The sequence below is a fragment of the Pseudomonas sp. NPDC086581 genome (assembly GCF_044746165.1).
Classification (GTDB): Bacteria; Pseudomonadota; Gammaproteobacteria; order Pseudomonadales; family Pseudomonadaceae; genus Pseudomonas.
The window spans coordinates 120810-178188 of the sequence record NZ_JBIVBR010000011.1 but is presented as its reverse complement, the minus strand read 5'-3'; the positions used below and the strand labels follow the sequence as shown (position 1 = coordinate 178188).

Below are 57379 nucleotides of genomic sequence, written 5' to 3'. Positions count from 1 at the left end.
CAAGCGACCCTGTGCGACTTCATGCAGGAGGGCCATTTCGCCCGCCACCTCAAGCGCACCCGCACGCTCTACGCCAAGCGCCGCCAGTGGCTGCGCAGCGCGCTGGAGGAATGCCTGGGCCAGCGCCTGCGCTTCGCCGACACCCCCGGCGGCCTGCACCTGATCGGCGCGCTGGACCAGGACGACCTCGCCGTCGCCCGCCGCGCCCATGCCGAGGGCCTCGGCCTGCAGGCGCTGAACGCCTGGTGCGTCGAGGCCAGGCGCGAGCCGGCGCTGATCATGAGTTTCACCAATGTCACCGACGAGCAGCTCGCCGGGCGCCTGGCAGAGCGGCTGGCGCCCTTGCTCGGCTGATTCCGGGAGGTGTGCCGGTCAATACCTCCGATGGCAAAAATTGACTGACACCCATCGTTGACCGAGGTCAATTTTCCTACGGCCAATGCCGCTAGATTCCCACAACATATTGTTGTCTTGAACAACTTGAGACACAGCATGTTGTGGAACAAAGCCAATGCCCCTGTCACGGACCGTCCCCCTTCCTGCCAGCCTGCGCAAGCGTAACGGCAGCTCAGCCGCCTTCGACCCGAGCAAGATCGAACGCGCCATCGCCGCCGCCGGCGAGGCCAGCGGCGAGTTCACCGCGCCCCACGCCGGGGAGCTGACCCGTCGCGTGCTGGCCCGCCTGCCGGCCCGCAACGACCTGGATGTGGAGCAGGTGCAGGACGTCGTCGAGCGCGCCCTGATGGAAGCCGGCCACTACCCCACCGCCCGCGCTTACATCGTCTACCGCGAACGCCACGGCCGCCTGCGCCGCGAGCGCAAGACGCTGGTGGACGTCGCCGCGTCGATGAACGAATACCTGTCGCGGGAGGACTGGCGGGTGCGCGCCAACGCCAACCAGGGCTATTCCCTGGGCGGGCTGATCCTCAACGTGTCCGGCAAAGTCACCGCCAACTACTGGCTGGACGAGGTGTACAGCGAAGGCATCGCCGTCGCCCACCGCGAAGCCGACCTGCACATCCACGACCTCGACATGCTCGCCGGCTACTGCGCCGGCTGGTCGCTGCGCACCCTGCTCAGCGAAGGCCTGAACGGCGTGCCGGGGCGGGTCGAAGCGGGGCCACCGAAGCACCTCTCCAGCGCGCTGGGGCAGATGGTCAACTTCCTCGGCACCCTGCAGAACGAGTGGGCCGGCGCCCAGGCCTTCAGCTCCTTCGACACCTACCTCGCGCCCTACGTGCGCAAGGACGGCCTGAGTTATCAACAGGTGCGCCAGGCGCTGCAGGAGTTCATCTACAACCTCAACGTGCCCTCGCGCTGGGGCACCCAGACGCCGTTCACCAACCTGACCTTCGACTGGGTCTGCCCGGAAGACCTGCGCGAGCAGATTCCCTACGTCGGCGGCGTGGAAATGCCCTTCGCCTATGGCGAGCTGCAGGCCGAGATGGACCTGATCAACCGCGCCTACATCGAAGTGATGCAGGCCGGCGACGCCCACGGCCGGGTGTTCACCTTCCCGATCCCGACCTACAACATCACCCACGACTTCCCCTGGGACAGCGACAACGCCACGCGCCTCTTCGAGATGACCGCGCGCTACGGCCTGCCGTACTTCCAGAACTTCCTCAACTCGGACATGCAGCCCAACCAGGTGCGCTCCATGTGCTGCCGCCTGCAACTGGACGTGCGCGAGTTGCTCAAGCGCGGCAACGGACTGTTCGGTTCGGCGGAGCAGACCGGTTCGCTGGGCGTGGTGACCATCAACTGCGCGCGCCTGGGCTACCGCCATCGCGGTGACGCTGCCGGCCTCTACGCTCAGCTCGACTACCTGCTGGAGCAGGCCTTCGACAGCCTGGAGGTCAAGCGCAAGGTCATCCAGCAGCACATGGACGCCGGGCTCTACCCCTACACCAAGCGCTACCTGGGCACCCTGCGCAACCACTTCTCCACCATCGGCGTGAACGGCCTGCACGAGATGCTGCGCAACTTCACCGACGACCGCGAAGGATTGCACACCGAGGTCGGCCGGCAGATGGCGCTGGAGCTGCTGGACCATGTACGGGCGCGGCTGGTGCGCTTCCAGGAAGACAGCGGGCACCTCTACAACCTGGAAGCCACGCCGGCCGAAGGCACCACCTACCGCTTCGCCCGCGAGGACCAGAAGCGCCACCCGGACATTCTCCAGGCCGGCACGCCGGACGCGCCCTACTACACCAACTCCTCGCAGCTGCCGGTGGGCCTCACCGACGATCCGTTCGAGGCGCTGGAATTGCAGGACGCCCTGCAATGCAAATACACCGGCGGCACCGTGCTGCACCTGTACATGGCCGAGCGCATCTCCAGCGCCGAGGCCTGCAAGACCCTGGTGCGCACCGCCCTCGGACGCTTCCGCCTGCCTTACCTGACGGTGACGCCGACCTTCTCCATCTGCCCGGTACACGGCTACCTCGCCGGCGAACACGAGTTCTGTCCGCGCTGCGACGAAGCCGCGCTGCAGAAAGCCGCCACCAGGAACTGCTGCAGCAGCTGAGCCCCTTCGCTTTCATCCCCGCAAAAAAAGGAGCAACACGATGACCGCCAACCAACTGCCCGAAAGCCAGCGCCAGCGCTGCGAGGTGTGGACCCGCGTGATGGGCTATCACCGCCCGGTGACGGCGTTCAACGCCGGCAAGCAATCCGAGCACCGCGAGCGCCGTCACTTCCGCGAGACGCGATGAGCAGTGCGCTCAGGGTCGGGGGCCTGGTGCCCCTGACCACCCTCGACTACCCCGGTCTGCTCGCCTGCGTGCTGTTCTGCCAGGGCTGTGCGTGGCGCTGTCGCTACTGCCACAACCCGGAGCTGATTGCGTCGCGGGGTGAAACGGAGATCCACTGGGACGACATCCGCGCCTTCCTCCGGCGACGCCAGGGCTTGCTGCAGGCAGTGGTGTTCAGCGGCGGCGAGGCGACGTTGCAGAACGCGCTGCCCGGGGCCATGGCCAGCGTGCGCGAAATGGGTTTCCGCGCCGGGCTGCACAGCGCCGGCATCCGTCCGGAAGCCTTCGCCCGCGCGCTGCCCCATGCCGACTGGGTCGGCTTCGACGTCAAGGGGCTGGCCGAGGACATGGACGCCATTACCGGCGTGAAGCGCAGCGGGCTGGCCAACTGGCGCAGCCTGGAGCTGTTGCTGGAAAGCGGCGTCGGCCACGAGTGCCGAACCACCGTGCACTGGCAGTTGTTTGACCTGGAACGACTGCGCCGGCTGGCCACAGGGTTGCGCGCAATGGGCGTGGACCACTTCGTGGTACAACTGGCCCGCAACGGCCGGCAGCTCGACCCTGGCCTGATCGCCACACCCGTGCCCCATGGCGCGCCCGATCTGTGGCGGGAGCTGCACGCACTGTTCCCTTCCTTTGAACTGCGCGCCGCCTGAACGACACTCGGGCACCGTAGGGCGCATAACCCGGAACGGGTTATCCGCCGATTGCCTCACGGCGGATAACGCTGGCGCGTTATCCGCCCTACGATCCTGCGGAGTTTTTTCGCGAGCAGGCTCGCTCCTACGAAGAGCAAGAAAAAGCCCCGCCGAAGCGGGGCTTTCATCACGCGGACTGCGAACTATCAGGACGACAGGTAGGCCGAGCGGGTCAGCCCCAGACGCAGCGCGTCGAGGAACTGCGTGCGCTCGCGCGCGGTGAGCTTGGCCCCGGCGACCTTGTCGCGGTAGTGAGTCATCAGCTCCTCGGGCGACAGGTGCACGTAGCGCAGCATGTCCTCGATGGTGTCGTGGGTCTCGATACCGGCGTGGTAATAGCTGCCGTCGGCGTTCTGATAGACGTTCACCGAGTCGGTGTCGCCGAACAGGTTGTGCATGTCACCGAGGATTTCCTGGTAGGCGCCGACCAGGAAGGTGCCGATCAGGTAGTCCTCGCCTTCCTTCACGTCGTGCACCGGCATGCTGGTCTCGATGCTCTGCTCGTCGACGTACTGGGTGATCTTGCCGTCGGAGTCGCAGGTCAGGTCCTGCAGCACCGCGCGGCGGGTCGGCTCCTCGCCCAGGCGGTGGATCGGCAGGATCGGCAGCACCTGGCCGATGGCCCAGGTGTCGGGCAGGCTCTGGAACACCGAGAAGTTGCAGATGTACTTGTCGGCCAGCTTGTCGTTCAGCTCGTCGAGCACCTGGCGGTGCGAACGCTGGTGCGCCTTGAGCTGGTTGTGCAGGCGACGGCAGATGGCGAAGTAGCACTGCTCGGCCAGGGCCTTCTGCGCCAGGCTGATCTTGCCCTCGGCGTACTGCGCGGCGGCGTCGCTCATGTAGTGGGTGGCGCGCCAGTAGGTCTCGGTGACCATCTCGGCGTCGGTCGGGCCGAGCAGGTCGGCCAGCCACTGGACGATCTCCGGCTGCTCGGTCAGGTCGCTGATCTTCGGCACTTCGTCGTTGTGGCGCTCGACATCGGTGACCTGGGTGATGAGCACCGCGTGGTGCGCGGTCAGCGCGCGGCCGCTCTCGGAGAAGATGTGCGGATGCGGCAGGCCCTGGGCGTCGCAGAACTCCTTGAGCATGCCCACCACCACACCGGCGTAGTCGTCGATGTCGTAGTTGATCGAACTGGCGTTGCGCGAGTGGGTACCGTCGTAGTCCACGCCCAGGCCGCCGCCGACGTCCACGTGGTCCACCGGCAGGCCGAGGGCGCGCAGTTCGCCGTAGTAGCGGATGGCTTCCTTGAAGCCGTGCTGGTAGTCAGCCAGGTTGGCGATCTGCGAACCCATGTGGAAGTGCAGCAGGCGCACGCCCTGGTCCAGGCCGGCGGCGCGGAAGCGGTCGACCACCGATAGCAGCTGCGCGGCGGACAGGCCGAACTTGGCCTTCTCGCCACCGGTATCCGCCCACTTGGAGGAAGCCAGCGAGGACAGGCGCACGCGCAGGCCGACCTGGGGCAGCACGCCAATGACGGCGGCTTCCTCGATCACCAGCTGCACCTCGGATTCCTTCTCGATCACAATGAACACGTTGTGGCCGAGCTTCTGTCCCATCAGCGCCAGCTTGATGAACTCGCGGTCCTTGTAGCCGTTGCAGACGATGGTACCGCCCTTGGGCGCCAGCGCCAGCACGGCCATCAGCTCGGGCTTGGAGCCCGCTTCCAGGCCGATGGAGACGTTCTGGGTGGCGATGATGCTTTCCACCACCGCTTCCTGCTGGTTCACCTTGATCGGGTACAGCGCGGTGTAGCGGCTGGTGTACTCCAGGCGCGCGATGTTGGCGTCGAAGGCACCGGTGAGCTTGCGCACGCGGTCCTGGAGGATGTCCGGGAAACGCACCAGCAGCGGCAGCGACAGGCCCGCCTCACGTAGCTGCTCGACCAGCGCATGCAGATCGATCGGCTGGGCATCGGCGCCCTGCGGGCGAACTTCCACGTTACCGGCGTCGTTGATGGCGTAGTAGCCAGCGCCCCAGTGGCGAATTCCGTAGATGCTGCGGCTGTCAGCCACGGTCCAGTTGCTGCCGTCGTCTTTGCGGGTCCGTCTAGCGGCCATGCGGGGTGGTCTCCTCAGATTGCGCGAATGTGTGCAGGCGCCCGCCCGGCGTGCGGGTGAGTCGTCAAGGCCTGGTGGTGTAAACCTAGCCGGGCCTCGTGACGTTGCCGTGTTGACCGCCGGGCTTGGCGGTAAGTTTAGGAAAATCCGACGACACGCCAGGAGCGCGCCGATAAATCTCCCATCTAGGGAAAGGGCTTGCCGGCAATGCGCAACGCGCGCATCGCCTGGAACCCGTTCTCGACAGGGGAGAGTCGCTTGCCTCTTCAGACAAGCAGCAGGGCGGCTCAGCCGCCGGATTTCTTCGCTTTGAGCCCGCGTTTGGTCAGCTCTTCGAGCAGCAGGTCGACGTGGTCGCCCTGGATCTCGATGATGCCGTCCTTCAACGCACCACCCGTGCCGCAGCGCTTCTTCAGCGCGGTGGCCAGGTCCTTCAGCGCATCGGCCGCCAGCGGCACGCCGGTTACCGTGGTCACGGTCTTGCCACCGCGGCCCTTGGTTTCCCGACGCACGCGAGCGATGCCGTCGCCGGCCGGAATCTCGGCCTGCTTACAGATGCACGCGCCAATGGGCTGATTGCAGTCCGGGCAATGCCGGCCGGAATCAGTGGAATAGACAAGCCCGCCGAGGGCGGACAGGGAGGATGCTTTCTTGACCACCGGGCGTTTCCCCAGGATTGGCCTCTTCGGGCCAGGTCAACGAATGGCCGGCTGGCGCCGACCGCGACGCCCCACTCAGGCAGGGGCTGCGCAATTCCCGGCGGAGGACCCTGCCGGAAAGGTCGCGCAATTTAGCAGCATTGAAGGCAAATGCTAAGAGCGAAAATGCGTCATTGATCGGCGGTTTGGCGACATGGATGCCACACATCTCCGCTCCTGCATTTGATTCATAGCGCCACAAAACTGTTATTCCCTTGTGAACAGGGGCTTCAGGCGCGCAATCGCCCCTTACAGGAGGCCCCTCGACGGCACCATTTTCGGGGTTTGGCGGCATGGATGCCGCCAGAGCCGCGATGGGCCAGGGATGGCCCTTCGCGGCGTGCCCCGAAAATGGTGCTGGCGAGGGGGAACCCGGCGAAGCCGGGCCGTATGTCGGGGCAAGACCTTTTGGTTCCTTTTGGGGCGTTTGCCAAAAGGGACTCGCCCGAGGGGGCGAAACAAGAAACAACCAAGCATGCCGAGGCGGCGCAGAACACCGCTCCGGAAAGCGGCGGATAACGCCTGAGGCGTTATTCGCCCTACGCTCATCAGAAACTCACCAGGTACTTGCGCAGCGCCGCCAGCGAATCCGGGCAGTAAGGTGTGCCGGCCTTGGCCTCGGCCAGCGCCTGGTGCGGGTCAATGAATTTCGCTTCCAGCACCTCTTCGGGTTGCAGCGTCAGCGGCGCATCGGACACGGCGGAGAACACCGCGCACCAGAGGCGGTTGTCCGGCTGGTCGAAGAAGAAGGTGCCATGGGCGCGCAATTCGACGCCCGCGATGCCCAGCTCCTCTTCCAACTCGCGGGCGGCGGACTCGGCGTAGCGCTCGTCGGCCTGCACCATGCCGCCGGCGGCCGGGTCCCAGTAGCCGGGGTAGACGGCTTTGCTCAAGGTGCGGCGGTGCACGCACAGCTCCCCGGCGGAGTTGAACAGCAGGATGAAGGTGCCGCGGCCGATCAGCCCGCGCGCGCGCAGTTCGGCGCGCGGCAGGCTGCCCAGCAGTTGGTCGTCTTCGTCGACCCAGGCGATCTTCTCGGCGTCCGAGGCCGCCCGATGGGTGGCCTCCTTGTCGCTGATGCCAGCCATGGATCAGCCCTGGGCCAGCAGCTGGCGCAGGTCGATGATCGCGGCGTTGGCGCGGGAGATGTAGTTGGCCATCACCAGCGAGTGGTTGGCCAGCACGCCGAAGCCGCTGCCGTTGAGGACCATAGGGCTCCACAGCGGCGCCTCGGCGGCCTCCAGCTCGCGGATGATCTGGCGCACGCTGACGGTGGCGTTCTTCTTCGCCAGCACGTCGGCGAAGTCCACCTCGATGGCGCGCAGGATGTGCGACAGCGCCCAGGCCTGGCCACGGGCTTCGTAGAACACGTTGTCGATCTGCATCCAGGGGGTTTCCTGGATCACTTCCTCGACTTCCGGCGCCTGGCCCGGGGTGACCGGCTGCATGGGTGTGATGTTGGTGTTCAGCTTGACCCGGCCGACGCTGGCCGAGAGACGCTGGGACAGCGAGCCCAGGCGGGTGGAAACGTCACCCAGCCAGTTGTTCAGGCTGTCGGCGCGGGCATAGAACTGCGCGCCGGCCGGATCGGCAGAGAGACGGCCGAGGTAGCGGTCCAGGGACTTGATGCCCTCGGCGTATTCCGACTCGGAGGACGGCAGCGCCCAGCTCTTGTTGTCGAAGTTGAAGCGCGGCTCGGCACGCGCCAGGTCGGCGTCCTCGGTGGACTGCGACTGGGAGCGGGCGAAGTCCTTGCGCAGCGCACGGGACAGGTCACGCACCTGGACCAGGGCGCCATATTCCCAGCTGGGCATGTTGTCCAGCCAGACGCCCGGCGGGAAGATGTCGTTGGACAGGTAGCCGCCCGGCTTGTTGAGCAGCGTGGCGACCACTTCCTTGAGGGTTTCCACCGTGGTGTAGCCCACCACCATCTGTCGGCCGGCGCGCTCGGCGGAGGCCTGGGCGTTCTGCTGCACGGGGAAGAGGTCCGGCTCCTGGCTCCAGTACCAGCCAATCGCGCCGCAGATCACCAGGTAGACGCCCAGCAGACCGCCAAGCACGCGGCCCAGCCAGGGGCCGCCGAAGTAGGCGCGCGCGTCGTCCACCGAGTCGTTCACGCGATCACGTACGGAGCCGCGTTTCTTCCAGTTCCACATGGCAAGTTCCTTGATGTCCCGAATTCGAAGATAGCTTGGACCCGCAACCGGCCCCAGGGTGCCGGGATTTTAGGCCTCGCTGCGCAAGCATGCCGCACGCAGGCGGGTCAGCGCAGCCTACCCTGCGCATGGTGCTGGTTAATGCTGCGAAATACAAAGCTTCGGATGTTTGACCGAAGGCACTGTTATTGCCATCAAGGATTGGTAGCATAGGGCCACCACTGTGTATCACGGCGGAAACATCTTCGCCCCGCAGGCCGCCGGTACGGCTCTATAAAGAAGCGCGCGATGACCGAGCTCGACGATCCATCCCTCGACCGCCTCAAGCATCACTTCGCCCAGCGGGTGATCCACCAGGCACGTCACCTGCTGGAAGTCTGGCAGCGCCTGTCGCGCTCGGAGTGGAACAGCCCGGGTATGGCGGAGCTCGCCGAGGCTTGCCTGCGCCTGCAGCGCTACGCCGAACGCTTCGAGCAGGCCGAGCATGCGGACTTGGCCAAGGCGATCGACCAGTGCCTGCGCGCCGTGCAGGACAATCGCGGGCGTCTCTCCAGCGACCTGATCACCGAACTCAACCGCCTGATGCAGCGCCTGTCGCGCACCGGCCTGCGCCACGGCGACCAGTTCGAGCAGACCCACCTGCCACCCCTGCGCAAGCCGGTTTACCTGGCCCTGCAGGACCAGGAGCGCGCCGAGCGCCTGGCCCAGCAGCTGGAGTTCTTCGGTATGGCCGCGCAGCCCTGCGAGCACGCCAACGCCTTCCGCGCCGCCATGGCCGACCGCCATCCGGCGGCCATCGTGATGGAAATCGACTTCGCCAACGGCCAGGGCCTGGCGCTGGCCGACGAGGCCCAGGCCGGCCTCAAGCAGAAGCTGCCGGTGCTGTTCTTCAGCCATGAAGAAACCGACACCCCGACCCGCCTGGCCGCTGCCCGCGCGGGCGGACAGGACTTCTTCAGCGGCGCGCTGGACGCCTCCGGCCTGCTGGAGAAAATCGAGACACTGACTCGCGTGGCGCACTACGAGCCGTTTCGCGTGCTGATCGTCGACGACTCCCGCGCCCAGGCCGCGCATACCGAGATGGTCCTCAACAGCGCCGGCATCGTTACCCGCGCGCTCACCGCGCCGCTGTCGGTGATGGCCGAACTGGCCGAATTCCAGCCGGACCTGATCATCCTCGACATGTACATGCCCGAGTGCCTGGGCACCGAGCTGGCCAAGGTGATCCGCCAGCACGAGCGCTACGTCAGCGTGCCGATCATCTACCTGTCCGCCGAGGACGATCTGGACAAGCAGCTCGACGCCATGAGCGAAGGCGGCGACGACTTCCTCACCAAGCCGATCAAGCCGCGCCACCTGATCGCCACCGTGCGCAACCGCGCCGCCCGAGCGCGCAGCCTGAAGGCGCGGATGGTGCGCGACAGCCTCACCGGCCTGTACAACCACACCCACACCTTGCAACTGCTCGACGATGCGCGCTTCCGCGCGCGCCGCGAGGAACGTCCGCTGACCTTCGCGATGCTCGACATCGACCACTTCAAGCGGGTCAACGACACCTACGGCCACCCCATGGGCGACCGCGTGATCAAAAGCCTGGCGCTGTTCCTCAAGCAGCGCCTGCGCAAGACCGATCACATCGGCCGATACGGCGGCGAGGAGTTCGCCGTGGTGCTGCCCGACACCGATGCCGCCTCGGCGCACAAGGTGCTGGAGGAGATCCGCCAGCGCTTCGCCGAAATCCACTACCCGGCGCAGCCCCACGACCTGTCCTGCACCTTCAGCTGCGGCATCGCCGAACTGGGCGAGGAGATGGACATCAAGACCCTCGCCAAGCAGGCCGACGAGGCGCTGTACACCGCCAAACACGGCGGCCGCAATCGCGTCGAGGTCTACAAGTAACACCCGCCAGCGGTCCGACGCGGCGCTCTGCCGCGCCATTTCCCGACCAGATGCTGGCACCGTGTCATCAGCCAGTAACGAAACTGCAATAGGTTCAGGGCTCGCCGTTTTTTCGCTGTCGGTCGAGACCTGCCATGCGCCTCAAGCTGCTCACCAACCTCAACACCTTCCTGCTCCTGCTCGTGTGCCTCGCGCTGGGCGCCACTCTGTGGTGGTCGCAACGCGCCCTGGAGCGCCCGTTCACGCTGATGGACCGCTACCTGGAGCTCTCCCAGGGCTTCGAGCGCAAGGTCGCGCAGAACATCCAGGCGTACCTCGCCAGCGGCGACGCGCTCAAGCAGAAAGCCGCCCAGCAGGGCCTGGACGAACTCGCCCAGGAGCTGCCGCAACTGCCAGACAGCCTCAGCCAGCTTCTCGGCCGGAGCCTCGACGAACTGCACCAGTTCAGCGGCAACCAGCTGCTTGCCGCCGGCAAGCTGGCCGGCGACCCACAGGGCCTGCTGCTGCAGGCCGAGCGTGACCTGCTGGCCGCGCTGGACCAGCTCGGCGCCTATGCCGATGCCAGCCAGAACCCCGCCGCCGCCGAGTACCGCCCCCCGCTGCTGCAAGCCGGCCTGCACCTGACGCGCCTGGCCCACGCCCGTGCCAAGCTGGTGGAGAGCGGCAACCCAGCGCTCGCCGAGGATATCCAGCGCGAGCTGGAAACCCTGCGCCAGCTGGCCGAGCGCATCGACGCCCTGCCGCTGCTCGGCGTGCTGGAGCAACAAGCCTCCGCCTCCGACGACTTCGCCGCCATGATGGGTCTGGAATCGCAGCCGGCCGCCCAGACGCAGAGCGAGGACCGTGGCGTCGCCTTGAAGCGCGACCTCAGCAGCGTGCTGCGCCGCTACCCGGATGAACTCAACCGCACCCGCCAGCTGATCGCCCAGCGCCAGGAGCTGGCCAACGCCACCGCCCAGCGCCTGGGCGCCGTGCAGCAGGCGCTGGCGACCCTGGAGCCACAGGTACGCGAGGAGCGCTCGAAGATCCAGGCCCAGGTGCGCATCATCCAGGGCGCGCTGATTGTCCTGATCCTCACCACCGCCCTGCTCATCGACACCTTGCAACGCCGCCTGGCGCGCGTTCTTGGCCAACTGGTCCCGGCGCTCTCGACCTGGGCCCGTGGCGACTTCGCCAAGCCCATCGCCCTGGCAACCCGCACCCGCGACCTGCTGGAACTGCAGGAATCGCTGAACCGCCTGCGCGATTTCCTCGGCACCCTGGTCGGCACCATCCACCAGCGCGCCGAGGAAGTGGCCGGCAGCAGCCGCGCCTTGGCCGAACTCAGCGGTGGCCTGCACGCGGGGGCCGAGCGCCAGGCCAGCGACACCGGGGAAATCCGTGACGCGCTGGGCCACATGGAAGCGGCGATCCAGCAGGTGGCCGGCGACGCCAGCCAGGCCGCTTCGGCCAGCCACGCCGCCGGTGCGGCCGTCGAGCAGGGCCAGCAGGTGATCGGCAACAGCCTGAGCGGCATGCGCGCGCTGGTGGACGAGGTGCAGAGCAACGCCCAAGCCATCGAGAACCTCGCCGAAGAGTCGGCCACCATCGGCAACGTACTGGGGGTGATCCGCTCCATCGCCGATCAGACCAACCTCCTGGCGCTGAACGCCGCCATCGAAGCCGCGCGAGCCGGCGAACAGGGCCGGGGGTTTGCCGTGGTCGCCGAGGAAGTGCGCTCACTGGCGCTGCGCACCGCCGGCGCCACCGAGGAAATCCAGCAACTCACCGCCCGCCTGCAGCAGGCCGCACGGCAGTCGGTCGAGGCAATGCGCAGCCAGGTCGAACACGCGGAAGTCACCGCCAACCAGGCCGGCGCCGCCGAGGGCGCACTGGACGAGGTGGTCGGCTCCATCCGCACCATTGCCAGCATGGCCCAGCGCATCGCCGAAAGCTCCGCTCAGCAGAGCGGCGCGGTCAGCGAAATTCGCTCCCACAGCGAGCGCATCCACGAACTGGGCAGCGAAAACCTGCGCCTGATCGGCCAGGGGCGTAGCCACGGTGAGCAGTTGCAGGAGTTGGGCGGTGCGTTGCACACCGCCGTCAGGGCGTTTCGCGTCTGATGGCTCCGTATCCGTCGGATCAATTTTTCGTGCCGGGACGCCGGAGGGAGAGGGGGCCATATGTGCCGGCTGCCCCAACGGCTTCATCCTGCAGCGAACAGTCCCCTCTCCCGCTTGTGGGAGAGGGTTAGGGTGAGGGGCCTTTGATCTGGTCGAAGCGCCCCGCCAGCACTCCGGCAAGATCAACTCATCAACGCTCGCCGAGCTTGTGACGAGCCGCGTATAGGCAAACCATCTCCATCGCCAACGTCGCGCCGGCCAAGGCGGTGATTTCGGCGCTGTCGTAGGGCGGCGCCACTTCCACCACATCCATCCCCACCAGGTTGATACCGCGCAGCGCGCGGAGGATTTCCAACGCCTGGTGCGAGCTCAGTCCGCCACAGACCGGTGTACCTGTGCCCGGAGCGAAGGCCGGGTCGAGGCAGTCGATGTCGAAGGTCAGGTACACCGGGTGGTCGCCAACGCGCGCACGAATGCGCTCGGCGATGGCCTGCGGCGTGTTGCGATGCACTTCGCGGGCGTCCAGCACCTGGAAGCCCATCACGTCGTCATTGGTGGTGCGCAGGCCGACCTGCACCGAGCGCGCCGGGTCGACCAGCCCCTCGCGGGCGGCGTGGTAGAACATGGTGCCGTGGTCGATGCGCTGGCAATCCTCGTCCGGCCAGGTGTCGCTGTGGGCGTCGAAGTGGATCAACGACAGCGGGCCGTGCTTCTTCGCGTGGGCCTTGAGCAGCGGATAGCTGATGAAGTGGTCGCCGCCCAGGGTCAGCAGCGCGCAGCCGGCATCGAGGATGCGCGCAGCATGGGCTTCGATGACTTCCGGGGTTTCCTGCGGCACGCCGTGGTCGAAGGAGCAGTCGCCATAGTCGATCACCGCCAGGTGGTCGAAGGGATCGAACTCCCAGGGGAAGTGCCGTGCCCAGGCCATCTGCACCGAGGCAGCACGGATCGCCCGCGGTCCGAAGCGGCTGCCGGGGCGGTTGGTGGTGGCGGTGTCGAAGGGCACGCCGCTGACTACCAGATCGACGCCGCGCAGGTCGCGGCTGTAGCGGCGGCGCATGAAGCTGGTGATGCCGGCGTAGGTGGATTCGGCGGCGGTGCCGTAGAGGCTGTCGCGGGTGATGGCCTGGTCGTTGTCTTGGGCGAGATCCATGGTGTCCTCATCAATGTCTTTGTTGTGTTGTTCTGATGGTTCGGTGCCTGCGGGACCACCCTCTTCCCCCGCCCTCTCCCTTCAGGGAGAGGGTTAGGGAGAGGGCAAGCGCACACGAATCAGCTACGGGTACGGAACGCCGACCACAGCCGGGTGCGCTCGCGCTGCTGCTTCAAGGTCAGCAACTGCTCGCCGAACAGCTTCTGGCGCATGGCCGGCGCCGGGTAGATGTCCGGATCGCCGGCCACGTCGGCATTCAGCAACGGCGTGGCCTTGAGGTTGGCGTTGGCGAAGTACAGGGTGTTGGTCAGCTCGGCGATGGATTCCGGGCGCAGCATGAAGTCGATAAAGGCGCGGGCTTCATGCGGGTGTGGCGCGTCCACCGGGATGGCCATGGTGTCGAACCAGATCAGCGTGCCTTCCTTGGGAATCCGGTAGATCACCTCGTACGGCTTGTTCGCCTGCTTGGCCTGGGCGGCGCCCATCAGTGCATCGCCGGTGTAGGTCAGGGCGACGCAAAGCGTGCCGTTGGCCAGGTCGTTGATGTGCTTGCCACTGGCGATGTAGCGCACGCTGGGCTGTAGCTTCTCCAGCAACTGGCGGACCTCGGCCAGGTCCGCCGAGTCGGTGCTGTATGGCGACTTGCCCAGGTAGTTGAGCGCCACGCTGATGACTTCCTGGGGCGAGTCGATCAGCGAGACGCCGCAGTCGGCCAGGCGGCTGGCGTACTCGGGCTTGAACAGCAGGTCGAGGCTGTCCAGCGGGGCGTCGGGGATGCGCTTGAGCACCTCGTTTTTGTTGATCGCCAGGCCCACGGTGCCCCAGGTGTAGGGCACGCCGAAGCGATTGCCGGGGTCGATGGCGGCCAGCTTGGCCAGCAATTCCGGGTCGAGGTTGGCGAAGTTCTTCAGCTGCGCGGCGTCCACCGGTTGCACCGCCTTGGCCTGGATGGCGCGGGCCAGCCCGCTGCTGGCGGGGAACACGACGTCGTAGCCGCTGCGGCCGGTCATCAGCTTGCTGTCGAGCACCTCGGCGCTGTCGAAGGTGTCGTATTTGACGCGGATACCGGTTTCCTTCTGGAAGCGCAGCAGCGCATCGGCGCCGACGTAATCCGCCCAGTTGTAGAGGTTGAGCACCCGCTCCTGCGCCGGCAGGGGCATGGCCAGGGCCACGGCCAGCACCGTGAGAGAAGCCCGTAAGAACGCACGCATGATCATCGCCTCAGGTTGTTGTCGTTATAGGGCGAGCATGGGGCGGGCTTTACTTTGTAAAAATACAAAGTTAATTACTTTGGCATTTCACCAAAGCAATGTTTGGAGACAGCCATGCTCAGCCAATTGCGCGACCTCGACCTGCAACTGCTGCGGCTGTTCGTCACCGTGGTGGAATGCGGCGGCTTCAGCGCCGCGCAGGGCGAACTGGGGCTGAGCCAGCCGAGTATCAGCATCCAGATGGCCAAGCTGGAGACGCGCCTGGGCTACCGCCTGTGCGAACGCGGCAAGGGCGGCTTCCGCCTGACGCCCAAGGGCGAGCACCTGCTGCAATCGACGCGGCGCCTGTTCGTCGCCATCGAGGGATTTCGCGACGAAGCGCGCGGCGTAGCCGACAAGCTGCTGGGTGAGGTGCGCATCGGACTTTCCGAGGGGCTGGATGTGGAAGTCCTGGCGCAGCTGTCCGGGGCGATCCGCCGCTTCCGCCAGCGCAACGAGGCGGTCAGCCTGGAACTGATCACCGCCACGCCCGCCGAGCTGGAGCGCCAGTTACTGCAGGACCGCCTGCACCTGGCGGTCGGCTACTTCGCCGGCACCCAGGCGGCGCTGGAACATCACACCCTGTTCGTCGAACCCCAGGGCCTCTACTGCGGCGCCGGGCATCCGGCCTTCCTCGAGAAGAAACCGACCCGCGACTCCCTGGCCGATGCCGACCAGGTCCTGCACCCCTACCGCTTCATCGCCGCCGACGAGCCGCTGCAAACCAGTCGCAGCAGCGCGCGCTGCGAGCAGGTGGACGGCAGCCTGGCATTCATCCTTTCCGGTGCACACATCGGCTACTTGCCCAAGCATGTCGCCCAACCGTGGATCGAGCGTGGCCATCTGCGCGAACTGCTGCCCGGCGAGCTGGGCTTCGACGTGGCCTTCAGCCTGACCCGCCACCGCGGACGCCATCCCGGCGACGCCGAACAGGCCTTCGTCAGCGACCTGCTGGCGGCCTTCGGCCAGCGAGCGGCCGATTGACGCAGCGGAGCCTGGGGAACTGGGGCTCGTAGGCGCAGTCCCACAGCCTCTATCACGTCTTGTGACAGCTCTTCCGGCAACGCCTCGGGCCGCGTCGGAAGCTTTCCGCTATCATGCCCGCCAGCCCTATGCCCGCCCATTACGTAGTCCGCGAGATGTCCATGCGCCGCCTGCTCACCCTGCTCCTGCTGCTGATCGCCCTGCCCGCCTCCGCCGGCCTGTTCGACAAACCCGCCGACAAGGGCGGCTTCGCCGTCGGGCAACCGGCCAAGGGCGACTTCCTGCCGGTGGCCGAAGCCTTCCGCGTCAGCGTCGAGGACAGCGACAGCCAGCAGGTGAAACTGCGCTTCATCAATGCCGATGGCTACTACCTCTACCAGCACCGTTTCAGCTTCAAAGTCGAGCCCGCCGACAGTGGCGTGAACGTCGGCGAAGTGAAGCTGCCGCCGGGCAAGCAGCATCACGACGACTATTTCGGCGATACGGTGGTGTATTACGCCATCACCGACATCGACGTGCCGCTGGTGAACCCGCAACACAAGCCCTTCACGCTGGTCGTCAGCTACCAGGGCTGCGCCGATAAAGGCCTGTGCTATGCGCCGGAAACCACCCGCCTGCAGATCGCCGACGGCCAGGCCGCGAGCGTGGTGACCGGCCCCGCGCCTTCCGCCGTCGCCAAGTCCGCCGCCGCTTCGAGCAACCCGCTGGCCAGCCTGCTGGGCGACCACGAGCCGGGCAAGATCAAGAAACTCGGCCGTGCACTGGTGATCTTCTTCCTGCTGGGCCTGGCGCTGACCTTCACCCCCTGCGTGCTGCCGATGCTGCCGATCCTCTCCGGCGTCGTGCTGCGTGGCCGTCCGGGCGGCATGCGCGGCCTGGCGCTGTCGCTGGCCTACGTGCTGCCGATGGCGGCCTGCTACGCGGTGCTCGGCACCCTGATGGGCCTGTTCGGCGCCAAGCTCAACCTGCAGGCGATGCTGCAGTCGCCCTGGGTGCTGATCCCCTTCGCGGCCTTCTTCGTGGTCTTCGCCATCGCCATGTTCGGCGCCTTCGAGCTGCGCCTGCCGGGCTTCGTGCGCGAGCGCCTGGACAAGATGGCCAACAACACCCGTGGCGGTTCGATTGCCGGCGCGGCGACCCTGGGCGTGCTCTCCAGCCTGCTGGTGTCGCCCTGCGTCACCGCCCCGCTGGCCGGCCTGCTGCTCTACATCAGCAGCACCGGCGATGCGGTGGGCGGCGGCCTACTCCTGTTCTCCCTGGGCCTGGGCATGGGCACGCCACTGGTGATCTTCGCTGTCGGTGGCGGCGCGCTGCTGCCCAAAAGCGGCGCCTGGATGAACGGCGTGCGCAACGTCTTCGGCGTGATGCTGCTGGCCGTGGCCATCTGGATGCTCGAACGCCTGGTGTCCGGACCGGTGGCACTGACCCTGTGGGGTACCCTGGCCGGCGGCGTCGCCCTGGCCATCGGCACCCTCGAACTGGGACCGAAGAAGCCGCTGCAGCGCCTCGGCCAGTTGTTCGGCCTGATGCTGCTGGTCTACGCCGTGGCCGCCTGGACCGGCGCCCTGCGCGGCGAGTCCGACCCGTTGCACCCGCTGGGCCGCAACACCCCAGGTCTGCATGCGGGCCCACCGACGTCCACCCCTGGCGACTGGCAGAACGTCACCACCCCGGCGCAGCTCAACGCCGCGCTAGCCAGCGCCCAGGCCGCCGGTCGGCCGGTGCTGCTGGACTGGTACGCCGACTGGTGCATCAGTTGCAAGATCATCGAGCGCCAGGTGCTACCGGCACCGGAAGTCCAGTCGCAACTGCCCGGCTTCGTCCTGCTGCGCTTCGACATGACGGCCAGCACCGAGGAACAGCGCGCCCTGCTCGACCGCTACAACCTGTTCGGCCCACCCGCCTTGCTGTTCTTCTCGCCTAAAGGCGACGAATGGAGCGATCTGCGCATCATCGGCGAGACCGACGCTGCCACCCTGGCCGACCGCCTGAAACAGGCTGGAACGCGCTCCTGATCACAGTTTGATTGCAATGGTTTTGCCGTAATCGGCTGGCAACATGCTGACATCTACGGCAAAACCGGCATGACTGGACAGTCACGCCGGCTTTCCGGCATAGTCCCGCCCTATCTTTTCCCGCCAAGAACAAGGACTACCGCATCCAGATGGCGACCTTACTGGTACTGCACGGGCCGAACCTCAACCTGCTGGGCACCCGCGAGCCCGACAAGTACGGCTCCGTCACCCTCGAGCAGATCAACCAGGACCTGGAGCGCCGCGCCCGCGAGGCCGGCCACCACCTGCTGCACCTGCAGAGCAACGCCGAGTACGAATTGATCGACCGGATCCACGCCGCGCGCAACGAAGGCGTGGATTTCATCCTCATCAATCCGGCGGCTTTCACGCATACAAGTGTCGCACTACGTGACGCATTGCTCGCAGTGAGCATCCCATTCATCGAAGTGCACCTCTCCAACGTGCACAAACGTGAACCTTTCCGGCATCACTCCTACTTCTCCGATGTGGCGGTAGGGGTGATCTGCGGTCTGGGAGCCACAGGCTACCGCCTGGCCCTGGAATCCGCCCTTGAACAACTTGAACGCCCGTGACCTCACCTGGGAGAGCGAACACTGATGGACATCCGTAAAGTCAAGAAACTGATCGAACTGCTCGAAGAATCCGGTATCGACGAACTGGAGATCAAAGAGGGCGAAGAGTCCGTACGCATCAGCCGTCACAGCAAGACCGCCGCCCAGCCGATCTACGCTGCCGCCCCGGCCTACGCTCCGGCCCCGGCCCCGGCCGCCGCTCCAGTCGCTGCTGCCCCGGCCGCCGAAGCCGCCCCGGCTGCCCAGAACCTCGCCGGCGCCGTGCGCTCGCCGATGGTCGGCACCTTCTACCGCGCTGCCTCGCCGACCTCCGCCAACTTCGTCGAAGTCGGCCAGAGCGTGAAGAAAGGCGACATCCTCTGCATCGTCGAAGCCATGAAGATGATGAACCACATCGAGGCCGAGACCAGCGGTGTGATCGGTCAGATCCTCGTGGAGAACGGCCAGCCGGTCGAGTTCGACCAGCCCCTGTTCACCATCGTTTAAACCGCGGGGAACCTGCGATGTTGGAAAAAGTACTGATCGCCAACCGCGGCGAAATCGCGCTGCGCATCCTGCGCGCGTGCAAGGAGCTGGGCATCAAGACAGTGGCCGTGCACTCGACCGCCGACCGCGAGCTGATGCACCTGTCGCTGGCCGACGAAGCGGTCTGCATCGGTCCGGCCCCGGCCGCGCAGTCCTACCTGCACATCCCGGCGATCATCGCCGCAGCCGAGGTCACCGGCGCCGTGGGTATCCACCCCGGCTACGGTTTCCTCGCCGAGAACGCCGACTTTGCCGAGCAGGTCGAGCGCTCGGGCTTCACCTTCATCGGCCCGAGCGCCGACGTCATCCGCCTGATGGGTGACAAGGTGTCCGCCAAGGACGCCATGAAGAAAGCCGGCGTGCCGACCGTACCGGGCTCCGACGGCCCGCTGCCCGAAGACGAAGAAACCGCGCTGGCCATCGCCCGCGAGGTTGGCTACCCGGTGATCATCAAGGCCGCCGGTGGCGGTGGTGGTCGCGGCATGCGCGTCGTGCACAAGGAAGAAGACCTGATCAAGTCCGCCAAGCTGACCCGCACCGAAGCGGGCGCGGCCTTCGGCAACTCGATGGTCTACCTGGAGAAGTTCCTGACCAACCCGCGTCACGTGGAAGTCCAGGTCCTCTCCGATGGCCAGGGCAATGCCATCCACCTGGGCGACCGCGACTGCTCCCTGCAGCGTCGTCACCAGAAGGTACTGGAAGAAGCCCCAGCACCGGGCATCGATGAGAAGGCCCGCGCCGAAGTGCTGGCCCGCTGCGTCCAGGCCTGCGTGGAAATCGGCTACCGTGGCGCCGGCACCTTCGAGTTCCTCTACGAGAACGGCCGCTTCTACTTCATCGAGATGAACACCCGTGTGCAGGTGGAGCATCCGGTGTCGGAAATGGTCACCGGTATCGACATCGTCAAGGAAATGCTCAGCATCGCCTCGGGCAACAAGCTGTCGATCAAGCAGGAAGACGTGGTCATCCGTGGCCATGCGCTGGAATGCCGGATCAACGCCGAAGACCCGAAGACCTTCATGCCCAGCCCCGGCAAGGTGAAGCACTTCCACGCACCGGGCGGCAACGGCGTGCGTGTGGATTCGCACCTGTACAGCGGCTACGCCGTACCGCCGAACTACGACTCGCTGGTGGGCAAGATCATCACCTACGGCAAGGACCGCGATGAAGCCATGGCGCGCATGCGTAATGCGCTGGACGAGCTGATCGTCGATGGCATCAAGACCAACACCGAGCTGCACAAGGAGTTGGTCCGCGATAAAGAGTTCTGCAAGGGTGGCGTGAACATCCACTACCTGGAGAAGAAGCTGGGCATGGACAAGCACTAAGCCTGCCCCGCCTCGCTCCACTACAAGGGCTGCCTCTGGGCGGCCCTTGTGCTTTGCGGCCCCTGCGCGCTGGCATGGCAAGGTGCCGTGCAGTAAGCTTGCCGCCTTTATCTGCGGGCCGCCCAGGCGGTCCGTTGTCTTTTCCAGCTCCATCCCGGCACGATCGAGGTACCGCCCCATGCCCTGGCTTCAAGTCCGACTCGCCATCACCCCGGATCAGGCGGAAACCTATGAAGATGCGCTGCTGGAAGTCGGCGCCGTCTCCGTGACCTTCATGGACGCCGAAGACCAGCCGATCTTCGAGCCGGACCTGGGTACCACCCCACTGTGGAGCCACACCCACCTGCTCGCGTTGTTCGAAGCGGACACCGACGAAGACTCGCTGATCGCCCACCTGACCCTGCTGACCGGCGGCGAGCTGCCGGAGCACCAGATCGAGCACATCGAAGACCAGGACTGGGAACGCAGCTGGATGGACAACTTCAAGCCGATGCACTTCGGCCGGCGCCTGTGGATCGTGCCCAGTTGGCACGATGCCCCGGAACCGGAAGCGGTGAACCTGTTGCTCGACCCGGGCCTGGCCTTCGGCACCGGCACCCACCCGACCACTGCGCTGTGCCTGGAATGGCTCGACGGCCAGGAACTGGCCGGCCAGAACGTGCTGGATTTCGGTTGCGGCTCGGGCATCCTCGCCATCGCCGCGCTGCTGCTGGGCGCCGACCAGGCAGTTGGTACCGACATCGACCCGCAGGCGCTGGAAGCCTCACGCGACAACGCCTCGCGCAACGGCATCGACCCGACGAAATTCCCCGTCTACCTGCCCGCTGATCTGCCCAAGGCGCAGGCGGACGTCCTGGTGGCGAACATTCTGGCCGGTCCGCTGGTCACATTGGCAGAGCAGCTCACCGGGCTGGTGAAATCCGGTGGCCTGCTGGCTCTCTCGGGCATCCTCGCCGAGCAGGCCGAGGAAGTACGCGCCGCCTACGCCGACGCCTTCGACCTCGACCCGACCGCCGAGCGCGATGGCTGGATCCGCATCAGCGGCCGCCGCCGCTGAGTGCCCGCCATACGGGGCTTGAGTTAGACTAACCGCCAGATTTTTCCGCCGGACCGCCGCATGAGCGAAAGCTTCATCACCCAGTGCCCCCATTGCCAGACCCGTTTCCGCGTCAACTCGGCGCAACTGGGCGCGGCCAGCGGTGCTGTGCGCTGCGGAACCTGCCTGAAGGTCTTCAGTGCGCCGCAGAACATGGTCGGCGAGCCGACCCAGGTTCCGTCGCCGGCCGTCACTACCACTCCACCCGTCGAAGCGCCGAAGCCTGCCCCGGCAGCGGAGCCGATCGCGCCACCTGCGCCACCTAAAGCCCAGGAGCCGATCGCAGCCGCGCCCGTCCCCGCGCCGGCCTTCCGCACCTTCACGCCTGAAAAGCCCGCCGCACCGAGCGCCCCCGGCACCGCCACCCTCGGCTGGCCGCTGGCACCCCATGCCGCGCGGCATTCCAGCGATGTGGCAGAAAAGCCCGCCATCGCCGAAACGAAGGTGGAAGCGAAACCGACACCGGTTACCGAACCCGCCCCGGCCGTTGCTGCGGCCACGGTGATCGCCCCGACGGCAACCGTGTCCAGCGAGCCGCCCCAGCCTGCGCCGACGCCCGCACCAGGAAAGCCCGCACCAGGAAAGAAAGACGAGACACTGTGGATTCACGACGATCTCGACTTGGACAGCCTCAACCTCGACGAGGAACTGGCCAAGCTCGACGAGTTCGAGCTGTCCCAGGAATTCCTCAGCATCGACCGCGCGCCGCGTCCCAGCGAGGCCCTGCAGACCCGCCAGGAAGAGAAGCGCGACCCGCACGACGAGCGCTGGGCCGAAGCCCTGATCGAAGAGGAACAGAAAGGCACCAGCCGTGCCTCCCGCCAGGAACCCAGACTCGGCCAGCTTTCTGCGGAAGAGCCGGATGAGCCGCACGCCAGCGCACGCCTGGTGGCCGACAGAGAACCGGAGCCGGAGCCGGAAGAGCCAGAGGACGACGCCGAGCATGAGCCGCGTATCGACCCGACTCCCCCTCGTGTCGAGCCCTCGCGCGCCGAGCCTCTGAGGGTAGCCAGCGACGACGAGACACTTCCCGCCTTCAGCGCCCGGCGCGATGACGATGAGCCTGACGATGAAGACGAGGAGCCGCCGCTGGCCGACCAGCGCGGCGATAATCGCCGCGCCGAACCCGGACTGCACGATGGCGGCCTGCACGACCTGAGCGACGAACCCCTGCAACTGGATTGGCAGAAGCCCAAGCGCCGCTGGGGCCGCCGCCTGTTCTGGCTGCTTCTGGTGCTGTTGGCCCTGGCCGGTCTCGCCGGGCAGTACATCGCCTATCACTTCGACGAACTGGCTCGCCAGGACCAATACCGCCCCTGGTTCGCGCAGGCCTGCCCGGAACTGGGCTGCACCCTGCCCTCCAAGGTCGACGTGGAGCAGATCCGCAGCAGCAACCTGGTGGTGCGCAGCCACCCGGACTTCAGCGGCGCGCTGGTGGTGGACGCGATCATCTACAACCGCGCCAACTTCTCCCAGCCCTTCCCGCTGCTGGAAATGCGCTTCGCCGATCTGAACGGCCAGCTGATCGCCAGCCGCCGCTTCAAGCCCAGCGAGTACCTCTCGGGCGAACTGGCCGGGCAGAGCGAGATGCCGCCGCAGACGCCGATCCACATCTCCCTGGATATCCTCGATCCGGGTCCGAAAGCGGTGAACTACAGCCTGAGCTTCCACTCGCCGGAATGACCCGGCGGGTAGCTCAAAGCGCCTGAGAGCGCCAGTTCCGCTCGTCTTCCAACCTGGGGTACTAAGCCCGGGATTGTTCAGAATTTATCCAAAATCGCCTTTATCCGGTCATCGAGAGCGGGTATCATGCCCTCCCTTTTTTGCTAGCACCGGTGGCAGGCCCCGAACGCATCCGCGAGTCTCGTAGCACGCGGCGCCTCGGTGTTCCCGCCCCATTGACCATGGAAAACCAGTCGGTGGTACGCATCGGCTCCTACACACTGCCCAACAGACTGATCCTGGCCCCGATGGCCGGCGTCACCGATCGTCCGTTCCGCCAGCTTTGTCGCCGCCTCGGCGCCGGCATGGTGGTGTCGGAGATGGTCACCAGCGACGTCCGCCTGTGGAACAGCCGCAAGTCGCGCCTGCGCCTGCAGCACGACCACGAGGATCAGCCGCGTTCGGTGCAGATCGCCGGCGGCGACCCGCAGATGCTCGCGGAAGCCGCACGGTGCAATGTGGAGCTCGGCGCCCAGATCATCGACATCAACATGGGCTGTCCGGCGAAGAAGGTTTGCAACAAGGCCGCGGGCTCCGCGCTGATGAAGGATGAACGGCTGGTGGCCGACATCCTCGAAGCGGTGGTCGCGGCGGTAGAGGTTCCCGTCACCCTGAAGATTCGCACCGGTTGGGACCGGTCGAACAAGAACGGTGTGACGGTGGCGCGGATCGCCGAGCAGTCGGGCATCCAGGCGCTGGCGGTACACGGCAGGACCCGTGCCGACCTCTACACCGGCGAGGCGGAGTACGAAACCATCGCGGCAATCAAGCAGGCGGTTTCGATTCCGGTCTTCGCCAATGGTGATATCGATTCACCGCGCAAGGCGCGGCAGGTTTTCGAGCAGACGGGCGTGGATGCCCTGCTGATCGGCCGCGCCGCCCAGGGCAATCCCTGGATCTTCCGCGAGATCGATCATTACCTGAGCACCGGCGAGCTGTTGCCGGCGCCGAGTCTGCACGAGGTACAGAGCATCCTGCTCGAGCACCTCGCTGCATTGCATGCGTTTTATGGGGAGGAAATGGGTGTGCGAATTGCCCGCAAGCATGTGGGCTGGTACCTCGCAACCCTACCGGGAGCGGCGGAGTTCCGTTCCCAGTTCAATCGTTTGCAGGACAAGGATGCACAGAGCGCCAGCGTCAGGCAGTTCTTCGCCGAGCGCCACAATAACGGAGAAGGGGTGGCCGCATGACAACGATGACCGAGACATTAGTGAGTGGAATGACACCCGTGAGCGACAACGCCAACCTGAAACAGCACCTGACCACTCCGACGCAAGAGGGCCAGACCCTCCGCGACAGCGTGGAGAAGGCACTGCATAACTATTTCGCCCATCTCGAAGGGCAGCCGGTCACGGACGTGTACAACATGGTGCTTTGCGAAGTCGAAGCGCCGCTGCTGGAAACCGTCATGAACCACGTGAAGGGTAACCAGACCAAAGCCTCCGAACTGCTGGGGCTGAACCGCGGAACCCTGCGCAAGAAACTCAAGCAGTACGATCTTCTCTGACAGGTGGCAGGCGCGGGCCCGCGACCACAAGGTCAGCCGGGCCCACGCCTGACACGCGAAAAGCCCGAAGCCTTTGTGGAAGCCGTTATGACCGACCAAACCACCCGCCTGCCCGTCCGCCGTGCGCTGATCAGCGTTTCCGACAAGACCGGCGTCGTCGATTTCGCCCGTGAGCTGGCTGCCCTCGGCGTGGAGATTCTCTCCACCGGCGGCACCTACAAGCTGCTCAAGGACAACGCCATCGCCGCCGTGGAAGTGGCCGACTACACCGGCTTCCCGGAGATGATGGACGGCCGCGTGAAGACCCTGCACCCGAAGATCCACGGTGGCATCCTCGGCCGTCGTGACCTCGACGGCGCAGTGATGGAAGAGCACGGCATCAAGCCGATCGACCTGGTGGCGGTCAACCTGTACCCGTTCGAAGCGACCGTGGCCAAGGCCGACTGCGACCTGCCGACCGCCATCGAGAACATCGACATCGGCGGCCCGACCATGGTCCGCAGCGCGGCGAAGAACCACAAGGACGTTGCCATCGTGGTCAACGCCGGTGACTACGCCAGCATCGTCGCCGCCCTGAAAGCCGGCGGCCTAACCTATGCCCAGCGCTTCGACCTGGCCCTGAAGGCGTTCGAGCACACCTCGGCCTACGACGGCATGATCGCCAACTACCTGGGCACCATCGACCAGGCGCGCGACACCCTGTCCACCGAAGCTCGCGGCGCCTTCCCGCGCACCTTCAACAGCCAGTTCATCAAGGCGCAGGAAATGCGCTACGGCGAGAACCCGCACCAGAGCGCGGCCTTCTACGTCGAGGCGAAGAAGGGCGAGGCCAGCGTCTCCACCGCCATCCAGCTGCAGGGCAAGGAACTGTCGTTCAATAACGTGGCCGACACCGACGCCGCGCTGGAGTGCGTGAAGAGCTTCGTCAAGCCGGCCTGCGTCATCGTCAAGCACGCCAACCCGTGCGGCGTGGCCGTGGTTCCGGAAAACGAAGGCGGCATCCGCAAGGCCTATGATCTGGCCTACGCCACCGACACCGAGTCGGCCTTCGGCGGCATCATCGCCTTCAACCGCGAACTGGACGGCGAGACCGCCCAGGCCATCGTCGAGCGCCAGTTCGTCGAAGTCATCATCGCCCCGAAAATCTCCGAAGCCGCCCGTGCCGTGGTCGCTGCCAAGGCCAACGTGCGCCTGCTCGAATGTGGCGAGTGGCCGGCCGAGCGTGCGCCGGGTTGGGACTTCAAGCGCGTCAACGGTGGCCTGCTGGTGCAGAGCCGCGACATCGGCATGATCACTGCCGATGACCTGAAGATCGTTACCCAGCGCGCCCCGAGCGAGCAGGAAATCCACGACCTGATCTTCGCCTGGAAAGTCGCCAAGTTCGTCAAGTCCAACGCCATCGTCTACGCCAAGGCGCGCCAGACCGTCGGCGTCGGCGCCGGCCAGATGAGCCGCGTGAACTCCGCCCGCATCGCCGCCATCAAGGCCGAGCACGCCGGCCTGGAAGTGAAGGGTGCGGTCATGGCGTCGGACGCCTTCTTCCCGTTCCGCGACGGCATCGACAACGCTGCCAAGGCCGGTATCACCGCGGTGATCCAGCCGGGTGGCTCGATGCGCGACAACGAGGTGATCGCCGCCGCCGACGAGGCCGGCATTGCAATGGTGTTCACCGGCATGCGCCACTTTAGGCATTAACCGGGACGGCCGCACTGTAGCGGCCGTCTGCTGCGTTGCGGACGACTTCGCCAATGCTCATTGCCAATAGGCAACTCCGCTTGTCTAAGCCGTCCGCGCCTTGCATCCAGCCACTCCATTGCGCCCTCGCACAGGCTGGAAAAAAGCTCTCGTAGGTTGGGTGGAGCGAAGCGATACCCAACAATCCGGCAAAGCCGGAACTGTTCAGGAGAACTCCAATGAACGTACTCATCATCGGTAGTGGCGGTCGCGAGCACGCGCTGGCCTGGAAGGTCGCGCAGGATTCGCGCGTGCAGAAGGTCTTCGTCGCGCCGGGCAACGCCGGCACTGCCACCGAAGCCAAGTGCGAAAACGTCGCCATCGACGTGCTGGCCCTGGAAGAGCTGGCCGACTTCGCTGCGAAGAACGTGCAGCTGACCATCGTTGGCCCCGAGGCTCCGCTGGTCAAAGGCGTGGTCGACCTGTTCCGCGCTCGTGGCCTGGACATCTTCGGTCCTACTGCTGGCGCCGCCCAGCTGGAAGGCTCCAAGGCCTTCACCAAGGACTTCCTCGCACGCCACCAGATCCCCACTGCCGACTACCAGAACTTCACCGAAGTCGAGCCGGCGCTGGCCTATCTGAAAGAGAAAGGCGCGCCCATCGTGATCAAGGCCGACGGCCTGGCCGCGGGCAAGGGCGTGATCGTCGCCATGACCCTGGCCGAAGCCGAGGAAGCCGTGCGCGACATGCTCGCCGGCAACGCCTTCGGCGACGCCGGTTCGCGCGTGGTGATCGAAGAGTTCCTCGACGGCGAGGAAGCCAGCTTCATCGTCATGGTCGACGGCCAGAACGTGCTGCCCATGGCCACCAGCCAGGACCACAAGCGCGTCGGCGACGGCGACAGCGGCCCGAACACCGGTGGCATGGGCGCCTACTCCCCCGCTCCGGTAGTGACTGCCGACGTGCATAAGCGCGTGATGGACGAAGTGATCTACCCGACCGTGCGCGGCATGGCCGAGGAAGGCAACGTCTACACCGGCTTCCTCTACGCCGGCCTGATGATCGACAAGAGCGGCAAGCCCAAGGTCATCGAGTTCAACTGCCGCTTCGGCGACCCGGAAACCCAGCCGATCATGGTCCGCCTGGAATCGTCCCTGGTCCTGCTGGTCGAGGCCGCCCTGGCCAAGGCGCTGGACAAGGTCGAAGCCACCTGGGACCCGCGTCCCACCGTGGGCGTGGTGATCGCCGCTGGCGGCTACCCGGGCGACTACGCCAAGGGTGACGCTATCTTCGGCCTGGACGATGCCGCCAAGCTCGACGGCAAGGTCTTCCACGCCGGCACCGCGCTCAAGGACGGCCAGGTCGTCACCGCCGGCGGCCGCGTGCTCTGCGCCACCGCCATCGGCCCGACCGTCTCCTCGGCCCAGGAACAGGCTTACCGCCTGGCCGAGAAGATCCGCTGGGACGGCAGCTTCTACCGCAAGGACATCGGCTATCGCGCCATCGCCCGCGAGCGCGGCGAGGGCTGATCCGACGGGCGGAGGCGTCCCTCGTCGGACGCCTGCTGCCCGGTGGTCCCGGCGTGCACGGGTGGATTACGGCCTTCAGCACACTTGGCTATAATCCGCCCACTCACTACCGAAGGGACTTCGCCGTGCGTCGGCTCTGGACTGCCACAGGACTCCTCGTCAGCTTGCTGCTGGCCGCTCTGGTCTGTCTTCCGACCTACGCGGCAAGCCAGGATCCCGGCTGGTCCCAGCTCCACGACAGTGACGCCCGCCTGCAACTGCAGGACGTGATCTCCCCGCGCTACCGTACCCTCTTCAGCCCCCTCGACATCAACGACCTGCACGCCCCCGCCGGCCCCGGCGCGACCTGGCTGCACGTCCGCCTCCCCGCCAACGACGAGCCCCAGCAACTGCGCCTGTTCGCGCCAAGCCTGGACAGCTTCGAGATGTTCATCCTCGACGGGCAGAAAGTCCTCGAGCAGAAGAGCGCCGGCAATCTTTCCCCAGTGCAGCGCCCACTGCTCAGCAGCGACCTGGTGATTCCCCTGCGTACCGCCGCCGAGCCGCTGGACCTCTACCTGCGCCTGTCGTCGGCCATGCCGCTGCGACCGAACATCAGCATCGAGGCCGCCGGCCAGCCGAGCAACGACCAGCGCCCGCTGCACTTCGGCGTACTGATCGGCTGCCTGGCCATGCTGCTGCTCTACAACCTCGTGCGTTTCGCCTATACACGCGTCGCCAGCGGACTGTGGCTCGCCGGCGTACACGCCAGCCTGCTGCTGGCCTGCCTGAACCTGTTCGGTCTGCTCAGCCCCTGGTACGGCAACAACCAATCGCTGCAGCCGATGGTCGCGCTGGCCTGCCTGGTAGTGACACTGTTCTGCGCGCTGGGCTACACCGCCAGCTTCTTCCGTGACCTTACCCCGCGCCTGCCACTCAAGCGTCTGCTGCTGGGCGGCACCGCCACACTGGCGATCCTGTGCGTCGCCCTCAACCTGCTGCTCGGGCTGTCCATCAGCAGCCTGGTGTACGGGCTTATCACCCTGGTGACCCTGGGCATGCTCGGCGTGGCGGTCTACTACTGGATCCATGCGTACCGGCCGGCGCGCCTGTTCGCCATCGGCATGGGGCTGTTCGTGGTGGCCTGGTGCCTATGCCTGCCGTCGCTGCTGGGCTACGTGGCGACCCGCGCGGAATGGCTCGGCAGCGGCCTGCTCGGGCTCTCGGCAGTGGTGGGCTTCCTGCTCAGCCTGGCGCTCGCCGAACGCCAGCGGAAAATCCAGAACGACCAGTTCGCCGCCAGCCGCCAGCGCGCCGCCAACGTCGCCGAACTCAAGGCCAAGGGTGACTTCCTGGCCAAGATCAGCCACGAGATCCGCACCCCCATGAACGGCGTGCTGGGCATGACCGAGCTGCTGCTCGGCACTCCGCTCTCGGCCAAGCAGCGCGACTACGTGCAGACCATCCACAGCGCGGGCAACGAACTGCTCTCGCTGATCAACGAGATTCTCGACATTTCCAAGCTGGAGTCCGGGCAGATCGAACTGGACGAGGTGCAGTTCGACCTCGGCGCGCTGATCGAGGACTGCCTGGCGATCTTCCGCGCCAAGGCCGAGCAACAGAAGGTCGAGCTGATCAGCTTCACCCAGCCGCAGGTGCCACGCATCGTCAGCGGGGACCCGACACGCCTGCGCCAAGCCGTACTGAGCCTGCTGGACAATGCCTTCAAGCAGACGGACGAGGGCGAGATCCTCCTCGTCGTCGCGCTCGACGGCCCGCCCGACCGTCCGCGCCTGCGCATCGCCGTGCAGGACAGCGGCCGTCCGCTGGACAGCGCCGACCGCCAGGCCCTGCTCACCGCCGAGCTGCACAGCCGCGATTTCCTCTCCGCCACCCGCATCAGCAGCCGCCTCGGCCTGATCATTGCGCGCCAGCTGATCCGCCTGATGTCCGGGGAATTTGGAATAGAGAGCGGCGACAGCGGTGGCGATTCGGGCAACCTGCTCTGGCTCAGTCTGCCGCTCGACCCGCAGCAGATCGACCAGGCCGGCGCCGACCTCGACAGCCCGCTGCAGGGCGCGCGCCTGCTGGTGGTGGACGACAACCAGACCTGCCGCAAGGTGGTGGTGCAGCAATGCAGCGCCTGGGGCATGAACGTCAGCGCGGTGTCGTCGGGCAAGGAAGCGCTGGCCCAGCTGCGCACCAAGGCGCACCTGCGCGAATACTTCGATGTGGTCCTTCTGGACCAGGATATGCCTGGCATGACCGGCATGCAGCTGGCGACCAAGATCCAGGAAGACCCGAACCTCAACCACGACATCCTGCTGATCATGCTCACCGGCATCAGCAACGCGCCGAGCAAGATCATCGCGCGCAACGCCGGGATCAAGCGCATCCTCGCCAAGCCGGTGGCCGGCTACACGCTCAAGGCTACCCTGGCCGAGGAACTGTCCCGCCGTGGCCCGAGCGGCGTGAGCAACTACCTTTCGCCGGCCAGCGAGCCGGTTTCGAACGTGCCGCCCAGCGACTTCCGCATCCTCGTCGCCGAGGACAACAGCATCTCCACCAAGGTCATCCGCGGCATGCTGAGCAAGCTCAACCTGCAGCCCGATACCGCCAGCAACGGCGAGGAAGCCCTGGCCGCGATGAAGGCGACCCAGTACGACCTGGTGCTGATGGACTGCGAGATGCCGGTGCTCGACGGCTTCTCCGCCACCGAGCGCCTGCGCGCCTGGGAAGCCAGCGAACAGCGCCCGCACACCCCGGTGGTGGCACTCACCGCGCACATCCTCAGCGAGCACAAGGAGCGCGCGCGACTGGTCGGCATGGACGGCCACATGGCCAAGCCGGTGGAGCTGTCACAGCTGCGCGAACTGGTGGCCTACTGGGTCGGCGAACGCGAGCGCCGCCTGCACCAGCAGAGCGACGCGCTGCCTTCCTGATCCCTGATGAGCGATTCGGGCAGCACCAACTCCATGGGCGAAAAGAAACACGCCGAGTACATCGACGACGTCATGATCGACTTCAGTCAGAGCAGCTACTGGCGAATAAAACTGTTCCAGGCGCAGTACGGCGAGAAGTTCCTCATCAGCAACGAATCCGCAGAGACGCTACCTGAGCCTCTTCGGGAAGCCTTCCGTAAACACAATCTGCGGTACTACGTATCCAAAGTGGCAGACTGCCCTGACACGTTTCTTGAAGGGTCCGTCATCTTCAAGTTCGAAGCATCGGAGCATCCGGCCCTGGTCCGCTACTCCGGCAACTTCCACACTCGCTCCGATATCCTGCACTGACGCAAACCCGTTCTGGCATTTGCCCCGCCGCAATGCCACCCGCCGCCTCAACCGCTATGCTTTGCCCTGCCGCGCCCTCTCAATCCGGACGAGTCGCTCCCATGCAAGTGATGTTCAGCGTGTACCTGAAGATGCTGGTGCTCTATAGCCCCTTCTTCGTCCTGTCCTGCTTCATCAGCCTCAACCGCGGCTTCGCCCCGCGCGACCGCAAGCGCATGGCCTGGCGCGTGGCCCTGGCGGCGCTGATCGCCAGCGTGCTGCTATACCTCTTCGGGCGCTACATCTTCACTCTGTTCGGCATCACCGCCGACGCCTTCCGCATCGGCGCGGGCAGCGTGCTGTTCATCTCTGCGCTGGGCATGGCCCAGGGGCGCTCGGCGGTGCAGGCGGACAACGTGCAGCAGGACGTCACCATCGTCCCGCTGACCATCCCCATCACCGTCGGCCCCGGCACCATCGGTGCGCTGCTGGTGATGGGCGTGAACCAGGACTGGGAGCACAAGCTGTCGGCCCTGGCAGCAATCCTCCTCGCCTGCCTGACCGTCGGCGTCACGCTCTACCTCTCGGACAAGATCGAGAAAGTCCTCGGCGAACAGGGCCTGATGATCGTCAGCCGCCTGATGGGGCTGTTCGTCTGCGCCCTTGCCGCGCAGATCATCATGACCGGCGTGCGCGGCTACTTCCTCCCGCAATAACGCGCTCCTTTGGTGTGCGCCACGCACCAAAGGGCGCTCGGCGCACCAAAGCTGCGCACTGAAAAACCTCACCATTACGACAGAAAATCGCGTGCAGCCCATCTGCGCCAAGGCTTTTGCCTGTTTGGCACGGATGCTGCGATGGCAGCTTCGATCCCGCGCGGGATCGCCCCATTTCCGGGGAAGCTGCCGCACCGGCAACTCCCCGCCCCTGGATAGCCAAGGAGGCTGCCGCGATGAAACGTCGTCCGCTGTTGAAAAGTACGCTGGCCATGAGCGCCCTGCTGCTCACCGGTCTGTTCCCGTTCAGCTCCCAGGCCGCCGAGACCATCAAGGTCGGCATCCTGCACTCGCTGTCCGGCACCATGGCGATCTCCGAGACCTCGCTCAAGGACATGGCGCTGATGACCATCGACGAGATCAACGCCAAGGGCGGGGTGAACGGCAAGAAGCTCGAAGCGGTGGTGGTCGACCCGGCCTCCAACTGGCCGCTGTTCGCCGAGAAGGCGCGCCAGTTGCTGACCCAGGACAAGGTCGCGGTGGTCTTCGGCTGCTGGACCAGCGTGTCGCGCAAATCCGTGCTGCCGGTGTTCGAGGAGCTCAACGGTCTGCTGTTCTACCCGGTGCAGTACGAGGGTGAGGAAATGTCGCCCAACGTCTTCTACACCGGTGCCGCGCCGAACCAGCAGGCTATCCCGGCGGTGGAATACCTGATGAGCGAGGACGGCGGTGCCGCCAAGCGCTTCTTCCTGCTGGGCACCGACTATGTCTACCCGCGCACCACCAACAAGATCCTCCGCGCCTTCCTGCACAGCAAGGGTGTGGCCGACAAGGATATCCAGGAGGTCTACACGCCGTTCGGCCACAGCGATTACCAGACCATCGTCGCCGACATCAAGAAGTTCTCCGCCGGCGGCAAGACCGCGGTGATCTCCACCGTCAACGGCGACTCCAACGTGCCCTTCTACAAGGAACTGGCCAACCAGGGCCTGGAAGCCACCGAAGTGCCGGTGGTGGCCTTCTCCGTGGGCGAGGAGGAACTGCGCGGCATCGACACCAAACCGCTGGTGGGCAACCTCGCCGCGTGGAACTACTTCGAATCGGTGAAGAATCCGGAGAACAGCAAGTTTGTCGCAGACTGGAAGGCCTACGCCAAGGCCAAGAACCTGCCCAACTACAGCACTGCGGTGACCAACGACCCGATGGAGGCCACCTACGTCGGCATCCACATGTGGGCGCAGGCCGTGCAGAAGGCCGGCAGCACCGACGTCGACAAGGTCCGCGAAGCCATGGGCGGGCAGACCTTCAAGGCGCCGTCGGGCTTCACCCTGACCATGGACAAGACCAACCACCACCTGCACAAGCCGGTGATGATCGGCGAGATCGAGGATAACGGTCAGTTCAACGTGGTCTGGAAGACCCCCGAGCCGATCCGCGCCCAACCGTGGAGCCCGTTCATTCCGGGCAACGACAAGAAGCCGGATTACGCGGTGCGCAGTAACTGAGTACCCGCCTGTAAAGCCCCTCTCCTCAGCCCTCTCCCTGAAGGGAGAGGCGCAGGGAGAGGGCAAACCGCCCCACACGGCTGCCCAGGGAACTCCGAAGATGCCCACTGCCTTGCTCCACCTGCTCCGCCTCTGCGCCATGACGCTAGTCGCGCTGCTGCCGCAGCTCGCCTTCGCCGGCCCTGCACAGGATTTCGCCAGCGCCGACAACGACGCCCGCGCCAAACTGCTCGAACAATGGGCCACCGCGCCCGATGGGGATCGCTTGCCGCTGCTGGAAGCTATCCAGTCCGGCCGCCTCGCCGTCGATGCGCAGAACCGCGCCTTCCTGCTGGGCGACGACGGCCAGTACCACCCGGCCGAGGGTGGCGCCCCCGCGGTCGGCGAGCCCGACAAACTGCGCCTGAACAATCGCCTGCGCGGCCTGGTGAACACCGCCATGGCCAGCCACCAGCTGGTCGCCGACAGCGTCGAAGTGCGTCTTGAAGCCGCCCGCCAGCTGCAGAAGAGCGCCCGCCCGGCGCAACGCACACTGCTCGAATTTCGCCTCAACGAAGAATCCGACGATGGAGTAAAAGCCGCCCTGCAACTGGCCCTGGCCAACCTGCAGCTGGCCGACCCGGCCCCGGCAGTGCGCCTTTCCGCCGTGCGCCTGCTGGGTGAATCCGGCGATCCGCAGGCACGCACCCGCCTGGAGAATCTGCTCGATCCCGCCGTCGAACCCGACGACTCGGTACGCACGGCAGCCGCCACCAGCCTCGGCCAGGTCAAGCGCCGCCTGTTGATGGGCGACCTGTTCGGCCAGGCCTTCAGCGGCCTGTCGCTGGGCTCGATCCTGCTGCTCGCCGCACTGGGCCTGGCGATCACCTACGGCCTGCTCGGGGTGATCAACATGGCCCACGGCGAGATGCTGATGCTCGGTGCCTACTCCACCTACGTGGTGCAGCTGCTCTGCCAGCGTTACGCGCCCGGCGTGCTGGAGCTCTACCCGCTGCTCGCCCTGCCGGTGGCCTTCCTCGTCACCGCGTGCATCGGCATGGCGCTGGAGCGCACAGTGATCCGCCATCTCTACGGTCGACCGTTGGAAACCTTGCTCGCCACCTGGGGCATCAGCCTGGTGCTGATCCAGCTGGTGCGCGTGCTGTTCGGCGCGCAGAACGTCGAGGTGGCCAACCCGGCGTGGCTGTCCGGCGGCATCCAGGTGCTGCCCAACCTCGTGCTGCCGTGGAACCGCATCGTCATCATTGGCTTCGCGCTGTTCGTGCTGGCGCTCACCTGGCTGCTGCTCAACCGCACACGGCTGGGCCTGAACGTCCGCGCCGTCACCCAGAACCGCAACATGGCCGCCTGCTGCGGCGTACCCACCGGCCGCGTGGACATGCTCGCCTTCGGCCTCGGCTCGGGTATCGCCGGCCTCGGTGGCGTGGCGCTGTCGCAGGTCGGCAACGTCGGCCCGGACCTGGGCCAGAGCTACATCATCGACTCCTTCCTGGTGGTGGTGCTCGGCGGCGTCGGCCAGCTCGCCGGCAGCGTGCTGGCGGCCTTCGGCCTGGGCGTGGCGAACAAGATCCTCGAACCGCAGATCGGCGCGGTGCTGGGCAAGATCCTGATCCTCGCGCTGATCATCCTGTTCATCCAGAAACGTCCGCAGGGGCTCTTCGCTCTGAAAGGGAGGGTCATCGATTGAACCAGCCACTCACCGTGACGGCCGCGCAGAAGGCCGGCCCGAAACTCACCGCCGGGCTCGTCGGCGCCGCGCTCGTCGCGCTGCTGATCCTGCCGCTGCTGCACCTGCTGCCGGAGAGCCACGCGCTGCACCTCTCCGCCTATGGGCTGACGCTCACCGGCAAGATCCTCTGCTACGCCATCGTCGCGCTGGCCCTGGACCTGGTCTGGGGCTATGCCGGCCTGTTGTCGCTGGGCCACGGGCTGTTCTTCGCCCTCGGCGGTTACGCCATGGGCATGTACCTGATGCGCGAGGCGGCCGGCGACCAGTTGCCGGCGTTCATGACCTTCCTCTCCTGGACGGAGCTGCCCTGGTACTGGGCCGGCACCCAGCACTTCCTCTGGGCGCTGTGCCTGGTGGTGCTGGCGCCCGGCCTGCTGGCCCTGGTATTCGGCTTCTTCGCCTTCCGCTCGCGGATCAAGGGCGTGTACTTCTCGATCATGACCCAGGCGCTGACCTTCGCCGGCATGCTGCTGTTCTTCCGCAACGAGACGGGCTTCGGCGGCAACAACGGCTTCACCAACTTCCGCAGCATCCTGGGCTTTCCGATCACCGCGCCGGGCACCCGCGCGGCGCTGTTCATCGCCATCGTCCTGCTGCTGGCGGCGAGCCTGGCCATCGGCTTCGCCCTGGCGCGCAGCAAGTTCGGCCGGGTGCTCACCGCCCTGCGCGATGCCGAGAACCGCCTGATGTTCTGCGGCTACGACCCGCGCGGCTACAAGCTCTTCGTATGGACCCTGAGCGCGGTGCTCTGCGGTCTCGCCGGTGCGCTGTTCGTGCCGCTGGTGGGGATCATCAACCCCAGCGAAATGTCGCCGACCAACTCCATCGAGGCCGCCGTCTGGGTCGCCCTCGGCGGGCGCGGCACGCTGATCGGCCCGCTGCTCGGCGCAGGCGTGGTGAACGGCGCGAAGAGCTGGTTCACCGTGGCCTTTCCCGAGTACTGGCTGTTCTTCCTCGGCGCGCTGTTCATCGTCGTCACCCTGTACCTGCCGCGCGGCATCCTCGGCCTGATCAAGCGGGAGAAAGAGCAATGAGAGCGGTCCCCCACCTGATGCTGGAACCGGCCTACGATCCCAACCGAGACCCAGGCGCCAGCCGCGATGCCATCGGCATCGGTTCGAGCGCCAGCGGCCAGCTGGACGTGCGCCACGGCACCATCCTCACCCTGGAAGACATCAATGTCAGCTTCGATGGCTTCCGCGCCCTGCGCGACCTCACGCTGTATATCGGCGTCGGCGAACTGCGCTGCATCATCGGCCCCAACGGCGCGGGCAAGACCACGCTGATGGACGTGATCACCGGCAAGACCCGTCCGGACAATGGCAAGGCCTTCTTCGGCGAAACCCTCGACCTGACCCGCATGAGCGAGGTGGAGATCGCCCAGGCCGGCATCGGCCGCAAGTTCCAGAAGCCCACGGTGTTCGAGGCGCTCTCGGTGTTCGAGAACCTGGAGCTCGCGCAGAAGACCGACAAGTCGGTGTGGGCCAGCCTGCGGGCAAAGCTCTCCGGCGAGCAGAAGGACCGCATCGAGGAGGTGCTCACCACCATCCGCCTGCGCGAGTCGCGCAACCGCCCCGCCGGGCTGCTCTCCCACGGGCAGAAGCAGTTCCTGGAGATCGGCATGCTGCTGGTGCAGGAGCCGCAACTGTTGCTGCTGGACGAGCCGGTGGCGGGCATGACCGACGCCGAGACCGAGTTCACCGCCGAGCTGTTCAAGTCCCTCGCCGGAAAGCATTCGCTGATGGTGGTGGAGCACGACATGGGCTTCGTCGGCAGCATCGCCGACCACGTCAGCGTGCTGCACCAGGGGCACGTGCTTGCCGAGGGTTCGCTGGAGGACGTACAGGCGAATGAGCAGGTCATAGAGGTTTATCTGGGGCGCTAGTTCTGAATTGACCGCGCTCGCACCCGCGTCTGCGGCGTTGCCGGACACTTCCCCCATGCTCATTGCCAGTCGGCAACTCCGCTGGGTGAAGTATCCGGCGCCTTGCATCCACAGGCGCGATCACGGCCCTTTACAACGGCGCTCTCAAAGCCAAGAGCCTAGGAACCAATCCATGCTGCAAGTCGACAAACTGCACCAGTACTACGGCGGCAGCCACATCCTGCGTGGCCTGTCATTCGACGCGAAGATCGGCGAGGTCACCTGCCTGCTCGGACGCAACGGCGTGGGCAAGACCACCCTGCTGCGCTGCCTGATGGGCCTGGTGCCGGCCAAGGATGGCAAGGTCAGCTGGGAGGGCAAGCCGATCACCGGTTTCAAGCCGCACCAGCGCGTGCACGCCGGCATCGCCTACGTGCCCCAGGGGCGGGAAATCTTTCCTCGTCTCACCGTGGAAGAAAACCTGCTGATGGGCCTGTCGCGGTTCAGCGCCGGCGAAGCCAAGGCCGTGCCGGAGTTCATCTATGAGTTGTTCCCGGTGCTGCGGGAGATGAAGCAGCGTCGCGGCGGCGACCTCTCCGGCGGCCAGCAGCAACAGCTCGCCATCGGCCGCGCACTGGCCAGCCGGCCGCGCCTGCTGATCCTCGACGAGCCCACCGAAGGCATCCAACCCTCGGTAATCAAGGAGATCGGCGCGGTGATCCGCAAGCTCGCCGAACGTGGCGACATGGCCATCCTGCTGGTGGAGCAGTTCTACGATTTCGCCGCCGAGCTGGCCGACCAGTACCTGGTGATGTCCCGTGGCGAGATAGTCCAGCAGGGCCGCGGCGCAGACATGGAAAGCGACGGTGTACGTGGATTGGTGACGATCTGAGCCGACCTGTCGGCGGGTTCGCCAGCAAGCTCGTGAGACGACCTGTCACTGGCGAATGATGGCAGCGGGTGGCAAGCTGCCAGGCCCCGTATTCGTTTTTCCTGGAGCCTCCCATGCCGATCACCCTGCGCCCCGCCGTCAACGACGACGCCGGATTCGCCGCGGTCTGCGTGGCGGCAGCCTACGCCCAGTGGATTCCCAAGCTGGGCCGCAAGCCAGGGCCGATGCTCGACGACTACCACGCGGTGATCGCCGAGGACCGCGTGCTGATCGCCGAACAGGACGGCGCGCCAGTCGGCCTGCTGGTGATGCGCGAGACCGACGAGGGCTTCCTGCTCGACAACATCGCTGTGCTACCCGAGTGCGCAGGGCAAGGCATCGGCCGCGAACTGCTGGTGCATGCCGAAGAGGCTGCCGTGCAACTGGGCTACCAGTCGCTGTACCTCTACACCAACGAGCGCATGGTGGAAAACATCGAGTTGTACGCGAAGAACGGCTACCAGGAATATGCGCGCCGGCTGGAAAACGGCTTCCGCCGCGTATACATGCGCAAGCAGCTGGGCTGAGCCCCCACGGCCTGGCGGTCCTACAGGAAAATCCGCACCAATGCGGTGCGCCGAACCCCTCAATGCACCGCAACCGCGCCCATACCTGACCGATCGGACAATCGTCTCGACTGTCGTCGAACCCGCGCCGACGCTGTCTTGCCGCACGTCTGGAGAGCACCACGCACTATCCTGGCGCATCCCGGCACGCTGCTTGCTCTGTCCTGAGCATCCCTGGTTTTGCAGCTGCCCATGAACGCACCGGCCATCCTTTTCCACCCCGCCTGGCACGCCGAGCTGGAGCTGGCCTATGCCCGCACCGGCGACAGCACGCGGCCAGTCACCCGGCGTCACCTCGGGCCGCTGCGGGTGCAGAAGCACCTGTACGCGGAAGGGCCGCAGGTTTGCCAACATATCGTCGTGCATCCGCCCGGTGGTATCGCCGGTGGCGATACGCTCGACATCGATATCCATGCCAGCCAGGACAGCTGGGTACAGCTCACCAGCCCCGGCGCTGCCAAGTGGTACCGCGCCGGCTGCCCGGCGAAGCAGCAGCTGGACATCCGCGTTGGCCCTGGCGCCACGCTGGAATGGCTGCCGCAGGAAACCATCGTCTACTCCGGCGCGCAGGCCGAGCTGACGACTCGCATCGACCTCGAAGCCACCGCCCGGCTGTTCTACTGGGACGTCGTCGCCCTCGGCCGCCCAGCCAGCCGCGAGCGCTTCGAAGACGGCCACTTCGCCGCCGCTCTGGACATCCGCCGAGACGGCCAGCGCCTGTGGCACGAGCGCCAGCGCGTGACCGGCAACGACCGCCTGCTCGACTCACCCATCGGCCTTGCCGGCCACCCAGTGATGGCGACGCTGATCGCCAGCGGACAGATCGACGCGACGCTGATCGAAGCCTGCCGCGCCATCCCCTGCCAGGGGCGCGGCAACCTCACCCAACTGCCCGGCCTGGTAGTCGCCCGCTGCCTCGCCCATGAGGCGCTGCACGCCCGTGCCTGGCTCATCGAACTCTGGCGCCGGTTGCGGCCGGCGCTGCTCGGCCGCGAGGCCGTTCCTCCCCGTATCTGGAGCACCTGAGATGGATTTGACCCCTCGCGAGAAGGACAAGCTGCTGATCTTCACCGCCGGCCTGGTCGCCGAGCGCCGCCTCGCCCGTGGTGTAAGGCTCAACTACCCGGAGGCCGTGGCACTGATCTCCGCAGCCCTGCTCGAAGGCGCGCGGGATGGCCAGACGGTCGCCGACCTGATGCACTACGGCACCACGCTGCTGACCCGTGAACAGGTGATGGAGGGCGTGCCGGAAATGATCCCGGAGATCCAGGTGGAAGCCACTTTCCCGGACGGCACCAAGCTGGTCACTGTGCACCAGCCCATCGCCTGATCGCGCACGCTCAACCGGCGGCGCAAAGACTATGGCCGATGAAGCGTGCCGCTTCATTCGCCCTGCGAACCTGAGGAACCGACATGCTCATCCGCGACGCCAGCCAAGCCGACCTCGGCAGTCTGCGCGACATCTACAACGACGCCGTGCTCAACACCACCGCGATCTGGAACGAGGTCGCCATCGACCTGGAGAACCGCCGCGTCTGGCTGGAAATGCGCACGCAGCAGGGCTTCCCGGTGCTGGTGGCCGAGGACGGCGGCGAAGTGGTCGGGTACGCCAGCTACGGCCCATGGCGCGCCTTCGACGGCTTCCGCGAGACGGTCGAGCACTCGGTCTACGTGCGTGCCGACCAGCGCGGCAAGGGCCTCGGTCCGCTACTGATGCAGGCGCTGATCGAGCGCGCCCGCGTCCAGGGCCTGCATGTGATGGTCGCGGCCATTGAAAGTGACAACACGGCGTCGATCCGCCTGCACGAACGCCTGGGCTTCGCTACCACCGGGCAGATGCCGCAGGTGGGCCAGAAGTTCGGACGCTGGCTGGACCTGACCTTCATGCAACTGATCCTCGACCCACGGAGCTCCCCATGATCCCTGGCGAATACGACATCCAGCCCGGCGAGATCGAACTCAACGCCGGCCGTCGCACCCTCGCGCTGACGGTGGCCAACAGCGGCGACCGACCGATCCAGGTCGGCTCGCACTACCACTTCTTCGAGACCAACGATGCGCTGCTGTTCGACCGCAACGCCGCGCGCGGCATGCGCCTGAACATCCCGGCAGGCACCGCCGTGCGCTTCGAGCCGGGGCAGAGCCGCGAGGTGGAGCTGGTCGAACTGGCCGGCGACCGCAAGGTTTATGGATTTGCCGGACGGGTGATGGGCTCTTTGTGACTTCGTGCCACGGCCAGGACCCTCTCTCTAGCCCTCTCCCTGAAGGGAGAGGGCTAGAGAGAGGGTTAAGCCCCACGTACAAAGCCCAGGAAGAAAACGAATAACGCCAACCGCCAAGGAGCCCCGATGAAAATAAGCCGCCAAGCCTACGCCGACATGTTCGGCCCCACCGTCGGCGACCGCGTGCGCCTGGCCGATACCGGTCTGTGGATCGAGGTGGAGCAGGACTTCACCGTCTACGGCGAGGAAGTGAAGTTCGGCGGCGGCAAGGTCATCCGCGACGGCATGGGCCAGAGCCAGCTGTGCGCCGCGCAGGTCGTCGATACGGTGATCACCAACGCGCTGATCCTCGACCACTGGGGCATCGTCAAGGCCGACGTCGGCCTCAAGCACGGGCGCATTGCTGCCATCGGCAAGGCCGGCAACCCGGACATCCAGCCCGGCGTGACCATTGCCCTGGGCGCCAGCACCGAAGTGATCGCCGGCGAGGGCATGATCCTTACCGCCGGCGGCATCGACACGCACATCCACTTCATCTGTCCGCAACAGATCGAAGAGGCACTGATGAGCGGGGTCACCACCATGATCGGTGGCGGCACCGGGCCGGCCACCGGCACCAACGCCACCACCTGCACCTCCGGTCCCTGGCACATGGCGCGCATGCTCCAGGCCGCGGATGCCTTCCCGATGAACATCGGCTTCACCGGCAAGGGCAACGCCAGCCTGCCGCTGCCGCTGGAAGAACAGGTGCGCGCCGGTGCCATCGGCCTGAAGCTGCACGAGGACTGGGGCACCACCCCGGCGGCCATCGACAACTGCCTGACCGTGGCCGACCGCCTCGACGTGCAGGTGGCGATCCACACCGACACGCTAAACGAATCCGGCTTCGTCGAAACCACCCTCGCCGCCTTCAAGGGCCGCACCATTCACACCTACCACACCGAGGGCGCCGGTGGCGGCCACGCGCCGGACATCATCAAGGCCTGCGGCTTCGCCAACGTGCTGCCCAGCTCGACCAACCCGACCCGGCCCTTCACCCGCAACACCATCGATGAACACCTGGACATGCTCATGGTCTGCCACCACCTGGACCCGAGCATCGCCGAAGACGTGGCCTTCGCCGAATCACGCATTCGCCGCGAGACCATCGCCGCCGAGGACATCCTCCACGACCTCGGCGCCTTCAGCATGATCAGCTCCGACAGCCAGGCCATGGGCCGCGTCGGCGAGGTCATCACACGCACCTGGCAGACCGCCGACAAGATGAAACAGCAGCGCGGCGCACTGGACGGCGACGGCGCGCGCAACGACAACTTCCGCGCGAAACGCTATATCGCCAAGTACACCATCAACCCGGCGATCACCCACGGCGTGGCCCATGAAGTGGGCAGCATCGAAGTGGGCAAGCTGGCCGACCTGGTACTCTGGCGCCCGGCCTTCTTCGGCGTGAAGCCAAGCCTGATCCTCAAGGGCGGCGCCATCGCCGCCAGCCTGATGGGCGACGCCAACGCCTCGATCCCGACACCGCAACCGGTGCACTACCGGCCGATGTTCGCAAGCTACGGCGGCAGCCGCCACGCCACCTGCCTGACCTTCCTCAGCCAGGCGGCATTCGAGCTCGGCGTGCACCACGAGCTGGGCCTGCACAAGGCCATCGGCGTGGTGAAGGGCTGCCGCACGGTGCAGAAAACCGACCTGATCCACAACGCCTACCTGCCGCACATCGAGGTCGATGCGCAGAACTATCAGGTACGCGCGGATGGGCAGTTGCTCTGGTGCGAACCGGCTGAGGTGCTGCCGATGGCGCAGCGGTACTTCCTCTTCTGACCCATTCCAACTACTAACGGCGAACCGGTGCGCAATGCCCGGTCCGGCGTTTGTCCATTGCGATAAATCAAGCTTCTCTCGTTCCCCTGCTCTGCTCCAGGCCGATTGAGATTCGTCTTATTCGGCTAGCTGAACGCTTTCTGAACAATGAGTCCACTGATCCGACGCGCCCCCTCCGCAGCGGATTGGGCAGGGCTCGAACATTTACGGCCTTGCCCTCCCCAGGCCTGACTCGTCAGGCGCCATCGTCCAGCGAAAGCAGGAACCGATCCGCAAGCCAGCTCTTGCGATCACCAGCCAAGAACGGCTCCAGGCGCTGGAAACATGCCCCGAATCGTCACGTGGCGACGGAGGCAAGGAGGTTTGCAATGCGCTTCAAGAAGACTCTGTTGGCCGCCCATATCGCCTTGGCCGCCAGCATGCTCGCCCACAGCGGCGGCGCCACCGCGGGCTCCTGTGCCGCAAATGGCACGACCCTCAACTGCACGACCACCATCTACTGGGCACCCGGCGATACATCGACCTACGAGAAAATCGTGATCGACACCACGGGTGAAGATCAGTCCTTCACGCCCACCGGCTTCGGCATCTATGGCAACAGCTCGAAGTACAACCTCAAGGACGTGTCGATCACCACCGCATCCAGCAAATCGGACGCGATCCAGGCCAACAACGGCGGCAGCAAGATCAACATCGAGAAGCTGCACATCGTCACCAAGGGCAGCTCGGCCGATGGCATCAACGTCACCGAGAACGCGCTGAACTCCGAGGTACGGGTCGGTGACGGAGCCATCATCACCGCCGAAGGTTCGGGCATGGGCGTACGCGCCAACACATCGAAGAACGGTGGCAAGAACCTCATCGAGCTGGGCAGCGGTGCACAGATCACCACCAACGGCAGCGGCGCCAACTCGCTGGATGGTACGGGATACGCGGTCTACGCCGGCAACCGCTCGCTGTCGGCCAACACCTACTGGGGCGACGCAGAGGTGATCCTCGGCGACGGCAGCACCATTGTCTCCAAGGGCAGCTCCGCGCACGCGGTGTATGCCAATCGCGGCGGCGTGATTCGCCTGGGCGATACCAGCATCACCACCGAAAAGACCAACGCCTACGGCATCTATGCCCAGACGGCAGCGGACAAGAACGGCGATCGCGGTGGGCAGGTGTACTTGCAGGGCGATACCAGCGTCACTGTCGCAGACGGCAATCGCGCGCTCTACGCTTCCGGAGCAGATTCGCTCATCCGCTCGGAAGCCGCCTCCGTGTATCACCTCGACAGCAGCGCTGCAGCCGATGCACAGAACCGCAAGGGCATGTGGCTGTATGCCGATAAGACCGGCGTCATCGACCTGAACATGGCCGCCGGCTCCTACCTCAACGGCACCACCAGCACCGCCACCGACGGCGTGATCAACCTGGCGATGGACGGCGCGAGCAGCCACTGGTTCATGACCGGCAACTCCAACCTCACCAACCTGGCTCTCACCGACGGAGCCCAACTGGTCTACGACCGCCACGACGAACACGGTGCCTACACCTACAAGACCCTGACAGTGGATGGCGACTTCAGCGGCGGCGGCCACCTGGTGATGAACACCTATCTGGGTGACGACACCTCCGAGACCGACAAGCTGGCGGTGGCCGGTAACACCTCGGGCGAGACCCGCGTGACCGTCAACAATACCGACGGCCCCGGCGCCGAGACCCTGGAAGGCATCCAGATGATCACCGTCGGCGGTACCTCGGCCGGCGAGTTCAAATCCGACCGGGTGACCGAGGGCGGCTACGAGTACATGCTGCGCCGCGGCGGCAGCTTCGTCGGCTCGACCGGCGCGGACAGCGACTGGTACCTGACCTCGTACAGGCCGACCGAACCAGAGCCGGAAGATCCCGATCCTGTCGACCCAGGCCCCGAAGACCCCGGTCCCGTCGATCCCGGTCCCGAAGACCCAGGTCCCGTTGATCCGGGTCCGGAAGATCCCGGCCCGGTCGATCCGGGCCCGACCGCCCCGGTGCCGGAGAAACCCACTCCCAACGACAAGGACCGCGTGCGCCAGCCCGAAGGCGGCAGCTACACCGCCAACCTCGCGGCGGCCAACACAATGTTCCTGCACCGCCTGCATGACCGCACCGGCAACCTGACCTACGTCGATCCGGACACCGGCAAGCAGGTCACCTCGATGCTCTGGATGCGCAACGTCGACGGCTCCAGCCGTTGGGAAGACAACAGCGGGCAACTGAAGACCGAATCCAACCGCTACGTGCTGCAACTGGGCAGCGACCTGTACCGCAAGCAGACCGACAACGGCGACTGGGTCGTCGGCGTGATGGCCGGCTACGCCAACGGCAACTCCACGACCAAGTCGCGCATCACCGGCTACAGCTCGCGCGGCGAGATCGACGGCTACAGCCTGGGCGTCTATGGCACCTGGTACGAGAACAAGGACGATGAAAACGGCGCCTACGTCGACAGCTGGATATTGTGGAATGATTTCGATGCCGAAGTTCGCGGCGAGCAACTGGCCAAGGAGACATACGGCGCCAAGGGCATCACCGCTTCCATCGAGGCCGGCAAAACCTTCACCGTGGCGAAGACCGAAAGCGCCAGCTACTACGTCCAGCCGCAGGCACAGGTCGTCTACATGGGCGTGAAGGCCGACAGCCACCGCGAGGCCAATGGCACCAAGGTCACCGGCCAGGGCGACGGCAACATCATGACCCGGCTTGGTGCCCGCGCCGCCGTGCGCAGCAACAAGGAAGGCGGCTTCGCCAACACCTATGGTGTGGAGCCCTATGTGGAAACCAACTGGATCCATAACACCGACGACTTCGGCGCGAAGATGGGCAGCACCAAGTTCGAAATGGACGGCGCCAGCGACATCTTCGAAGTCAAACTCGGCGCCACCAGCAAGGTGAACAGCCGGGTCAACGTCTGGGGTGAAGTGGGCAAACAGTTCGGCGACAACGGCTACCGCGACCAGGCGGTGACGCTGGGCCTGAAGGTCAACTTCTGACCCCGCCGTGAACCAGGGCCGCCGCAGCGAACTGCGGCGGCCTTTTTTCATGCGCACCGCGAACTGCTGTACAGGCGCTGTCGCCCACTCGCGATCAAACAAGTCGACGTCAACGCGACGCTCCTGACTATTCGATCAATTTTTTTCTCGCCGCCCCGGTCGCGCAGCACGAGCTGCTATGCTTCGCAGCTCGAAGAAAAGGTGGACCCGCGATGACGGCGATGACTTCGCAACCGAACGAACGCCCGGGCATCTCGCCCGCGCTGGCTGCCTTGCGCGCCGCCACCCATGAACTGCATGCCGACCTCGACAGCCGTTCGCCGCTTACCTGCGCACTGACCCGTGCCGACTACCTCGACCACGCTGCACGCGTGCTGGGCTGGATGCGGCCGCTGGAGCAAGCTCTCTGGCCACACTGGCCCGACGCCGAAGATGCACTCCTGCGTCGCGGCAAGAGCCGATGGCTGGAAGCCGACCTGCAGGCAGGCCCGCAGGTCACCGCCGACCGGCCCGACTGCCCCGCTGCACCGGTGGCGAACAACCTCGCCGAAGCCTTCGGCATCGCCTATGTCGCTGAGGGCGCTACCCTAGGCGGACGGGTGCTCTACAAGCGCCTCAAGGCCCCTCTCGAACCTCTTCCACTGCGCTGGCTGCAAGGCTACGGCGAACACACCGGCGAGCGCTGGGCCGCCTTCCAGCGCCTGCTGGCCGAGCATGTCACCACGCCGGAAGAGATTGCCCTCGCCCAGGCTGCCGCGGTGCGCGCCTTCACCTCGTTCCGCGACTGGGTGCTGGACACCGCACCGCGCCGGGCGGTCCCGACATGAGCGAACAGACGGTCACCCTCGCCAACTGCGAGGACGAACCCATCCATGTGCCCGGCGCGATCCAGCCCCACGGCGCGCTGATCGCCCTCGACGAGCAGGGCAACGTGCTCGGCTTCAGCGACAATCTCGGCACCCTGCTGGGCATCGCCCCGACGCTGGGCGAGCCGCTGGCGGAGGCCGACGTCGGCCCCGGCGTGCTGGCAATGCTCGCCCAAGGGCTCAGCGACGAAGTTCCCTGGGTCAACAGTGTGGAAGCGCGGATCAACCGGCGCTTCTTCGACGTGATCGGCCACAGCCATGACGGCGTGCGCTACCTGGAATTCGAGCGGCGCGCCGCCGGCACCGCGTCCTTCACCACCTTCGCCCTCAACGCCCAGCGCCTGGTCAGCCAGCTGCAGCTGCGCAACGACGTAGAGAGTCTGCTGGTCAGCGTCACCGAGGAAGTGCGGCGGATGACCGGCTACGACCGCGTCATGGCCTACCGCTTCAACGAGGACGACTCCGGTGAAGTGGTCGCCGAATCCCGCCGCGAGGACCTGGAAAGCTACCTGGGCCAGCGCTACCCGGCCTCGGACATTCCCGCCCAGGCGCGGCGCCTGTACCTGCAGAATCCGGTGCGCCTGATCGGCGATGCGGCCTACCAGCCGGTGGCCGTGCGCCCCACGCTGAACCCGCGCAGCGGCAAGCCGTTCGACCTGAGTTTCAGCACCCTGCGCAGCGTCTCGCCGATCCATTGCGAGTACCTCGCCAACATGGGCGTGCGCGCCTCGATGAGCATTTCCATCGTGGTCGGCGGGCGCCTGTGGGGGCTGTTCTCCTGTCACCACATGAGCCCGAAGGTAGTACCTTATCCGATCCGCATGTCCTTCCAGGTGTTTTCCCAGGTGTGCAGCGCCATGGTCGAGCGCCTGGAGCAGAGCCGCGTCAGCGAACTGCTGCGCCAGGCCTCCGAGCGCCAGCAGGCGCTGCTGCGCCGCACCCGCGACTCCGACGACCTGCTCAGCGCCCTGTCGCGCCCCGGCGCCAACATCGCCGACCTGCTGCCGTGCGATGGCGCGGTGGTGATGCTCGGCGGGCGCGCCAGCAGCATCGGTGGTGACTTCGACGACCTGGCAGTGGCGATCGTCGCCCAACTGCAGCAGAACGAGGAGCTGGATCTGTTCCACAGCGACCAGCGCCTCGTACTGCCCAACGATCTGCACGACCCACGCTATTGCGGCGTCATGGCCATCCGTTTCCATCGCCAGGAGTCGGGCTGGATCGTCTGGCTGCGCCTGGAGCAGGTACATCGCATCCGCTGGGGCGGCAAGCCGGAGAAAATCATCAAGACCGGGCCCTCCGGAGCGCGCCTGACTCCCCGCGGCTCGTTCGAAGCCTGGGAGGAAGTGGTTCGCGGGCGCTCCATGCCCTGGACCGGCATCGACCTCTCCATCGCCGAGAAGCTGCGCACTGAACTGGTGGAGCTGTGCCTGAACCGGGCCGGCGAAATCGACCGCATGCGCCAGCGCCTGATCGCCGTACTCGGCCACGACCTGCGCAACCCGCTGCAATCGATTTCCATGGCGGCAGCGATGCTTTCCTCCAGCGACGTGCGCAACGCCGAATTGCGCCAGCACATCACCTATTCCAGCACCCGTATGGAACGCCTGATCAGCCAGATACTGGAAATGAGCCGGCTGCAGAGCGGCGCGGGAATGACGGTGAAGCCGGTGGCCGCCGACCTCTCGCGACTGGTGCGCGACATCGTCCAGGAAACCGACGTGGCCTATCCCGGCCTGTCCATCGAGACCGCCATCGAGGATGACGTACAGGCGCAGGTCGACCCGGACCGCTATCTGCAGGTGATCGCCAACCTGTTGAGCAACGCCCGCCACCATGGCCGTCCCGGTCGCCCGGTGCTGGTGGAGCTGCGCCGCCAGGATGAACTGGCGCGGCTGAGCATCCTCAACGAAGCCGAAGCGCTGGACGAGCCGCGCATCGCCAACCTCTTCGAGCCGTTCAAGCAGGACGTCGGTGGCCATGGCCGCAACAAGAGCGGGCTGGGCATCGGCCTGTACATCTCCCAGGCCATCGTCAGCGCCCACGGCGGCCGCATCGAGGTGGAGCAGGCCGACGGCATCATCACCTTCAGCGTACTGGTGCCGCTCGATCCGGGCACACGCCTGTAGAAGCGTGCCATGCGCGCGATCTCGGGCATGGCTCGCTGACAGTGGTACTCCAGGGCTCGGAACTGCCTTCAGCCTGGCTGCGGACCCCGCCCCTGAGCGAGAAGGGACCGTTCGGTGCAGGATGAAACTACCGCATCAGCCGGCACAATCTGCTCCCTCTCTCTCGGGGAGAGGGCTGGGGTGAGGGGGAAACGTCGGCACAAACTCGCCGGAAAGCAGACAAGTGCTCTTACAAGGGAACTCCAGGCTCGCCAGCAATACCGCGATTCAAAAAATCGAAACGGCGCCCAAGGGCGCCGTTTTCATATCCAGCCAAAGTGCGTCAGCGCAACTGGCTGTCCTTACTGCCGCGGCGGTTGTAGCCGGCGTAGTTGGCCTGCTCCTTGTCGTGCTCGGCCTGGCACTTCACGCACAGGCGCACGCCGGGGATAGCCTTGCGCCGCGCCTCGGGGATAGGCGCATCGCATTCCTCGCAATGGGTCAGACTCTGGCCCTTGGGCATCTGGTTGCGCGCCCGTGCGATGGCGTCCTCGATGGTGCTGTCGATCTGCTCCTGAACCGCTCCGTCGTTTGCCCAGCCGCTGGCCATGGCAACCTCCCGTGGAATAGTCGTGTCTTCCAGAAGATATGCAGGGCGGCATTGGTGATTGCAAGGGCGATGGCGCGCTAAGCGACGAACGCGTCGCTGGTGAACCAGATACGTCTGATGGTCCGCACAGGCATGCCTGCCGAGAATTGGGAGACCTTTGACTATCGGAACCCCGCCATGCGCCAAGCCTGCACCCTGATCGCCAGCCTCCTGCTCGCCGGCCTGTTGCCGCGCGCCGCCAATGCCGACGCCGTGGATGCCGGCCTGCGCGACATGGAGCGCTACCTGCTGCTGTACAGCGCCACCGGCGATGATCGTTTCCTCACGCGGCTGGATGGCCTCGCGCCAAGCTTCGAGCAGCAGCTGTCACAGCAGAAGAATGCGGCCAACCTGAAGGACCTCTGGCAGCTCTATCGACAAACACTGGAGCAGGTGCGCGCGGCTTACTCGCAGAAGGACGTGGACCTGCAAAACGCAGTCGCGCAGACACGAGATGTGGCCGGATTGTTCGACACCTTCATCCTCGCGCGGGAGCCGGTGCGACAGGGGCTTGAAGACGAATTGCGCGAGCTGGCGCTACTGGAGGCGCGGCGGGCCAACGGGCGTTTGCTGGGGAAGGAAAGCGGGGAGGATGCGGCACGCATCGGGGAACTGCAGGTACAGATCGGCGAACGTCTGGCGGCGCTACCCGCCGGTGCCAGCCGGGACTCCCTGCTCTCGCGCTGGAGCTACCTGCGCAAGGCGGAGAAACCCGAAGGCACTCTGCTCTATCCCTTCAACGCCCAGGTCGAATACCTGCTGGCGCATCTACCGCGTCGCTGAGCGGCCCAGAGCAGAAAAGAACAGAACAGGCGGTTCTACTCTTTGACTTCCATGTATTCGCGCGCCCAGATCTGGTACTCCTCGGGCAGCGTGTATTTCTTGGCCAGCTCCGAAGCGGTCAGGTCGGAGGCATGCACGCCGCGCTGCTCGCGCAGGCAGTCGTAGGTGGCCTTGATCGCCGCGAAGTAGGCGGCATGACCGTCGACCACGATGCGCACGCCCAGCTCGGCCAGGCGCGCGTCGTCGCGCAGCTCGGGGTTGCCGTAGGAGACCAGCATCAGCGGCACGGACAGGTGGCGGGAGATGGCTTCCAGGTGATCGAAGTCGCGGATGCCGACCATGCAGATGCCGTCGGCGCCAGCGGCCTGGTAGGCCAGGGTGCGGCGGATAACATCGTCCACTTCCAGCACTTCGGCGTTGGTGCGGGCGATGATCGCCATTTCCGAATCGATGCGCGCTTCCAGCGCCGCGCGGATCTTGCCGACGCCTTCCTCGACCGGGATCAGGTCGGTGGACTTGCGGCCGAACTGCGCCGGCAGCAGGGTGTCCTCGATGGTCAGCGCGGCCACGCCAGCGCGCTCCAGCTCGACGATGGTACGCATGGTGTTGAGCGCGTTGCCGTAGCCGTGGTCGGCATCGGCGATCACCGGCAGGCGGGCGACACGGCCGATGCGGGTGGCCTGCTCGGTGAATTCGCTCAGGGTGATCAGCGCGAAATCAGGCGCCGCCAAAACTTGTAGTGAAGCTACAGAACCGCCCAGGATGCCCACTTCGAACCCCAAGTCGCCGGCGATGCGCGCGGACATTGGATCGAACACCGAAGCGGTGTGATAGCAGGCTGAAGAATTCAGTAAGGCGCGGAAATCCTTGCGCAATTCGTGGAAGGAGGCTCTGTGCATGGTGGGATCCAACTGCTTGTACGGGTGGGAGAACGGAAATCAGATAGTGGATAACTCTTGTAGGAAAACTACAGGAACACAATGTAGCAAAACTACAAGCTACTCCCCAAGCCCTCTTTGCCACCATAGCCTTCCGACGGATACCCTGATTTTCCCAAAGCGCTCGCGTACACTGCGCGGCCGTTTTTTCTCCGGACATCCTGCACCATGTTCCCGACCACTGCGGCCCGCGCCCTGGGCATCGACTTCGGCACCTCCAACTCCACCGTCGGCTGGTGGCGCCCGGACGCCGAACCGCTGATCGCCCTGGAAGACGACAAGATCACCCTGCCCTCGGTGATCTTCTTCAACGTCGAGGAACGCCGTCCGGTTTACGGCCGCCTGGCCCTGCACGAATACCTGGAAGGCTATGAAGGCCGCCTGATGCGTTCGCTGAAAAGCCTGCTGGGCTCCTCGCTGCTGAAAAGCGAGACCACCGTGCTGGGCAGCGCCATGCCGTTCAAGGACCTGCTAGGGCTGTTCATCGGCGAGCTGAAGAAGCGCGCCGAAGCGGTCGCCGGTCGCGAGTTCGATTCCGTGGTGCTGGGTCGTCCGGTGTTCTTCGTCGACGATGATCCCAAGGCCGACCAGGAAGCGCAGGACACCCTGGTGGCCGTGGCGCAGAAGCTCGGCTTCAAGGACGTGTCCTTCCAGTACGAACCGCTCGCCGCAGCCTTCGACTACGAGCGCAGCATCGAGCGCGAAGAGCTGGTGCTCATCGTCGACATTGGCGGCGGTACCTCGGACTTTTCTCTGGTGCGCCTGTCACCAGAGCGCCGCGAAGTGGCCGACCGCCAGGGCGATATCCTCGCCACCGGCGGCGTGCACATCGGCGGTACCGACTTCGACAAGCAACTGAGCATCCAGGGCGTGATGCCGCTGTTCGGCTACGGCAGCAAGATGAAGAGCGACGCCTTCATGCCCACCAGCTACCACCTCAACCTCGCCACCTGGCACACCATCAACGCGGTATACGCGCAGAAGTCCCAGCTGGCGCTGCAGAACATGCGCTACGACATCGTCGACGCCACCGGCATCGATCGCCTGTTCAAGCTCATCGAGCAGCGCGCCGGCCACTGGCTGGCGATGCAGGTGGAAGCCAGCAAGATCGAACTGTCCGACACCGAGCGCCGCGACATCGACCTGACACGCGTCGAGCCGGGCCTGGTCGCCGAGCTGAGCCGCGAGCTGTTCGAAGGCGCCATCGGCCCGCTGCTGGAGCGCGTGCGCGGCAGCATCAGCGACCTGCTGAATTCCGCCGACGTGGACCCGACGCGGGTCGACACCGTGTTCTTCACCGGTGGCTCCTCCGGCGTGCCGGCGCTGCGCCAGAGCGTGGCGGTGATGCTGCCCAACGCCTGTCACGTCGACGGCGACCGTTTCGGCGGGATCGGCAACGGCCTGGCCATCGAGGCGATGAAGCGCTACGGCTGAGCAGCCGCTCACTGACGGACATGCCGCCATGCGCTAGTGTGGCGGTAATACCCCTCGCGCCCGGAGTCCGCCATGCGCACCGTCCAACTGGCCAGCCTGCTGTTCCTGTCCGCCGCCCTTTCCGCCTGCGGACTGGGCGAGACCGCCGCCACCGCGGCCACCACCGCCAACCTGCAGGCCCAGCAGGCGCAACAGGCGCAGCAGCAGATGCAGCAGCTCAAGCAGCAGGTCGATGCGGCCAACGCGCAGAACCAGCAGCGCCTCGACGACGCCATCAAGGAAGCCGAGTAAGCGCGGCCTCGCGCAGATTTCTTGAACGCCGCGGCATGGCCTAGGCTCCAAGTTGAGCGAGTGAGTTGCTCAACCAAGGAGAACACCATGTACAAGCGATCACTGCTGGCGCTGCTGGTACTGGCTTCGGTGGCGGGCTGCGCGTCCACCAAGGTGCAGAACCCGGTCAACTACATCACCTATCGCGATGAGCCGCTGGTGCGCAACGTCGAGAAAGGGATGAGCCAGGAAGAAGTCCTGAAGATCGGCGGCACCCCATCGGCAACCCAGAAGCGCCTCATGAAGCCGGGCAGCTGCAACAGCTACATCCTCAGCAAGGACGGGCAGCAACAGCCCTTCTACGTGAGCTTCGACGGCAGTGGCCGGGTGGACGGATCGGGCTTCATGACCTGTTCCGAACTGGATCGCCACGAGCGCGACTACCAGCCGTGAGGGCGTTTGCTCCGTGACGACAAGGCCCTCGCCCAACGGCGGGGGCCTTTTTCATTAGGCCGTCGCCACGATCGCCCACGCCGGGGATATTCCCGCTACACGATGGCCGTCTATCATCCCTGCAGCCATCTCAGGAGTCGCCCATGAAATACCGCATCATCGAACTGCCCGCCTTCGAAGTAGTGGGCATGGACTACCGCGGCAGTGCGCCGGGCGACAGCATCGGCCAGCTGTGGCAGCGCTTCCTGCCACGCGAACAGGAAGTCGCGGCCAGCACGACGGACAAGACCGCCTATGGCGTCTGCACCCAGCTGCCGGGCGGCGAGTTCCACTACATCGCCGGCCTGCCGGTGGACGCCGGCGCGGCCGTACCAGAGGGCATGATCAGCTTCGCTGTGCCTGCGCAGAAGTACGCGGTGTTCACCCACATCGGCCCGGTCAGCGCCATCGCCGACAGTTTCCAGGCCATCTATTCCAGCCTGCTGGCCCGCCACGGTCTGGAGCCGAAGAAAGGCGTGGACCTGGAGCGCTACACCGAGCGCTTCCTCGGCCCGCAGGACCCGGCCTCGGAAACCGATCTGTACGTGCCGATCTACTGATCAGCCGGTAGCCAGCAGTGCGCATACCCCGTACCGGGTTATGCGCCCTACGCACTGGCGTCACCGGCAGGTGCTCATTTGCCCTTCGTGGGCGCTTTCGCCGGCTGCTTCATCTGCTCCAGCAGGGCGGCGCACTGATTGTCGTCCTGCTTGCTCGGCGCGATCAGCGCCAACAGCGCAGCCGCAGGGGCCACAGCCACGCCCAGGGCGACCATCCCCGCGCCGCGCGCGGCCAGTGGCAATACATGCACACCCGCCTTCGGGTTCTTGAAGGTGCCCTGCACATAGAGTGGCGAGCGCAGGGAGAAGATGCGCACGCCCTTGCTCTGCGGAGTGATGTCCAGGTCCAACTGCTCGGTGGCGAAGTTGGCCGTGCCGTCCACCGTGATGATCGCGTTCTCGGTGTCGAAGGCGAACACCCGCGGTTTGGCCAGACCGTCGGCGATGCCCACGTCGGCGGCGGCGCAATTGATCTTCACCTCGTCATCGCCGAACAGCTTGTTCACCACGTAGTTGCCCACGTTGAGCCCGGCAATTTCCATAAGGCTGCGACTGATGCGCCCGTCGTTGATCAGCAGCTTCATCTCGCCGTTGGCGCCCGCGAGGATGGTTGCCACCGAATTGCCGGTGCCGCTGATGGCCGCGTCGCCGTTCAGCTCGCCGAAGCTCGACTGCATCGGCGCGAAGCTGGGGAACAGCTCCTTGAGCTTGAAACTGCGCGCCTGTAACTGGACCTTGCTCTGCAGCGGCGTCTTGCCGCCGTCCAGGCGGATGTGCGAATCCAGCGTGCCGCCGGCCACGCCGAAGCGCAGCGGCTCCAGGGTGAGCAGGCCGTCATTGAGCACCAGGTGGGTATAGAGGTCGCTGATCGGCAGCTTGTCGCTGTGGACGATGCGCTTGCCGGTGAACTCCACGTCGGCGTCCATGGCGCGCCAGCGGTCAGTGCGGAACTCCTCCACCGGCAGCACCTTGTCCGCCGGCTGACGGGTGCTCTGGCCACGCGCCTGCTTCTCCTTGTTGGAGTCGGCGCCGATCAGCGGACCGAGGTCGGCCATGCGCAGCTGGTCCGAGCGCAGCTTGCCGGAGAGCTTGGGCCGCGGCTGGCGATTGACGAACACCAGGTCGCCATGCAGATCGCTGTCGCCGACCTTGCCGTTGAAGTTCTCATAGTGGAACTGCGCGCCGGCCGAATCGTGTAACTCGGCTTTCAGACGGCCGTCGGTCTCGTAGGCCGGCGTATCGGGCAGGGTCACGCCGGTGAGTGGGAAGAGATTGGCCATGCTGGTGCCAGCCAGCTTCAGGCGCAGGTCCAGCGCGCCGAGATTCAGCGGGTCGACCAGCGTGCCGACGATGCTCGCGCGGGTGCTCCCGGCGGAGACATCAGCCTGCACCGGGAAGGGCTTGGCAGCATTCTGCAGGGCAAGCATGCCGCCGACCTTGCCCGAGCCGTTGAGCGGCAGCCCCTTGTACTGGCCCTTGAGCTTCCAGCCGAACACATAGTCCTGGGTCTCAGCCTTGTCACCGCCGGCCAGCGCCTTGCCTGCGAGTTCGCCAAACGGCACCGGCTTGCCGAGCGGGTCCACCAGCAGCTCCAGGCGGGTCTTCAGGTGCTGATCATCGAGGGTGACGCTGCCCTTGTCGAAGCCGATCTCGCCGATATCCAGCTTCCAAGACGACTGCTCGGGCGGGGCGTTGGGGTCTTCTTCCTTTTTCGGCAGTTCGAAGGTCCAAGTTGCGCGCCCATCCGCGAGCCGCAGCAGATCGGCGCTGGGGCGGGTGAGGACGATCTGCGGGATATTCACGGTCTGCCACAGCAGCGGCAGCGGGGCGAGGCGGAATTCCACCTTTTCCAGGCTGGCAAAGTTCGTCGAACGCGTCTTGCCAGCGGCCCATTCGGGATTGCCCAGGGTGATGTCCGCCGCGCTGAAGTGCGGCCATGGCACATAGGCACGCCAACCGCCCTCTTCCGGCTCGGTGCGCCAGAACACCTGCAGGTCGCCATTGATGGCGAAGGGGCGTCCCAGCTCGGCCGAGACTTTCTCATTGATGGTCGGCTTCACGCGGTTCCAGTCGAAGGTGGCGATGAACACCACCAGCGCGGCGATCACCGCGATGAAACCCGTGAAGCTCCAGAGGCAGATTCTTTTCCCGCGCGTCATACCTGAACTCCCTGCTTGCCGCGTCGGTGGAAGCAGCGACGTCCCCACGCCGCTGCCGGTCATCATCGGCCGCCTGAGCATGCCGGGCCGGCATTCTCCCTTGGCCTGTCGTCTTGGACCAGCATAGCGAGGTGATGGCTCCCGCAATCTGCGGGGCAATTCTGAGCAGCGGCGCTCCAGGCAAAAAAAACCAAACTTTCCCGATGACCTGCGACTCACACCCTTGTGACCCGAACACGCCGCGCGCCACCGCAGCGCCGGCCCGCAACAAGGCCCGCCGTAAGGAGACATCTGATGAACCAGGCACAACTGACCGACGTCCAGACCCTGCGCCAGAGGGCGCGCCAGAACATCGAGGATGGCGCAGTGACCGAGGGCTACCATGCCGACCGCAAGACCGTGCTGCGTCTGCTCAACGAGTCGCTGGCCACCGAACTGGTCTGCTACCTGCGCTACAAGCGCCACTACTTCATGGCCACCGGACTGAAGGCCAGCGTGGCCGCCGCCGAATTCCTCGAGCACGCCACCCAGGAGCTGCAGCACGCCGACCAACTGGCCGAGCGCATCATGCAGCTGGGCGGCGAGCCGGACTTCAACCCCCAAGGCCTGACAGAACGCTCCCACGCCGAATACGTGGCCGGCGCCAACCTGCGCGAGATGATCACCGAGAATCTGGTGGCGGAACGCATCGCAGTCGACAGCTACCGCGAGATCGTCGTCTACCTGGGTGATGACGACCCGACCACGCGCCGCCTGTTCGAGGAGATCCTCGCCCAGGAGGAGGAGCACGCCGACGACATGGCCGACCTCCTGCAGGATCTCAAGTAACCCCTTTCCATTGCCCTGATCGATGCCCGGCTCCGGCCGGGCGTCGTGCTTTCGGGCTCCGCCATACGGCCAAAACCCGCATCCCAGAGCCCTTGAGCCAGGATTATTCGATCAATACATCGAATAATAAGATATTAACAATCACACCAATACCGGCCATCGAAGGCGTTGATATAAGTCATCTTTCATAATTAACTATATGATTTTAAATGAAAAATTAAACAATCATCGACATCGATAGCGACTATCTTCCAGCATCGTTTTCCAATCGATAATCCAGAACAGATACTGAGTCCGTGTCCAACGAACTCCCCACTCTTTCTGGAGCCGCATCATGAAACGCACCCTCGTACTTGGCTTTGCCCTCTCCGTACTTGCTGCCAATGCCGCTTTCGCCGGCTCCCAGCAGGAATCCCCAGTGATCAACGCCAGCCAGACCCAGATCCTGGTTCAGGACGGCGCCGAACGCAGCCTGGGTCAGCAGCAGAAACTACTGGACGCGGCCAAGGCCCGTATCGCCGAAAACGGCTCCAGCCAGTCGGTCGATCGCCTGCTCCAGAAAATGAACGTGGCCGAGAATGGCTCCAGCCAGACCGTCGACCGTCTGCACAAGCAACTGGGCGTGGCTGAAAACGGTTCGAGCAAGACCATCGACCGCCTGCACAGCGAGATGAGCGTTGCCGAAAACGGTTCGAGCAAGTCGGTTGATCGCCTGCACCAGGCAATGAACGTCGCCGAGAACGGCTCCAGCCAGACCGTCGACCGCCTGCACAAGCAACTGGGCGTGGCTGAAAACGGTTCGAGCAAGACCATCGACCGCCTACACAGCGAGATGAGCGTTGCCGAAAACGGTTCGAGCAAGTCGGTTGATCGCCTGCACCAGGCAATGAACGTCGCCGAGAACGGCTCCAGCCAGACC

The 57379-nt window shown here is 65.7% G+C and carries 49 protein-coding genes and 1 pseudogene (1 of these 50 running past the window's edge); 41 read left to right on the top strand and 9 right to left on the bottom strand.

What is annotated here, in order from left to right:
- The 4 genes from ACIPK7_RS22195 to ACIPK7_RS22180 form a co-directional block, all read left to right on the top strand.
- Positions 1 to 354, top strand: partial view of a PLP-dependent aminotransferase family protein gene (locus tag ACIPK7_RS22195; protein WP_401090209.1) — the 3' end only. Its footprint begins 1077 nt before the window's first position; the window shows 354 of its 1431 coding nt (coding positions 1078–1431); its start codon lies beyond the left edge, outside the window; the stop codon is at positions 352 to 354.
- A 157-nt stretch (positions 355 to 511) separates the two neighbouring features.
- A complete protein-coding gene (locus ACIPK7_RS22190; protein WP_401090207.1) occupies positions 512 to 2530 on the top strand; it encodes a ribonucleoside triphosphate reductase in 2019 nt (672 codons plus the stop codon).
- A 40-nt stretch (positions 2531 to 2570) separates the two neighbouring features.
- Positions 2571 to 2717: an anaerobic ribonucleoside-triphosphate reductase gene (gene nrdD / locus ACIPK7_RS22185; RefSeq protein WP_015479043.1), complete on the top strand. Its 147-nt coding sequence runs from the start codon at positions 2571 to 2573 to the stop codon at positions 2715 to 2717.
- Positions 2714 to 3412 (top strand): anaerobic ribonucleoside-triphosphate reductase activating protein, encoded by a 699-nt coding sequence (locus ACIPK7_RS22180; RefSeq protein ID WP_401090204.1) that lies wholly within the window; start codon positions 2714 to 2716, stop codon positions 3410 to 3412. Before nrdD ends, ACIPK7_RS22180 begins: the two co-directional genes overlap by 4 nt.
- A gap of 188 nt (positions 3413 to 3600) precedes the next feature.
- Here the strand turns inward: ACIPK7_RS22180 and speA are convergent, their stop codons facing one another.
- From speA to ACIPK7_RS22160, 4 genes are all read right to left on the bottom strand, one after another.
- Positions 3601 to 5514 carry an arginine decarboxylase gene (gene speA, locus ACIPK7_RS22175; protein WP_401090202.1) on the bottom strand — a complete coding sequence of 638 codons (1914 nt, stop codon included), beginning with the start codon at positions 5512 to 5514 and terminating at the stop codon, positions 3601 to 3603.
- Between the two features lie 287 nt (positions 5515 to 5801).
- On the bottom strand, positions 5802 to 6173 hold the full coding sequence (locus tag ACIPK7_RS22170) for a translation initiation factor Sui1 (RefSeq protein WP_015479046.1): 372 nt from the start codon (positions 6171 to 6173) through the stop codon (positions 5802 to 5804).
- Positions 6174 to 6760: 587 nt separating this feature from the next.
- On the bottom strand, positions 6761 to 7300 hold the full coding sequence (locus ACIPK7_RS22165) for an NUDIX hydrolase (protein WP_401090200.1): 540 nt from the start codon (positions 7298 to 7300) through the stop codon (positions 6761 to 6763).
- Positions 7301 to 7303: 3 nt separating this feature from the next.
- Positions 7304 to 8368: a DUF2333 family protein gene (locus ACIPK7_RS22160; protein WP_192434289.1), complete on the bottom strand. Its 1065-nt coding sequence runs from the start codon at positions 8366 to 8368 to the stop codon at positions 7304 to 7306.
- 288 nt (positions 8369 to 8656) lie between these two features.
- Between ACIPK7_RS22160 and ACIPK7_RS22155 the strand changes: the two genes are divergently transcribed.
- Together ACIPK7_RS22155 and ACIPK7_RS22150 are read left to right on the top strand one after the other, a co-directional pair.
- Positions 8657 to 10267 carry a diguanylate cyclase gene (locus tag ACIPK7_RS22155; protein WP_401090198.1) on the top strand — a complete coding sequence of 537 codons (1611 nt, stop codon included), beginning with the start codon at positions 8657 to 8659 and terminating at the stop codon, positions 10265 to 10267.
- Between the two features lie 1586 nt (positions 10268 to 11853).
- Positions 11854 to 12369, top strand: a pseudogene (locus ACIPK7_RS22150) (methyl-accepting chemotaxis protein); the annotation flags it as partial.
- A gap of 190 nt (positions 12370 to 12559) precedes the next feature.
- On the opposite strand, the gene speB reads toward ACIPK7_RS22150, so the two are convergent.
- Both speB and ACIPK7_RS22140 read right to left on the bottom strand, forming a co-directional pair.
- Positions 12560 to 13522 (bottom strand): agmatinase, encoded by a 963-nt coding sequence (gene speB, locus ACIPK7_RS22145; protein WP_401090196.1) that lies wholly within the window; start codon positions 13520 to 13522, stop codon positions 12560 to 12562.
- 119 nt (positions 13523 to 13641) lie between these two features.
- Positions 13642 to 14733: a polyamine ABC transporter substrate-binding protein gene (locus ACIPK7_RS22140; RefSeq protein WP_401090194.1), complete on the bottom strand. Its 1092-nt coding sequence runs from the start codon at positions 14731 to 14733 to the stop codon at positions 13642 to 13644.
- Positions 14734 to 14847: 114 nt separating this feature from the next.
- Between ACIPK7_RS22140 and ACIPK7_RS22135 the strand changes: the two genes are divergently transcribed.
- The 28 genes from ACIPK7_RS22135 to ACIPK7_RS22000 all read left to right on the top strand — a co-directional run bounded on the left by ACIPK7_RS22135 (position 14848) and on the right by ACIPK7_RS22000 (position 48368).
- Complete coding sequence (locus ACIPK7_RS22135) at positions 14848 to 15756, top strand: LysR family transcriptional regulator (protein ID WP_192434279.1); 909 nt, start codon at positions 14848 to 14850, stop codon at positions 15754 to 15756.
- A gap of 161 nt (positions 15757 to 15917) precedes the next feature.
- Complete coding sequence (locus tag ACIPK7_RS22130) at positions 15918 to 17771, top strand: protein-disulfide reductase DsbD (protein WP_401090344.1); 1854 nt, start codon at positions 15918 to 15920, stop codon at positions 17769 to 17771.
- Positions 17772 to 17920: 149 nt separating this feature from the next.
- Positions 17921 to 18364 carry a type II 3-dehydroquinate dehydratase gene (gene aroQ / locus ACIPK7_RS22125; RefSeq protein WP_192434396.1) on the top strand — a complete coding sequence of 148 codons (444 nt, stop codon included), beginning with the start codon at positions 17921 to 17923 and terminating at the stop codon, positions 18362 to 18364.
- A 24-nt stretch (positions 18365 to 18388) separates the two neighbouring features.
- Positions 18389 to 18850: an acetyl-CoA carboxylase biotin carboxyl carrier protein gene (gene accB / locus ACIPK7_RS22120; protein WP_401090192.1), complete on the top strand. Its 462-nt coding sequence runs from the start codon at positions 18389 to 18391 to the stop codon at positions 18848 to 18850.
- A 17-nt stretch (positions 18851 to 18867) separates the two neighbouring features.
- The gene (gene accC, locus ACIPK7_RS22115) at positions 18868 to 20217 is read left to right on the top strand and encodes an acetyl-CoA carboxylase biotin carboxylase subunit (RefSeq protein WP_045216407.1); all 1350 of its coding nucleotides are present in this window, start codon (positions 18868 to 18870) and stop codon (positions 20215 to 20217) included.
- 178 nt (positions 20218 to 20395) lie between these two features.
- Positions 20396 to 21274 carry a 50S ribosomal protein L11 methyltransferase gene (gene prmA, locus ACIPK7_RS22110; RefSeq protein WP_401090190.1) on the top strand — a complete coding sequence of 293 codons (879 nt, stop codon included), beginning with the start codon at positions 20396 to 20398 and terminating at the stop codon, positions 21272 to 21274.
- Between the two features lie 60 nt (positions 21275 to 21334).
- On the top strand, positions 21335 to 22996 hold the full coding sequence (locus tag ACIPK7_RS22105; protein WP_401090188.1) for a DUF3426 domain-containing protein: 1662 nt from the start codon (positions 21335 to 21337) through the stop codon (positions 22994 to 22996).
- A 221-nt stretch (positions 22997 to 23217) separates the two neighbouring features.
- Positions 23218 to 24225: a tRNA dihydrouridine synthase DusB gene (dusB, locus tag ACIPK7_RS22100; protein WP_401090186.1), complete on the top strand. Its 1008-nt coding sequence runs from the start codon at positions 23218 to 23220 to the stop codon at positions 24223 to 24225.
- Positions 24222 to 24542, top strand: a complete 321-nt coding sequence (fis, locus tag ACIPK7_RS22095) for a DNA-binding transcriptional regulator Fis (protein WP_024766365.1) — start codon at positions 24222 to 24224, stop codon at positions 24540 to 24542. Before dusB ends, fis begins: the two co-directional genes overlap by 4 nt.
- An 87-nt stretch (positions 24543 to 24629) precedes the next feature.
- Positions 24630 to 26237 carry a bifunctional phosphoribosylaminoimidazolecarboxamide formyltransferase/IMP cyclohydrolase gene (purH, locus tag ACIPK7_RS22090; protein ID WP_401090184.1) on the top strand — a complete coding sequence of 536 codons (1608 nt, stop codon included), beginning with the start codon at positions 24630 to 24632 and terminating at the stop codon, positions 26235 to 26237.
- A gap of 218 nt (positions 26238 to 26455) precedes the next feature.
- Positions 26456 to 27745: a phosphoribosylamine--glycine ligase gene (gene purD / locus ACIPK7_RS22085; protein WP_401090182.1), complete on the top strand. Its 1290-nt coding sequence runs from the start codon at positions 26456 to 26458 to the stop codon at positions 27743 to 27745.
- Positions 27746 to 27870: 125 nt separating this feature from the next.
- Positions 27871 to 30666, top strand: a complete 2796-nt coding sequence (locus ACIPK7_RS22080) for a hybrid sensor histidine kinase/response regulator (protein WP_192434264.1) — start codon at positions 27871 to 27873, stop codon at positions 30664 to 30666.
- Positions 30667 to 30672: 6 nt separating this feature from the next.
- Entirely contained in the window at positions 30673 to 31017 is a 345-nt protein-coding gene (locus ACIPK7_RS22075) for a hypothetical protein (RefSeq protein ID WP_192434262.1), read from the top strand.
- A 101-nt stretch (positions 31018 to 31118) separates the two neighbouring features.
- On the top strand, positions 31119 to 31712 hold the full coding sequence (locus ACIPK7_RS22070) for a MarC family protein (protein WP_192434260.1): 594 nt from the start codon (positions 31119 to 31121) through the stop codon (positions 31710 to 31712).
- Positions 31713 to 31948: 236 nt separating this feature from the next.
- On the top strand, positions 31949 to 33217 hold the full coding sequence (urtA, locus tag ACIPK7_RS22065) for an urea ABC transporter substrate-binding protein (protein WP_081515601.1): 1269 nt from the start codon (positions 31949 to 31951) through the stop codon (positions 33215 to 33217).
- A gap of 100 nt (positions 33218 to 33317) precedes the next feature.
- On the top strand, positions 33318 to 34904 hold the full coding sequence (gene urtB, locus ACIPK7_RS22060; protein WP_401090179.1) for an urea ABC transporter permease subunit UrtB: 1587 nt from the start codon (positions 33318 to 33320) through the stop codon (positions 34902 to 34904).
- A complete protein-coding gene (gene urtC, locus ACIPK7_RS22055; RefSeq protein ID WP_192434255.1) occupies positions 34901 to 35980 on the top strand; it encodes an urea ABC transporter permease subunit UrtC in 1080 nt (359 codons plus the stop codon). Before urtB ends, urtC begins: the two co-directional genes overlap by 4 nt.
- Positions 35977 to 36831: an urea ABC transporter ATP-binding protein UrtD gene (urtD, locus tag ACIPK7_RS22050; protein ID WP_192434253.1), complete on the top strand. Its 855-nt coding sequence runs from the start codon at positions 35977 to 35979 to the stop codon at positions 36829 to 36831. The genes urtC and urtD overlap by 4 nt, the downstream gene beginning before the upstream one ends.
- A 172-nt stretch (positions 36832 to 37003) precedes the next feature.
- Positions 37004 to 37702 carry an urea ABC transporter ATP-binding subunit UrtE gene (gene urtE / locus ACIPK7_RS22045; protein ID WP_138214099.1) on the top strand — a complete coding sequence of 233 codons (699 nt, stop codon included), beginning with the start codon at positions 37004 to 37006 and terminating at the stop codon, positions 37700 to 37702.
- A 113-nt stretch (positions 37703 to 37815) separates the two neighbouring features.
- A complete protein-coding gene (locus ACIPK7_RS22040) occupies positions 37816 to 38268 on the top strand; it encodes a GNAT family N-acetyltransferase (protein WP_138214098.1) in 453 nt (150 codons plus the stop codon).
- Positions 38269 to 38499: 231 nt separating this feature from the next.
- Entirely contained in the window at positions 38500 to 39333 is an 834-nt protein-coding gene (locus ACIPK7_RS22035) for an urease accessory protein UreD (RefSeq protein WP_192434249.1), read from the top strand.
- 1 nt (position 39334) lies between these two features.
- Positions 39335 to 39637 (top strand): urease subunit gamma, encoded by a 303-nt coding sequence (locus tag ACIPK7_RS22030; protein WP_192434248.1) that lies wholly within the window; start codon positions 39335 to 39337, stop codon positions 39635 to 39637.
- Between the two features lie 83 nt (positions 39638 to 39720).
- Positions 39721 to 40227, top strand: coding sequence for a GNAT family N-acetyltransferase (locus ACIPK7_RS22025; protein WP_192434246.1), 507 nt, complete (start codon positions 39721 to 39723; stop codon positions 40225 to 40227).
- Positions 40224 to 40529, top strand: a complete 306-nt coding sequence (locus tag ACIPK7_RS22020; RefSeq protein WP_192434244.1) for an urease subunit beta — start codon at positions 40224 to 40226, stop codon at positions 40527 to 40529. The genes ACIPK7_RS22025 and ACIPK7_RS22020 overlap by 4 nt, the downstream gene beginning before the upstream one ends.
- 126 nt (positions 40530 to 40655) lie before the next feature.
- Positions 40656 to 42356 carry an urease subunit alpha gene (gene ureC, locus ACIPK7_RS22015; protein ID WP_401090175.1) on the top strand — a complete coding sequence of 567 codons (1701 nt, stop codon included), beginning with the start codon at positions 40656 to 40658 and terminating at the stop codon, positions 42354 to 42356.
- A gap of 368 nt (positions 42357 to 42724) precedes the next feature.
- Positions 42725 to 45373 (top strand): autotransporter outer membrane beta-barrel domain-containing protein, encoded by a 2649-nt coding sequence (locus ACIPK7_RS22010; protein WP_401090173.1) that lies wholly within the window; start codon positions 42725 to 42727, stop codon positions 45371 to 45373.
- 221 nt (positions 45374 to 45594) lie between these two features.
- Positions 45595 to 46200 (top strand): biliverdin-producing heme oxygenase, encoded by a 606-nt coding sequence (locus tag ACIPK7_RS22005; RefSeq protein WP_401090171.1) that lies wholly within the window; start codon positions 45595 to 45597, stop codon positions 46198 to 46200.
- A complete protein-coding gene (locus ACIPK7_RS22000) occupies positions 46197 to 48368 on the top strand; it encodes a GAF domain-containing protein (protein ID WP_401090169.1) in 2172 nt (723 codons plus the stop codon). The genes ACIPK7_RS22005 and ACIPK7_RS22000 overlap by 4 nt, the downstream gene beginning before the upstream one ends.
- 322 nt (positions 48369 to 48690) lie before the next feature.
- Here the strand turns inward: ACIPK7_RS22000 and ACIPK7_RS21995 are convergent, their stop codons facing one another.
- A complete protein-coding gene (locus tag ACIPK7_RS21995; protein WP_401090167.1) occupies positions 48691 to 48957 on the bottom strand; it encodes a DksA/TraR family C4-type zinc finger protein in 267 nt (88 codons plus the stop codon).
- A gap of 177 nt (positions 48958 to 49134) precedes the next feature.
- Here ACIPK7_RS21995 and ACIPK7_RS21990 point away from each other — a divergent pair, with 177 nt between their 5' ends.
- Positions 49135 to 49779 carry a hypothetical protein gene (locus ACIPK7_RS21990; RefSeq protein WP_401090165.1) on the top strand — a complete coding sequence of 215 codons (645 nt, stop codon included), beginning with the start codon at positions 49135 to 49137 and terminating at the stop codon, positions 49777 to 49779.
- A gap of 35 nt (positions 49780 to 49814) precedes the next feature.
- On the opposite strand, the gene ACIPK7_RS21985 is transcribed toward ACIPK7_RS21990, so the two are convergent.
- Positions 49815 to 50678: an oxaloacetate decarboxylase gene (locus tag ACIPK7_RS21985; RefSeq protein WP_017518216.1), complete on the bottom strand. Its 864-nt coding sequence runs from the start codon at positions 50676 to 50678 to the stop codon at positions 49815 to 49817.
- A 207-nt stretch (positions 50679 to 50885) separates the two neighbouring features.
- Between ACIPK7_RS21985 and ACIPK7_RS21980 the strand changes: the two genes are divergently transcribed.
- The 4 genes from ACIPK7_RS21980 to ACIPK7_RS21965 all read left to right on the top strand — a co-directional run bounded on the left by ACIPK7_RS21980 (position 50886) and on the right by ACIPK7_RS21965 (position 53473).
- On the top strand, positions 50886 to 52151 hold the full coding sequence (locus ACIPK7_RS21980; protein WP_401090163.1) for an Hsp70 family protein: 1266 nt from the start codon (positions 50886 to 50888) through the stop codon (positions 52149 to 52151).
- Positions 52152 to 52223: 72 nt separating this feature from the next.
- Complete coding sequence (locus ACIPK7_RS21975) at positions 52224 to 52442, top strand: hypothetical protein (RefSeq protein WP_401090161.1); 219 nt, start codon at positions 52224 to 52226, stop codon at positions 52440 to 52442.
- An 87-nt stretch (positions 52443 to 52529) separates the two neighbouring features.
- Complete coding sequence (osmE, locus tag ACIPK7_RS21970; protein WP_151188470.1) at positions 52530 to 52874, top strand: osmotically-inducible lipoprotein OsmE; 345 nt, start codon at positions 52530 to 52532, stop codon at positions 52872 to 52874.
- A 143-nt stretch (positions 52875 to 53017) separates the two neighbouring features.
- Positions 53018 to 53473, top strand: a complete 456-nt coding sequence (locus ACIPK7_RS21965) for a GyrI-like domain-containing protein (protein WP_401090159.1) — start codon at positions 53018 to 53020, stop codon at positions 53471 to 53473.
- Between the two features lie 74 nt (positions 53474 to 53547).
- Here the strand turns inward: ACIPK7_RS21965 and ACIPK7_RS21960 are convergent, their stop codons facing one another.
- Positions 53548 to 55632, bottom strand: coding sequence for an AsmA family protein (locus ACIPK7_RS21960; RefSeq protein ID WP_401090157.1), 2085 nt, complete (start codon positions 55630 to 55632; stop codon positions 53548 to 53550).
- A 294-nt stretch (positions 55633 to 55926) separates the two neighbouring features.
- Between ACIPK7_RS21960 and ACIPK7_RS21955 the strand changes: the two genes are divergently transcribed.
- Together ACIPK7_RS21955 and ACIPK7_RS21950 are read left to right on the top strand one after the other, a co-directional pair.
- Positions 55927 to 56460, top strand: coding sequence for a bacterioferritin (locus ACIPK7_RS21955; RefSeq protein ID WP_401090155.1), 534 nt, complete (start codon positions 55927 to 55929; stop codon positions 56458 to 56460).
- 334 nt (positions 56461 to 56794) lie between these two features.
- The coding region (locus tag ACIPK7_RS21950; RefSeq protein ID WP_401090154.1) for a hypothetical protein at positions 56795 to 57379 on the top strand (585 nt) is incomplete at its 3' end.

Excerpts from the sequence above, each read along its gene's own strand:
- ACIPK7_RS21965 (WP_401090159.1), top strand. The coding sequence starts at position 53,018 with ATGAAATACCGCATCATCGAACTGCCCGCCTTCGAAGTAGTGGGCATG.
- ACIPK7_RS22035 (WP_192434249.1), top strand. The coding sequence starts at position 38,500 with ATGAACGCACCGGCCATCCTTTTCCACCCCGCCTGGCACGCCGAGCTG.
- dusB (WP_401090186.1), top strand. The coding sequence starts at position 23,218 with ATGGAAAACCAGTCGGTGGTACGCATCGGCTCCTACACACTGCCCAAC.
- aroQ (WP_192434396.1), top strand. The coding sequence starts at position 17,921 with ATGGCGACCTTACTGGTACTGCACGGGCCGAACCTCAACCTGCTGGGC.
- ACIPK7_RS21975 (WP_401090161.1), top strand. The coding sequence starts at position 52,224 with ATGCGCACCGTCCAACTGGCCAGCCTGCTGTTCCTGTCCGCCGCCCTT.
- ACIPK7_RS22160 (WP_192434289.1), bottom strand. The coding sequence starts at position 8,368 with ATGTGGAACTGGAAGAAACGCGGCTCCGTACGTGATCGCGTGAACGAC.
- ACIPK7_RS22190 (WP_401090207.1), top strand. The coding sequence starts at position 512 with ATGCCCCTGTCACGGACCGTCCCCCTTCCTGCCAGCCTGCGCAAGCGT.
- ACIPK7_RS22040 (WP_138214098.1), top strand. The coding sequence starts at position 37,816 with ATGCCGATCACCCTGCGCCCCGCCGTCAACGACGACGCCGGATTCGCC.
- urtB (WP_401090179.1), top strand. The coding sequence starts at position 33,318 with ATGCCCACTGCCTTGCTCCACCTGCTCCGCCTCTGCGCCATGACGCTA.
- ACIPK7_RS22155 (WP_401090198.1), top strand. The coding sequence starts at position 8,657 with ATGACCGAGCTCGACGATCCATCCCTCGACCGCCTCAAGCATCACTTC.
- ureC (WP_401090175.1), top strand. The coding sequence starts at position 40,656 with ATGAAAATAAGCCGCCAAGCCTACGCCGACATGTTCGGCCCCACCGTC.
- ACIPK7_RS21955 (WP_401090155.1), top strand. The coding sequence starts at position 55,927 with ATGAACCAGGCACAACTGACCGACGTCCAGACCCTGCGCCAGAGGGCG.
- ACIPK7_RS22030 (WP_192434248.1), top strand. The coding sequence starts at position 39,335 with ATGGATTTGACCCCTCGCGAGAAGGACAAGCTGCTGATCTTCACCGCC.
- ACIPK7_RS21985 (WP_017518216.1), bottom strand. The coding sequence starts at position 50,678 with ATGCACAGAGCCTCCTTCCACGAATTGCGCAAGGATTTCCGCGCCTTA.
- ACIPK7_RS22070 (WP_192434260.1), top strand. The coding sequence starts at position 31,119 with ATGCAAGTGATGTTCAGCGTGTACCTGAAGATGCTGGTGCTCTATAGC.
- ACIPK7_RS21990 (WP_401090165.1), top strand. The coding sequence starts at position 49,135 with ATGCGCCAAGCCTGCACCCTGATCGCCAGCCTCCTGCTCGCCGGCCTG.
- nrdD (WP_015479043.1), top strand. The coding sequence starts at position 2,571 with ATGACCGCCAACCAACTGCCCGAAAGCCAGCGCCAGCGCTGCGAGGTG.
- osmE (WP_151188470.1), top strand. The coding sequence starts at position 52,530 with ATGTACAAGCGATCACTGCTGGCGCTGCTGGTACTGGCTTCGGTGGCG.
- ACIPK7_RS22140 (WP_401090194.1), bottom strand. The coding sequence starts at position 14,733 with ATGCGTGCGTTCTTACGGGCTTCTCTCACGGTGCTGGCCGTGGCCCTG.
- ACIPK7_RS22025 (WP_192434246.1), top strand. The coding sequence starts at position 39,721 with ATGCTCATCCGCGACGCCAGCCAAGCCGACCTCGGCAGTCTGCGCGAC.
- prmA (WP_401090190.1), top strand. The coding sequence starts at position 20,396 with ATGCCCTGGCTTCAAGTCCGACTCGCCATCACCCCGGATCAGGCGGAA.
- fis (WP_024766365.1), top strand. The coding sequence starts at position 24,222 with ATGACAACGATGACCGAGACATTAGTGAGTGGAATGACACCCGTGAGC.
- ACIPK7_RS22005 (WP_401090171.1), top strand. The coding sequence starts at position 45,595 with ATGACTTCGCAACCGAACGAACGCCCGGGCATCTCGCCCGCGCTGGCT.
- urtE (WP_138214099.1), top strand. The coding sequence starts at position 37,004 with ATGCTGCAAGTCGACAAACTGCACCAGTACTACGGCGGCAGCCACATC.
- ACIPK7_RS22010 (WP_401090173.1), top strand. The coding sequence starts at position 42,725 with ATGCGCTTCAAGAAGACTCTGTTGGCCGCCCATATCGCCTTGGCCGCC.
- ACIPK7_RS21995 (WP_401090167.1), bottom strand. The coding sequence starts at position 48,957 with ATGGCCAGCGGCTGGGCAAACGACGGAGCGGTTCAGGAGCAGATCGAC.
- ACIPK7_RS22075 (WP_192434262.1), top strand. The coding sequence starts at position 30,673 with ATGAGCGATTCGGGCAGCACCAACTCCATGGGCGAAAAGAAACACGCC.
- purH (WP_401090184.1), top strand. The coding sequence starts at position 24,630 with ATGACCGACCAAACCACCCGCCTGCCCGTCCGCCGTGCGCTGATCAGC.
- ACIPK7_RS22105 (WP_401090188.1), top strand. The coding sequence starts at position 21,335 with ATGAGCGAAAGCTTCATCACCCAGTGCCCCCATTGCCAGACCCGTTTC.
- purD (WP_401090182.1), top strand. The coding sequence starts at position 26,456 with ATGAACGTACTCATCATCGGTAGTGGCGGTCGCGAGCACGCGCTGGCC.
- ACIPK7_RS22130 (WP_401090344.1), top strand. The coding sequence starts at position 15,918 with ATGCGCCGCCTGCTCACCCTGCTCCTGCTGCTGATCGCCCTGCCCGCC.
- ACIPK7_RS21960 (WP_401090157.1), bottom strand. The coding sequence starts at position 55,632 with ATGACGCGCGGGAAAAGAATCTGCCTCTGGAGCTTCACGGGTTTCATC.
- ACIPK7_RS22020 (WP_192434244.1), top strand. The coding sequence starts at position 40,224 with ATGATCCCTGGCGAATACGACATCCAGCCCGGCGAGATCGAACTCAAC.
- ACIPK7_RS22165 (WP_401090200.1), bottom strand. The coding sequence starts at position 7,300 with ATGGCTGGCATCAGCGACAAGGAGGCCACCCATCGGGCGGCCTCGGAC.
- ACIPK7_RS22180 (WP_401090204.1), top strand. The coding sequence starts at position 2,714 with ATGAGCAGTGCGCTCAGGGTCGGGGGCCTGGTGCCCCTGACCACCCTC.
- ACIPK7_RS22000 (WP_401090169.1), top strand. The coding sequence starts at position 46,197 with ATGAGCGAACAGACGGTCACCCTCGCCAACTGCGAGGACGAACCCATC.
- ACIPK7_RS22135 (WP_192434279.1), top strand. The coding sequence starts at position 14,848 with ATGCTCAGCCAATTGCGCGACCTCGACCTGCAACTGCTGCGGCTGTTC.
- accC (WP_045216407.1), top strand. The coding sequence starts at position 18,868 with ATGTTGGAAAAAGTACTGATCGCCAACCGCGGCGAAATCGCGCTGCGC.
- ACIPK7_RS21980 (WP_401090163.1), top strand. The coding sequence starts at position 50,886 with ATGTTCCCGACCACTGCGGCCCGCGCCCTGGGCATCGACTTCGGCACC.
- speA (WP_401090202.1), bottom strand. The coding sequence starts at position 5,514 with ATGGCCGCTAGACGGACCCGCAAAGACGACGGCAGCAACTGGACCGTG.
- urtA (WP_081515601.1), top strand. The coding sequence starts at position 31,949 with ATGAAACGTCGTCCGCTGTTGAAAAGTACGCTGGCCATGAGCGCCCTG.
- speB (WP_401090196.1), bottom strand. The coding sequence starts at position 13,522 with ATGGATCTCGCCCAAGACAACGACCAGGCCATCACCCGCGACAGCCTC.
- accB (WP_401090192.1), top strand. The coding sequence starts at position 18,389 with ATGGACATCCGTAAAGTCAAGAAACTGATCGAACTGCTCGAAGAATCC.
- urtD (WP_192434253.1), top strand. The coding sequence starts at position 35,977 with ATGAGAGCGGTCCCCCACCTGATGCTGGAACCGGCCTACGATCCCAAC.